General features: G+C 40.4%; 56 protein-coding genes and 1 tRNA gene (2 of these 57 cut by a window edge). 41 read left to right on the top strand and 16 right to left on the bottom strand.

Annotated features, from left to right (window positions below; genetic code table 11):
* Positions 1–244: the 5' portion of a nucleoside-diphosphate kinase gene (locus AB8M93_RS14930; RefSeq protein ID WP_373059103.1), read on the bottom strand. 176 nt of this gene lie to the left of the window's left edge; the window shows 244 of its 420 coding nt (coding positions 1–244); it begins with the start codon at positions 242–244; its stop codon lies off the left edge, out of view.
* Positions 245–495: 251 nt separating this feature from the next.
* Between AB8M93_RS14930 and AB8M93_RS14925 the strand changes: the two genes are divergently transcribed.
* The 3 genes from AB8M93_RS14925 to AB8M93_RS14915 are packed head-to-tail and all read left to right on the top strand — an operon-like array spanning position 496 to position 3191.
* The gene (locus AB8M93_RS14925) at positions 496–1512 is read left to right on the top strand and encodes a DHH family phosphoesterase (protein WP_373059142.1); all 1017 of its coding nucleotides are present in this window, start codon (positions 496–498) and stop codon (positions 1510–1512) included.
* The gene (gldI, locus tag AB8M93_RS14920; RefSeq protein ID WP_373059101.1) at positions 1509–2069 is read left to right on the top strand and encodes a gliding motility-associated peptidyl-prolyl isomerase GldI; all 561 of its coding nucleotides are present in this window, start codon (positions 1509–1511) and stop codon (positions 2067–2069) included. Before AB8M93_RS14925 ends, gldI begins: the two co-directional genes overlap by 4 nt.
* 3 nt (positions 2070–2072) lie before the next feature.
* Positions 2073–3191: a peptidylprolyl isomerase gene (locus AB8M93_RS14915; RefSeq protein ID WP_373059099.1), complete on the top strand. Its 1119-nt coding sequence runs from the start codon at positions 2073–2075 to the stop codon at positions 3189–3191.
* Between the two features lie 73 nt (positions 3192–3264).
* Here the strand turns inward: AB8M93_RS14915 and AB8M93_RS14910 are convergent, their stop codons facing one another.
* A complete protein-coding gene (locus AB8M93_RS14910; RefSeq protein ID WP_373059097.1) occupies positions 3265–4725 on the bottom strand; it encodes an aminoacyl-histidine dipeptidase in 1461 nt (486 codons plus the stop codon).
* 89 nt (positions 4726–4814) lie between these two features.
* Between AB8M93_RS14910 and AB8M93_RS14905 the strand changes: the two genes are divergently transcribed.
* The 3 genes from AB8M93_RS14905 to AB8M93_RS14895 all read left to right on the top strand — a co-directional run bounded on the left by AB8M93_RS14905 (position 4815) and on the right by AB8M93_RS14895 (position 10270).
* Entirely contained in the window at positions 4815–5894 is a 1080-nt protein-coding gene (locus AB8M93_RS14905) for a DUF3810 domain-containing protein (protein ID WP_373059095.1), read from the top strand.
* A 67-nt stretch (positions 5895–5961) separates the two neighbouring features.
* Entirely contained in the window at positions 5962–8940 is a 2979-nt protein-coding gene (locus AB8M93_RS14900) for an amidohydrolase family protein (RefSeq protein WP_373059093.1), read from the top strand.
* Between the two features lie 10 nt (positions 8941–8950).
* Entirely contained in the window at positions 8951–10270 is a 1320-nt protein-coding gene (locus tag AB8M93_RS14895; protein WP_373059091.1) for an amidohydrolase family protein, read from the top strand.
* A gap of 121 nt (positions 10271–10391) precedes the next feature.
* Here the strand turns inward: AB8M93_RS14895 and AB8M93_RS14890 are convergent, their stop codons facing one another.
* Complete coding sequence (locus AB8M93_RS14890) at positions 10392–10826, bottom strand: hypothetical protein (protein ID WP_373059089.1); 435 nt, start codon at positions 10824–10826, stop codon at positions 10392–10394.
* Positions 10827–11009: 183 nt separating this feature from the next.
* Here AB8M93_RS14890 and AB8M93_RS14885 point away from each other — a divergent pair, with 183 nt between their 5' ends.
* The 5 genes from AB8M93_RS14885 (at position 11010) to AB8M93_RS14865 (ending at position 17179) form a co-directional block, all read left to right on the top strand.
* Entirely contained in the window at positions 11010–11819 is an 810-nt protein-coding gene (locus tag AB8M93_RS14885; RefSeq protein ID WP_373059087.1) for a TrmH family RNA methyltransferase, read from the top strand.
* A gap of 102 nt (positions 11820–11921) precedes the next feature.
* Positions 11922–13160: a M48 family metallopeptidase gene (locus tag AB8M93_RS14880; RefSeq protein ID WP_373059085.1), complete on the top strand. Its 1239-nt coding sequence runs from the start codon at positions 11922–11924 to the stop codon at positions 13158–13160.
* 38 nt (positions 13161–13198) lie between these two features.
* Positions 13199–15409, top strand: coding sequence for a RelA/SpoT family protein (locus AB8M93_RS14875; RefSeq protein ID WP_373059140.1), 2211 nt, complete (start codon positions 13199–13201; stop codon positions 15407–15409).
* Between the two features lie 30 nt (positions 15410–15439).
* Positions 15440–15907: a Fur family transcriptional regulator gene (locus AB8M93_RS14870; protein ID WP_373059083.1), complete on the top strand. Its 468-nt coding sequence runs from the start codon at positions 15440–15442 to the stop codon at positions 15905–15907.
* Complete coding sequence (locus AB8M93_RS14865; protein ID WP_373059081.1) at positions 15908–17179, top strand: adenylosuccinate synthase; 1272 nt, start codon at positions 15908–15910, stop codon at positions 17177–17179.
* Between the two features lie 90 nt (positions 17180–17269).
* On the opposite strand, the gene AB8M93_RS14860 is transcribed toward AB8M93_RS14865, so the two are convergent.
* Positions 17270–18109, bottom strand: coding sequence for a ferritin-like domain-containing protein (locus AB8M93_RS14860; RefSeq protein ID WP_373059079.1), 840 nt, complete (start codon positions 18107–18109; stop codon positions 17270–17272).
* A gap of 37 nt (positions 18110–18146) precedes the next feature.
* On the bottom strand, positions 18147–18992 hold the full coding sequence (locus AB8M93_RS14855) for a ferritin-like domain-containing protein (RefSeq protein ID WP_373059077.1): 846 nt from the start codon (positions 18990–18992) through the stop codon (positions 18147–18149).
* Positions 18993–19274: 282 nt separating this feature from the next.
* Here AB8M93_RS14855 and AB8M93_RS14850 point away from each other — a divergent pair, with 282 nt between their 5' ends.
* The 8 genes from AB8M93_RS14850 to AB8M93_RS14815 all read left to right on the top strand — a co-directional run bounded on the left by AB8M93_RS14850 (position 19275) and on the right by AB8M93_RS14815 (position 29996).
* Positions 19275–21116: an OstA-like protein gene (locus AB8M93_RS14850; RefSeq protein WP_373059075.1), complete on the top strand. Its 1842-nt coding sequence runs from the start codon at positions 19275–19277 to the stop codon at positions 21114–21116.
* The gene (locus AB8M93_RS14845) at positions 21113–22294 is read left to right on the top strand and encodes an aspartate aminotransferase family protein (protein ID WP_373059073.1); all 1182 of its coding nucleotides are present in this window, start codon (positions 21113–21115) and stop codon (positions 22292–22294) included. The genes AB8M93_RS14850 and AB8M93_RS14845 overlap by 4 nt, the downstream gene beginning before the upstream one ends.
* Before the next feature lie 105 nt (positions 22295–22399).
* Positions 22400–23797, top strand: coding sequence for a tetratricopeptide repeat protein (locus tag AB8M93_RS14840; RefSeq protein WP_373059071.1), 1398 nt, complete (start codon positions 22400–22402; stop codon positions 23795–23797).
* Positions 23798–24145: 348 nt separating this feature from the next.
* Entirely contained in the window at positions 24146–25084 is a 939-nt protein-coding gene (locus AB8M93_RS14835; RefSeq protein ID WP_373059069.1) for a DUF368 domain-containing protein, read from the top strand.
* The gene (locus tag AB8M93_RS14830) at positions 25071–26081 is read left to right on the top strand and encodes a DUF368 domain-containing protein (RefSeq protein WP_373059067.1); all 1011 of its coding nucleotides are present in this window, start codon (positions 25071–25073) and stop codon (positions 26079–26081) included. Before AB8M93_RS14835 ends, AB8M93_RS14830 begins: the two co-directional genes overlap by 14 nt.
* Positions 26078–26824 carry a shikimate dehydrogenase family protein gene (locus AB8M93_RS14825; RefSeq protein ID WP_373059065.1) on the top strand — a complete coding sequence of 249 codons (747 nt, stop codon included), beginning with the start codon at positions 26078–26080 and terminating at the stop codon, positions 26822–26824. Before AB8M93_RS14830 ends, AB8M93_RS14825 begins: the two co-directional genes overlap by 4 nt.
* A 96-nt stretch (positions 26825–26920) precedes the next feature.
* On the top strand, positions 26921–29356 hold the full coding sequence (locus AB8M93_RS14820; RefSeq protein WP_373059063.1) for a DUF349 domain-containing protein: 2436 nt from the start codon (positions 26921–26923) through the stop codon (positions 29354–29356).
* 67 nt (positions 29357–29423) lie between these two features.
* Positions 29424–29996 carry a class I SAM-dependent methyltransferase gene (locus AB8M93_RS14815; protein WP_373059061.1) on the top strand — a complete coding sequence of 191 codons (573 nt, stop codon included), beginning with the start codon at positions 29424–29426 and terminating at the stop codon, positions 29994–29996.
* Between the two features lie 397 nt (positions 29997–30393).
* On the opposite strand, the gene mazG is transcribed toward AB8M93_RS14815, so the two are convergent.
* From mazG to AB8M93_RS14790, 5 genes are all read right to left on the bottom strand, one after another.
* Positions 30394–31167: a nucleoside triphosphate pyrophosphohydrolase gene (mazG, locus tag AB8M93_RS14810; RefSeq protein ID WP_373059059.1), complete on the bottom strand. Its 774-nt coding sequence runs from the start codon at positions 31165–31167 to the stop codon at positions 30394–30396.
* Positions 31168–31241: 74 nt separating this feature from the next.
* Positions 31242–31640 (bottom strand): lipocalin-like domain-containing protein, encoded by a 399-nt coding sequence (locus AB8M93_RS14805; RefSeq protein ID WP_373059057.1) that lies wholly within the window; start codon positions 31638–31640, stop codon positions 31242–31244.
* Positions 31641–31823: 183 nt separating this feature from the next.
* A tRNA-His gene (locus AB8M93_RS14800) sits at positions 31824–31899 on the bottom strand.
* A gap of 55 nt (positions 31900–31954) precedes the next feature.
* The gene (gene bshB1, locus AB8M93_RS14795; protein WP_373059055.1) at positions 31955–32671 is read right to left on the bottom strand and encodes a bacillithiol biosynthesis deacetylase BshB1; all 717 of its coding nucleotides are present in this window, start codon (positions 32669–32671) and stop codon (positions 31955–31957) included.
* A 10-nt stretch (positions 32672–32681) separates the two neighbouring features.
* A complete protein-coding gene (locus tag AB8M93_RS14790) occupies positions 32682–33833 on the bottom strand; it encodes a trans-sulfuration enzyme family protein (RefSeq protein WP_373059053.1) in 1152 nt (383 codons plus the stop codon).
* Between the two features lie 171 nt (positions 33834–34004).
* On the opposite strand from AB8M93_RS14790, the gene AB8M93_RS14785 reads away from it, so the two are divergent.
* Complete coding sequence (locus AB8M93_RS14785; protein ID WP_373059051.1) at positions 34005–34382, top strand: PH domain-containing protein; 378 nt, start codon at positions 34005–34007, stop codon at positions 34380–34382.
* Positions 34383–34403: 21 nt separating this feature from the next.
* Here AB8M93_RS14785 and AB8M93_RS14780 read toward each other — a convergent pair whose 3' ends face one another.
* From AB8M93_RS14780 to treA, 3 genes are all read right to left on the bottom strand, one after another.
* A complete protein-coding gene (locus AB8M93_RS14780; protein ID WP_373059049.1) occupies positions 34404–35129 on the bottom strand; it encodes a lipoprotein in 726 nt (241 codons plus the stop codon).
* Between the two features lie 221 nt (positions 35130–35350).
* On the bottom strand, positions 35351–35719 hold the full coding sequence (locus AB8M93_RS14775) for a DUF1622 domain-containing protein (protein WP_373059047.1): 369 nt from the start codon (positions 35717–35719) through the stop codon (positions 35351–35353).
* 52 nt (positions 35720–35771) lie between these two features.
* Positions 35772–37382, bottom strand: coding sequence for an alpha,alpha-trehalase TreA (gene treA, locus AB8M93_RS14770; RefSeq protein WP_373059045.1), 1611 nt, complete (start codon positions 37380–37382; stop codon positions 35772–35774).
* A gap of 116 nt (positions 37383–37498) precedes the next feature.
* Between treA and AB8M93_RS14765 the strand changes: the two genes are divergently transcribed.
* Together AB8M93_RS14765 and AB8M93_RS14760 are read left to right on the top strand one after the other, a co-directional pair.
* The gene (locus AB8M93_RS14765; protein ID WP_373059043.1) at positions 37499–37957 is read left to right on the top strand and encodes a GNAT family N-acetyltransferase; all 459 of its coding nucleotides are present in this window, start codon (positions 37499–37501) and stop codon (positions 37955–37957) included.
* A gap of 141 nt (positions 37958–38098) precedes the next feature.
* On the top strand, positions 38099–38923 hold the full coding sequence (locus tag AB8M93_RS14760; RefSeq protein WP_373059041.1) for an MBL fold metallo-hydrolase: 825 nt from the start codon (positions 38099–38101) through the stop codon (positions 38921–38923).
* Positions 38924–39040: 117 nt separating this feature from the next.
* Here AB8M93_RS14760 and AB8M93_RS14755 read toward each other — a convergent pair whose 3' ends face one another.
* Both AB8M93_RS14755 and sucC read right to left on the bottom strand, forming a co-directional pair.
* Entirely contained in the window at positions 39041–39307 is a 267-nt protein-coding gene (locus AB8M93_RS14755) for a hypothetical protein (protein ID WP_373059039.1), read from the bottom strand.
* A 175-nt stretch (positions 39308–39482) separates the two neighbouring features.
* Positions 39483–40676 (bottom strand): ADP-forming succinate--CoA ligase subunit beta, encoded by a 1194-nt coding sequence (gene sucC / locus AB8M93_RS14750; protein ID WP_373059037.1) that lies wholly within the window; start codon positions 40674–40676, stop codon positions 39483–39485.
* A 233-nt stretch (positions 40677–40909) separates the two neighbouring features.
* On the opposite strand from sucC, the gene AB8M93_RS14745 reads away from it, so the two are divergent.
* From AB8M93_RS14745 to AB8M93_RS14680, 14 genes are all read left to right on the top strand, one after another.
* Positions 40910–42094, top strand: a complete 1185-nt coding sequence (locus tag AB8M93_RS14745; RefSeq protein WP_373059035.1) for an MFS transporter — start codon at positions 40910–40912, stop codon at positions 42092–42094.
* Between the two features lie 95 nt (positions 42095–42189).
* Entirely contained in the window at positions 42190–43407 is a 1218-nt protein-coding gene (gene lysA, locus AB8M93_RS14740; RefSeq protein ID WP_373059033.1) for a diaminopimelate decarboxylase, read from the top strand.
* A 417-nt stretch (positions 43408–43824) separates the two neighbouring features.
* Positions 43825–44721, top strand: coding sequence for a CHAD domain-containing protein (locus AB8M93_RS14735; protein WP_373059031.1), 897 nt, complete (start codon positions 43825–43827; stop codon positions 44719–44721).
* Positions 44722–44844: 123 nt separating this feature from the next.
* Entirely contained in the window at positions 44845–45390 is a 546-nt protein-coding gene (locus tag AB8M93_RS14730; protein ID WP_373059029.1) for a 2'-5' RNA ligase family protein, read from the top strand.
* 75 nt (positions 45391–45465) lie between these two features.
* A complete protein-coding gene (locus AB8M93_RS14725) occupies positions 45466–46248 on the top strand; it encodes an NIPSNAP family protein (RefSeq protein WP_373059027.1) in 783 nt (260 codons plus the stop codon).
* Positions 46249–46255: 7 nt separating this feature from the next.
* Entirely contained in the window at positions 46256–46825 is a 570-nt protein-coding gene (locus AB8M93_RS14720; RefSeq protein WP_373059025.1) for a pentapeptide repeat-containing protein, read from the top strand.
* 119 nt (positions 46826–46944) lie between these two features.
* Complete coding sequence (locus tag AB8M93_RS14715; RefSeq protein ID WP_373059023.1) at positions 46945–47529, top strand: NUDIX domain-containing protein; 585 nt, start codon at positions 46945–46947, stop codon at positions 47527–47529.
* Positions 47530–47620: 91 nt separating this feature from the next.
* Positions 47621–48697, top strand: a complete 1077-nt coding sequence (locus AB8M93_RS14710; RefSeq protein ID WP_373059021.1) for an AI-2E family transporter — start codon at positions 47621–47623, stop codon at positions 48695–48697.
* Positions 48698–48783: 86 nt separating this feature from the next.
* The gene (locus AB8M93_RS14705) at positions 48784–49674 is read left to right on the top strand and encodes a cation diffusion facilitator family transporter (protein ID WP_373059019.1); all 891 of its coding nucleotides are present in this window, start codon (positions 48784–48786) and stop codon (positions 49672–49674) included.
* 140 nt (positions 49675–49814) lie between these two features.
* The gene (locus AB8M93_RS14700; protein WP_373059017.1) at positions 49815–50165 is read left to right on the top strand and encodes a hypothetical protein; all 351 of its coding nucleotides are present in this window, start codon (positions 49815–49817) and stop codon (positions 50163–50165) included.
* Positions 50166–50215: 50 nt separating this feature from the next.
* Positions 50216–50575: a cupin domain-containing protein gene (locus tag AB8M93_RS14695; RefSeq protein ID WP_373059015.1), complete on the top strand. Its 360-nt coding sequence runs from the start codon at positions 50216–50218 to the stop codon at positions 50573–50575.
* A gap of 152 nt (positions 50576–50727) precedes the next feature.
* Positions 50728–51231, top strand: coding sequence for a DUF4168 domain-containing protein (locus AB8M93_RS14690; protein WP_373059013.1), 504 nt, complete (start codon positions 50728–50730; stop codon positions 51229–51231).
* A 166-nt stretch (positions 51232–51397) separates the two neighbouring features.
* Positions 51398–51589 (top strand): cold-shock protein, encoded by a 192-nt coding sequence (locus tag AB8M93_RS14685; protein WP_373059011.1) that lies wholly within the window; start codon positions 51398–51400, stop codon positions 51587–51589.
* Positions 51590–51856: 267 nt separating this feature from the next.
* Positions 51857–52423, top strand: a complete 567-nt coding sequence (locus AB8M93_RS14680; protein ID WP_373059009.1) for a hypothetical protein — start codon at positions 51857–51859, stop codon at positions 52421–52423.
* A 2-nt stretch (positions 52424–52425) separates the two neighbouring features.
* On the opposite strand, the gene AB8M93_RS14675 is transcribed toward AB8M93_RS14680, so the two are convergent.
* Positions 52426–53952: a GH3 family acyl-acid amido synthetase gene (locus AB8M93_RS14675; RefSeq protein WP_373059007.1), complete on the bottom strand. Its 1527-nt coding sequence runs from the start codon at positions 53950–53952 to the stop codon at positions 52426–52428.
* A gap of 269 nt (positions 53953–54221) precedes the next feature.
* Between AB8M93_RS14675 and AB8M93_RS14670 the strand changes: the two genes are divergently transcribed.
* From AB8M93_RS14670 to pyrG, 5 genes are all read left to right on the top strand, one after another.
* Positions 54222–54809, top strand: a complete 588-nt coding sequence (locus AB8M93_RS14670) for a carboxymuconolactone decarboxylase family protein (protein WP_373059005.1) — start codon at positions 54222–54224, stop codon at positions 54807–54809.
* A 15-nt stretch (positions 54810–54824) separates the two neighbouring features.
* The gene (locus AB8M93_RS14665) at positions 54825–55694 is read left to right on the top strand and encodes a phytochrome family protein (protein WP_373059003.1); all 870 of its coding nucleotides are present in this window, start codon (positions 54825–54827) and stop codon (positions 55692–55694) included.
* A complete protein-coding gene (locus AB8M93_RS14660; protein WP_373059001.1) occupies positions 55691–56068 on the top strand; it encodes a response regulator in 378 nt (125 codons plus the stop codon). Before AB8M93_RS14665 ends, AB8M93_RS14660 begins: the two co-directional genes overlap by 4 nt.
* A 6-nt stretch (positions 56069–56074) precedes the next feature.
* Complete coding sequence (locus tag AB8M93_RS14655) at positions 56075–56308, top strand: DUF3820 family protein (RefSeq protein ID WP_373058999.1); 234 nt, start codon at positions 56075–56077, stop codon at positions 56306–56308.
* A gap of 127 nt (positions 56309–56435) precedes the next feature.
* Positions 56436–57671, top strand: partial view of a CTP synthase gene (pyrG, locus tag AB8M93_RS14650; protein ID WP_373058997.1) — the 5' portion only. The gene runs 405 nt beyond the window's last position; the window shows 1236 of its 1641 coding nt (coding positions 1–1236); its start codon is at positions 56436–56438; its stop codon lies beyond the right edge, outside the window.

Genomic DNA, 57671 nt, shown 5'->3' with positions numbered 1-57671 from the left:
CATTTTCTTTTTCAAGAATAGCAGCAACAATAGGCCCACGGGTCATAAAATCTACCAACTCTCTAAAGAAGGGACGCTCTTTGTGGATATCATAGAATTTTTCGGCATCAGCCTTGGTCATTTGAGTAAGTTTCATCGCCACGATTCTAAATCCTGAAGCGGTAATCTGTTCTAAAATTGCACCAATATGCCCGTTTTCAACAGCATCTGGTTTTAGCATGGTGAATGTTCTATTTCCTGCCATTTTATGATTTTTAAATTTTGGTGCAAAAATAGAGAATTCCATTCCAAATGCAAGCAGATTAGTAGTTTAGTTGGTTTTATTATTCATTTGCCTAAAGGGCATTAATAAAATTGGCTAAACTCTTCAGGATGAACTATAAAAAGAACATAAATGGGGAAGAATTAAATTCAATTTTCGTTGCTTGGCCGGAAATTAAAATTAAAAAGCCATTTATTAGTGAAAACCTAATAAATTGTATCTTTACCATAGATATGATAGAACAAAATATTTTAGAAATTACCGCAGAACTCGCGCATGCCAAGAACATAGTTATAGTTCCGCATAAAGGTCCTGATGGTGATGCAATAGGTTCCACTCTTGCCCTGTGGCATTTTTTAAAGGAAAAAGGGCATAATGCCAACATTATTGCGCCCAATGATTATCCTCAGTTCTTAAAATGGCTGCCCGGCAATGAGGAAGTTATTATCTACGAAAATAACCAGGAAACCGCCAGAAATCTAATTAATGAAGCTGAAATTATTTTTACTTTGGATTTTAATACCTTATCCAGGGCCGGTTTAATGCAGGAATCCCTGGAAAGTTCTGATGCCGTTTTTATTATGATAGACCATCATCAGGAACCAGCCACTTATGCAGACTATACTTACAGTGATGCTGAAATGAGCTCTACCTGCCAGATGGTATATCATTTCATAGAGAAATTAAGAGCGGTGAAAAAAATCACTCCTGAAATTGCTACCTGCCTTTACACGGGTATTATGACAGATACCGGCTCCTTCCGGTTTACCTCAACCACCAGCGATACTCATCGCGTAGTAGCAGATCTTATAGATAAAGGAGCAGATAATGCCCGCATTCACAACAATGTTTTTGATACTAATTCTGAAAATGGCCTGCAGCTGTTGGGCACCGCCCTCCAGAATTTAAAAGTTAACCAGCCTTACCGCACCGCTTATATAAGCCTCTCGCAGGAAGAACTGGATCTACATAATTTTAAAAAGGGAGATACAGAAGGTTTTGTAAATTATGGCCTGTCTTTGGCTGGAATAATTTTTGCCGTCATTTTTATTGAAAATAAGGCAGAAAATATCATTAAGATATCTTTTCGCTCAAAAGGCGACTTCTCCGTAAATGATTTTGCCAGGAAGCACTTTGAAGGGGGAGGCCATATTAATGCTGCTGGAGGTAAAAGTGATTTATCACTGCAGGATACCATTGTAAGATTTAACAGCATTCTGCCGGAATATAAAAAAGAGCTAGCTTTATGAAATTCAGGGTTTTAATTATCCTTTTTTTAGCCACTGTCTCCTGTAAATCACCAGAAGCCAGGCGCCCGGTCTCTCAGAGTTCAGGATCTTACATAGACCAATCTGTAGAGCGCAATAAGGCATTACTTTCCCAGGAAGAGGCATACATTACTAAGATTATGGAACGGGATTCCACAAGGGACTATATCGCCTCAAATAATGGGTTCTGGTATTTTTACAATGAGCGAAATACAGATTCAACGAATACGCAAACGCCAGAATTTGGGGACATCTTAATTTTTGACTATACCATTTCTACCCTGGATGGCAAACCCATTTATGCTGAAGGGGAAAAAGCCACCCGGGAATATGCTGTAGACCAGGAAGAGCTTTTTACAGGGCTTCGGGAAGGTTTAAAGCTTATGAAAGAAGGAGAAACAGTTACTTTCCTATTCCCTTCCTATAAAGCTTATGGGTATTATGGTGATAAAGCCAAAATTGGAACTAATTTACCTATTACCACTAAAGTCACCTTACATTCCATAAAAAGTAAAACCAGTAACGAATCCAATAATTAACAAATGAAAAAAAACAGTCTTTTAATTTTATTTGCGATAGCATTTTCCTTTATCGCCTGCAATGATGAATATCCCGATCTTGAAGACGGACTTTATGCCGAATTCAAGACCTCCAAAGGTCCCATAGTAGCTGAACTTTATTATGAACAAACTCCGCTTACCGTGGCCAGTTTTGTCTCTCTTGCAGAAGGCACTAACCCCATGGTAGACAGCACCTACAAAGGAAAACCATTTTATGACGGGATTACCTTTCACCGTGTAGTAGATGGATTTGTGATCCAGGGTGGTGATCCTACAGGAACGGGTTCCGGAGGCCCGGGTTATCGTTTTCCCGATGAATTTAACGACAGCCTGCGCCATGATTCCAAAGGAATTTTATCTATGGCAAATGCCGGCCCGGGCACAAACGGAAGTCAGTTTTTTATCACCCTCGCCCCTACCCCCAACCTCAACAACCGGCATACGGTTTTTGGAAAAGTGGTAAAAGGACTGGATGTGGTGGATGCCATTGGAAAAGTGGAAACAGGGCAGGGCGACAAACCTACTGAAGATGTGACCATAAACACCATCAATATCATCAGGAAAGGAAAAGGGGCTAAAAACTTTGACGCGCCTGAGACTTTTGAGACAGAACTTGCCAATATTAAAGCGGAAGAAGAGGAAGCTGCGAAGAAAATGGAAGAAGCAAAAGCTGAAACTGCGCAGCAATTAAGCGAAATTGAGCAAAAAGCCGATTCTCTTGACAGCGGATTGAAAATATATTTCGAGGAAAAAGGAGAAGGCCCAAAACCTGAAAATGGGCAACGGGTTGGTGTCTTATATGAAGGATACTATACCAATGGCGGCATTTTTGACACCAACGTGGAAGAAGTAGCTAAAAAAACCGGCACTTTTAATGAGCAGCGTGCGGCACAAAACGGTTACCAGCCAATGTACATTCCTTACGGGCCTGACGCGCCCATGATTCCTGGATTTAACCAGGCGCTGGAACAAATGCAGGTAGGCGATAAAGCCGTTGTATTTATCCCAAGCCACCTGGCATACGGGGAACGCGGCAGGGGCCCAATTCCTCCAAATACAGATCTTATATTCCGCATAAAGCTTACTGATATTCAGGAATAAAAGTTTTAATTTCTTAACTAAAAAAGCCCGCGATCGCGGGCTTTTTACTTATTTATTATTCAGGAATTTATGATCAATTCTTCGGAATATTCTTAAGGATTTCCTGTACAAACGTCCAGTATTTTTTCGCTGAAGATATGCTGGCGCGTTCATCCGGGGAATGCGCGCCCCTTATGGTTGGGCCAAAGGAGATCATATCCATTTCAGGATAATGGCTTCCTATAATTCCACATTCCAGGCCGGCATGGCAGGCGGCAACATCAGCCTTTTCATTGTTCAGTTTTTGATAGATCTCATCTGCAACCTTGAGAATGGCAGAATCACGGTTTGGTTGCCAGCCGGGATATTCTCCTGAGAATTTCACTTTAAACCCGGCAAGTTCAAAGGCCGCTTCCAGGCTGTTGGCCAAATCTTCCCGGGAAGATTCCACTGAGGATCTTGTAAGGCAATTAATTTCTACCCTACCTTCTTCAGCTACTATTTTAGCGATATTATTAGAGGCTTCCACCAGGCCTTCTATCTCAGGGCTCATACGGTACACGCCATTATGCGCGGCAGAAACCGCTTTTAAAAAATCCTGCTGGTCTTCCACTTTCATTACATTTTCGGGCACATCGGCTTCAGAAATACTAATATCAAGATTTGGCTCCAGGTTTTTGTATTCGGCTTTAATTTCATCAATATGGATCATATTCTCATTCAGGAACGGTTCCATATCTGCTTTATCCACAACTACAAGGGCTTCAGCTTCACGGGGGATGGCATTGCGCAGGCCGCCGCCATTAAACTTGGACAGTCGCAGGCCGTAATCGCGATAAGAATCATACAATACCCGCGTAAGCAGCTTATTGGCATTTCCAAGGCCTTTGATAATGTCCATTCCGGAGTGGCCACCCTTTAGTCCTTTTACTTTTATAAGGTATCCAATTGAATTATCCGGCGTGTGCTCTTCCTCATATTCCCGAATAGCCGTAATATCCACTCCGCCTGCACAGCCTATTCCAATTTCGTCATCTTCTTCAGTATCCAGATTAAGCAGTATTTCTCCCTGCAGCATTTCAGGATCAAGGCCTTTGGCACCAGACATCCCGGTTTCTTCATCTACGGTAAACAAAGCTTCAAGGGCGGGATGTTGAATTTCCTTACTCTCAAGAATGGCCATAATGGTGGCCACTCCAAGGCCGTTATCGGCTCCAAGGGTGGTGCCTTTTGCCCTCACCCAGTCCCCATCTACATACATTTCTATGCCCTGGGTCTCAAAATTGAATTTTGTATCGTTGTTTTTTTGATGCACCATATCCAGGTGGGACTGGAGCACCACGGGTTTTCTATCTTCCATTCCGGCAGTGGCTGGTTTTTTTATCACCACATTCCCGGTATCGTCTACCAAAGTTTCAAGATCAAGCTTTTTGCCGAAATCTTTCATAAACTTAATAACCTTCTCCTCTTTTTTTGAGGCTCTGGGCACTTCATTTAAATCGGCGAAATTATTCCATAATTCTTTAGGCTCCAGGGCTCTTATTTCTTCATTCATTGTCTTATATTTTGGTATATTCACAAATGTATTGGTAATTGACTAAGTTCGAAAATTTGAAGCATAATAAATAATCCTATTTTAGGCTTGTGAAGAGAAAATCTATCCTTATCCTGGCATTACTTCTGCCACTGCAGATCATTTTTATAAAAATCATTTCCAATTACCCACATTTCGTGGAAACCTGGTACAGCAAAATGCTTTATCCTGAAATTTCCAGGATTATGAGGATGAGCCTTGGGATTCTGCCATTTTCCATAGGGGATTTTTTATATGCTTTTTTAGTGATTTCAGTTATTCGCTGGCTGGTAATAAGGATTCGCGAAAGGTTTAAAAATCCCAAAACATGGATATTGGAAGCATTTGCAACGCTTTCAGTAATCTACGCCTGCTTCAATATTTTCTGGGGCTATAATTACTACCGGCTGCCTTTGCACCAGTCGCTGGGTATAGATAATGAATACACCACCGAAGAACTGGTTAAGCTTACTGAAAGCCTTATCTCCAGATCAAATTCAATTCATTCTGAACTTGCTGAAAATGATTCGGTGAAAATTGATATGCCATATGATAAAAATGAACTATTTGAAATTACTGTAAAGGGCTATACGAACATAAGCAAACAATTTCCGGAACTCACCTACCGCGGGGAATGCCTAAAGCGTTCCTTGTATAGTATTCCACTTACCTATATGGGCTTTAATGGCTACTTAAACCCATTAACAAATGAGGCCCAGGTTAATACCATCATTGTTCCATATAAAATTCCCACAACGGCCAGTCATGAAATAGGTCACCAGTTGGGATTTGCCAAAGAAAATGAAGCGAACTTCATTGCCTGCCTTGCCACAATGAACCATCCCGATCCATATTTTAGATATTCCGGCTTCACCTTTGCCCTTAGCTACTGCCTTAATGAATTGTACAACAGGGATAGCATGAGGGCTGAAAAAATTATGGAAAGCATTCATCCAGGCATCCTGGCCAACTACAGGGAGGTTCAGGAATTCTGGATGGCTCATCAAAATCCTTTTGAACCCATGTTCCAAATGCTTTACAATCATTACCTCATTGCCAACAACCAGGCAGAGGGGATGAAAAGCTACAGTTATGTGGTGGCGCTCCTGGTGAATTATTTTGAAGACCCAGAGACCCAGTTCCAGCTATAGCCACATTTATTAAAATTTTATTAAATTGAGTGCTTCTTAAATTCACCCTTTATAAATCATTGCTCATATGAAATTAAAACTAATGGTGTATTTCCTTTTGCTCATGGCAATCCAGCTAAGGGCACAGGAATACTTCCCAAAGAATGACGGGGTACGGTCCCGGAATACCAACTACACCGTCTTCAAAAATGCCAGAATTCACGTAAACCCTTCTTCAGTAATCCAAAATGGAATGTTTGCCATAAGGGATGGGAAGATCACCGCTGTTGGCAAAAGCATTTCAGTACCGGGGAATAGTGTCGTGATAGACCTTGAAGGAAAAGAAGTCTACCCTTCCTTTATAGACCTTTACAGCGACTTTGGGATCCCAAAACCCAAGCGTGCTGAAAGCAACAGTGACCAGCCCCAATATGACGCAGGCAGGGAAGGTTATTACTGGAACGACCATATTCGCCCGGAAACCGATGCCGTGGCACAATTAAGTTATGACAAAGAAGGTGCCACCAAACTGCATAAAGCAGGTTTTGGTGTGGTAAACACCCATGTGCCGGATGGCATCATTCGCGGTACAGGAAGCCTTGTGGCTCTAAATCCTGAAGGTACTGAAGGAGACCGTATTCTAAAAGACCGCTCTGCGCAATACTTATCTTTTGACAAGAGTGTCCAGTCCCGCCAGGTGTACCCTACGTCCATTATGGGGGCCATGGCGTTGCTAAGGCAGGTTTATCTGGATGCCAGCTGGTACGCCAAGGGAAATTCAGCTAATACAGATCTTGCCCTGGAAGCGCTAAACAATAACAAAAACCTGGTCCAGATATTTTCCACAGACAATTTACTCGATGAGTTTCGTGCCGATAAAATAGGGGATGAATTTGGTATTCAATATGTGATTCTAGGCAGTGGAAATGAATATGAACGCCTGGATAAAGTAAAAAACAGCGGTGCCACTTACATCGTTCCGCTAAATTTTCCTGATGCTTACAACGTGGAAAATCCTTTTATGGCACAGTATGTAAGCCTGGAAGATATGAAACACTGGAACCAGGCGCCTGCCAATTTAAAAATGATGGCAGATCAAAAAATACCGTTTACGGTAACCACAAAAGGCCTTGATGCTGAAAAAGACTTCAGGAAAAACCTGCTTAAGGCAGTTGATTACGGGCTTAGTAAAGAAGACGCCCTTGCTGCTTTAACCACCGTTCCGGCAAAAGTTATTGGCGAAGAGGGGCGTTTGGGAGAAATAAAGGAAGGCGCCTGGGCTAACTTTATTATCACTTCAGGCGATTATTTTGATGAGGAGAGCAGCCTTTATGAAAACTGGGTACAGGGGAAACGGGCAATTATCCAGGATATGGACATTACTCCCATTGCGGGGGAATACAACCTGAAGCTTAACGGGAATTCTTACACGCTTAATATTACCGGAGAACCCACCAGTCCTAAAGCAGAAGTGAAACTTGGCGAGACCAAAATAGGTTCTAAACTGAGTTTTGAAGACAACTGGATGAACCTGTTGCTTTCTTCACCAGATACCACTAAAACAGATTTTATCCGGTTGGTGGCAAATGTTCCTTCGGAAAAAGATGCGATTTCCGGTAAGGCCATTCTTCCGAATGGTACAGAAACATCCTTCACGGCTGTAAAATCTTCCGAAGCAGAAAATTCAGAAGAAGACAAAAAAGAGAAAGATCAGGATCATCATGAAGTGGTGCCAGTCACCTTCCCAAATAAAGCTTACGGATTTACAGAATTGCCTGAACAACAGGACGTTATTTTTAAAAATGCCACGGTCTGGACCGGCGAAGCAGAAGGTACCCTGGAAAATACAGATGTGCTGGTAAAAGACGGTAAAATAGCCAAAGTAGGCAAAAACCTTAATGCCGGCCGTGCAAAGCTTATAGATGCCACAGGAAAACATCTTACTGCCGGGATTATAGATGAACATTCCCACCTGGCTGCTTCTGCCATTAATGAAGCCGGACAGAACTCTTCTGCAGAGGTGACCATGGAAGATGTGGTAGACCCTACCGACATTGGCATTTATTATGATTTGGCCGGTGGCGTGACTTCCATGCAGATTCTTCACGGTTCCGCAAACCCTATTGGCGGGCGTTCTGCCATTGTAAAATTAAAATGGGGAGAAGATGCTGAAGATATGATCTACGACAATTCCCCTAAATTTATAAAATTCGCTTTGGGTGAAAACGTGAAGCAGTCCAACTGGGGCAGCAATGTGCGTTTTCCACAAACCAGGATGGGTGTGGAGCAGGTTTTTATGGACTATTTTAGCCGCGCAAAAGCTTATGAGGCCGAAAAAGCCAAAGGAGCCGATGATTTTAGAAAAGACCTTGAGATGGAAACCCTGGTGGAAATCCTTAACGGCGAACGCTTTGTAACTTCTCACTCCTACATTCAAAGTGAAATTAATATGCTTATGAAGGTGGCAGAAGCTTTTGATTTCAGGATCAATACCTTTACCCATATTCTCGAAGGCTATAAAGTGGCAGACAAAATGAAGGAGCACGGCGTTGGCGGCTCTACTTTTTCTGACTGGTGGGCCTATAAATATGAAGTAAATGATGCTATTCCTTATAATGCTGCCATTATGCACAGCCAGGGCATTACCGTTGCCATAAATAGTGATGATGCTGAAATGAGCAGGAGGCTCAACCAGGAAGCTGCGAAAAGCGTGAAATACGGTGGAGTTTCTGAAGAAGAAGCCTGGAAGTTCGTAACCCTTAATCCCGCGAAACTCCTCCATATAGATGAGCGAGTGGGAAGTATTAAGGAAGGCAAAGATGCAGATCTGGTGCTTTGGAACAATCACCCGCTTTCCATATACGCCAAACCTGAAAAAACGATGATTGAAGGAGTGGTTTATTTTGACGTTGAACGTGACCGGGAAATGAGAAAACAGATTGAGCAGGAGAGAAGCAAATTGATCACTCAAATGCTGGAGGCAAGAAATGAGGGCGTAAAAACCCAACCCGTTACCAAAAAAGAAGAAACACGTATTCATTGCAACACGCTGGAAGAAATCCACTAAAATTTAAGAAATGAAATTTTTAAAAATAACATTCATTACAGCGCTTATTTCCTTCTACGGAAATCTGAGCGCGCAGCAAACACCCGCGCCGGAGCAAACCGAGCCGGTAACTATTGTTGGGGCCACAGCACATATTGGAAACGGCGAGGTAATAGAAAACAGCCTTATTATCTTTAAGGATGGAAAGATCACCCAGATTATGCCCGCTAACAGCACCAAAATGCAGTATCCGGGAAAAATAATCGATGCCAAGGGCAAACATGTTTACCCGGGATTTATCGCGCCAAACTCCACCCTTGGGTTGGTAGAAATTGATGCGGTAAAGGCCAGTGACGACGAAGATGAAATTGGCAGCATGCTACCCAATGTACGTAGCCTTATTGCCTACAATGCTGAAAGTAAAGTGGTGGAAAGCATGCGTCCAAACGGTGTGCTTATTGGTCAGATCACTCCTCGCGGTGGCAGGATTTCAGGAACTTCCTCAATTGTACAGTTTGATGCCTGGAACTGGGAAGATGCCGTAATGAAAGAAAATGACGGCCTCCACATTAACTGGCCAGACAGCTTTAGAAGGGGCCGCTGGTGGGAAGGCGAAGAACGCGGCATGAAAGAAAACAAGGAATATCCAAATGAAGTTCTTGAACTTTCAGATTTTTTTGCAGCTGCAAAAGCCTACCTTAACGGTGACAGGAAAATTGAAAACCTCCCCTACTCTGCCATGGAAGATGTTTTTAACGGCAAGAAAAAGGTCTTTATTCATGTAGACGGAGAGAAAGAAATCAGCGATGTGATACAGTTCAAAAAAGACCAGGGTCTGGACGAAATGGTAATTGTAGGTGGCAACCAGGCACTTCCTTTGGCAGATGAGCTTAAGAAAAACAATATTTCCATTTTGGTAAACCGCCCACACCGTACTCCTGAAGAAGAGGATGAAGACTATGACATGCCCTACAAACTGGCAAAACTACTAATCGATAAAGGTTTACTGGTAGGCCTGGAAAGCAGCGGCAGCATGGAAAGGATGAGCACCCGTAATTTGCCATTTTATGCGGGCACCGTAGCAGCATTTGGTTTGGATAAGGAGGAGGCATTAAAACTCATTACTTCTAATAACGCCAAAATTTTGGGAATAGACCAAACAGCGGGCACCCTGGAAAAAGGAAAGGATGCCACCCTTTTTATTTCTGAAGGGGATGCACTGGATATGAGAACCAATATCCTGAGCCATGCATTTATCCAGGGCCGGGATGTAAGCCTGGAAACTCATCAAACCGAGCTTTGGCATCGTTATATGAACAAATACGAAGACCAGCAGGAATCTTCAAAATAATAAAGAACAGCCTGGCATATTCTTTTTTCTCTGGGAACACAAATGCAATTTTTCCTGGATTGCATCCCTGGAGCAAAGCTTAGAATATTCCGGGCTGCTTTTTTTCCATGAATCCTTACTATCAGATTTTTCCTGAATTAAGTACCACCTTTCTGGAAGGGCTGGAAGTATTCTGATTATTTTCTGCGGTAATAAAAACCCGTTCAGGCTTATAAGGGGTGGAATAATCCAGCTCTGCCTGGTTTTTTCGGTTTACATTCAAATTGCCCATTTTAATGGTGCCGTTTTTCCTGGTCTCCATCCAGACAATATAATATTTTCTGGAAGGGCTAAGCCTTTCAGGATCTGCGATATTCTTTATTCTTAGCTCCAGCTTATAGTTATCATTGCTGTTCTTATCTACATTAAGCTTTGCCTCTGCCGCCGGGATTACTTTAGATCCTGGGAAAGTAATTTTTTGTGAACAGCCGGTAAGTAGCAAAGCGGCCATAAAACAAGTGATCACTGCGGCAGCATTTTTTAAGTGTAAAACCCTCTCTTTTTTGTTATTTCTCATAATTGCCCCAATTTATTTTACAAATTACAAATTTTAGGCTTCAGATTTTAAAATTTTATCTTTTAAAATACTGTGAATCAGTTTGATCAAAAAATAAGCAATAGCTTTGAAAAATGCCCCCACAAATTAATTCCGGCATCATAAACGCTACCTTTACTGTGGTACAGTTTGTATATTTGTTCCATGCAGAAAAAAATCAGCAGCTTACAGAATTCGGCAGTAAAACGCCTGCTTCAGTTGCAGGAAAAATCCCGTAACAGGAGAAAAGAAGGTGTTTTTTTAGTGGAAGGTATAAGGGAAACCCGCCTGGCTATAAAAGGAGGCTTTTCCCTGGAGGAAATCTATTTTTGCCCGCCACTGTTTTCTTCAGAAGAAATTACTTCTTTAACAGGAAATGCTCTTTTGCCTTCAGAAATCACTGAGATTTCTTCTGAAGTTTATAATAAAATCGCCTATCGCGGAAGCACAGAGGGAATTATTGCAGTTTTCAGAAGCAAACACCTCACTTTGGAATCGCTGAAAATTTCTTCAGAAAAGCCATTAATTTTAGTCGCTGAAGCACCTGAAAAACCGGGAAATATTGGAGCGCTTTTAAGGACGGCAGATGCCGCGGGCGTAGACGCGGTTTTAATAGCAAATCCCAGAACCGATTTGTACAATCCTAACATCATAAGGTCTAGCGTAGGCTGCATATTTACAAATACCATCGCCACCGGCAGTACGGCTGAAATTATTGAGTTCCTGCAACGACAAAATATCAACATTTATGCTGCCGCTTTACAGTCTTCTAAAAGTTATGCTGAAGTAGATTTCATTAAAAGCACTGCAATAGTTGTGGGCACGGAAGCTACGGGGTTAAGTGAAGAATGGTTGAAAAATTCAACTCAGAATATTCTTATTCCCATGCATGGAGAAATAGATTCCATGAATGTTTCGGTAGCCGCGGGAATCCTTATTTTTGAGGCGAAAAGGCAACGAGGTTTTAGATATTAGACTGTAGATTGTAGACTGTAGACTGTAGACTGTAGACTGTAGACTGTAGACTGTAGACTGTAGAAAGGAAAAATGTAGTTTTTAAAATAAAAAGAAAAGCAATTGAATTCAGAAGCGCTATTTTACATTATTATAGGAATTATTATTATCGACTTTATTTTTGATAAAATCCTGGACACGCTTAACGCGCGGCATTTTGATGATCCTGTTCCCAAAGAGCTGGACGATGTTTACAATGCTGAAGAGTATGAAAAATCCCAGCGCTATAAAAAGGAGCGCTATAAATTCGGATTAATTACTTCAACATTTTCAGTCCTGCTTACGCTGGCTTTTATCATTTTTGGCGGGTTTGCCTTTGTAAACGAAATTGCCAGGAGCATTAGCGATAATGCTATTCTTATCGCGCTTATTTTCTTCGGAATTATAATGTTTGGAAGCGACATATTAATGTTGCCTTTTTCCTGGTACAGCACTTTTGTGATCGAGGAAAAATATGGCTTTAATAAAACTTCAAAAAAAACATTTCTTCTGGATAAGCTTAAAGGATGGCTTATGACGGCCATTATTGGCGGTGGGATTCTTGCCCTCATCATCTGGTTTTACCAGTTTGCCGGGGATAACTTCTGGTGGTACGCCTGGATTCTGGTGGCGGTTTTTGCCATTTTCATGAATATGTTTTATGCAAAACTAATCGTGCCGCTATTTAACAAACAAACTCCGCTACAGGAAGGCTCTCTTCGTACCAAAATTGAAGAATATGCCCAAAGTGTTGGCTTTACCCTGGACAATATTTTTGTAATAGACGGTTCTAAAAGAAGTACCAAAGCCAACGCATATTTTTCCGGTTTTGGAAGTGAAAAGCGAATCACGCTTTATGACACCCTGGTTAATGATCTTGAAGAGGAAGAAATAGTGGCCGTGCTCGCCCATGAAGTGGGGCACTACAAAAAGAACCATATAATTGTGAATATGGCTGCTTCAATTTTAACTACGGGATTTACGCTTTGGCTGCTGTCCCTTTTTGTGGGAAGCCCTCAACTTTCGGCGGCATTGGGAGTGGAAAATGCGAGTTTTCATATTGGCCTCGTAGCCTTCGGGATTTTATACAGCCCCATTTCAGAATTAACAGGTTTTATAATGAATTATTTATCCCGAAAATTTGAATATCAGGCTGATGATTTTGCACGGAATACCTACAACGGGAATTTCCTGGTTTCCAGCCTTAAAAAACTGTCCAAAAACAGCCTTAGCAACCTTACTCCCCATAAAGCCTATGTAAAAGTGCACTATTCCCACCCTACGCTATTGCAGCGATACAGGAATCTAAGAGGGCTGGAGTAGTTGTTTCTTTATAATCTTAATTGTATTTTTAAAAAATGATGACAGAAGCGGCAATCAGGAAGGAGAACAAGGATATTGCAAGGCAGTACAAGGAGCTCCTGCGTATAAGTTACCAAACCCTTACCGATGAGGATAAAAAACTCATTCGTTCTGCTTTTGATACGGCCGTGGACGCGCATAAAGACCAGCGGCGTAAATCTGGCGAGGCCTATATTTTCCACCCAATCGCGGTCGCAAAAATAGTGGCTTCAGAAATTGGCCTTGACGCAACTTCCATTGCTGCGGCACTTTTGCACGATGTGGTGGAAGATACTCCTTACACCCTGGAGGACATCAATAATATGTTTGGCGAGACCGTGGCTAAAATTGTTGATGGCCTTACCAAAATTTCCAGCCTTAAAAAAGATAAGGATGTTTCCCTGCAGGCCGAAAACTTCAGGAAAATGCTGCTCACCCTAAATGACGATATTAGGGTGATTATCATAAAAATAGCAGACCGCCTGCACAACATGCAAACCATGGATGCCATGCGGCCAGACAAGCAGGTGAAGATTGCTTCGGAAACCCTTTACATTTATGCCCCTATGGCCCACCGTATTGGGCTTTACAATATTAAAACTGAACTGGAGGACCTTGGCCTGAAATACACCGAGCCGGAAGTTTACCAGGACATCCTTACCAAAATCAAGGAAAGCAAAGAAGAACAGGATGCTTATATTAAGGAGTTTACAAAGGTTATAGAAGATTCCCTTCAGAAGGAAGACTTTAAATACGAAATAAAAGGCCGGCCAAAATCTATATTTTCCATTCACCGGAAGATGCAGAAGCAAAACGTAAGTTTTGATGAGGTTTATGATAAATTCGCCATCAGGATTATCTACAAAAGCAGCCCAAACGATGAGAAATTCTTTGCCTGGAAGATTTACTCTATTGTCACAGATCACTTTCGCCCAAATCCCACCCGCTTAAGGGACTGGATTTCCTCGCCTAAATCTACCGGGTATGAAGCCCTGCATATTACCGTGATGGGTCCTAAAGGGCGTTGGGTTGAGGTACAGATAAGGAGTGAACGCATGAATGAAATTGCTGAAAAAGGATATGCGGCTCATTATAAATACAAACAGGGAAATGTGCAGGAAGACCAGGGAATTGAAGAATGGCTGAACCGCTTGCAGGAAGCCCTGGAAAATCCCGAAGTAAACGCGGTGGATTTCGTGGAACAGTTTAAACTGAACCTTTATGCCAAGGAAATCTTTGTTTTCACCCCGCAGGGAGATTTAAAATCCCTGCCTAAAGGCGCTACGCCCTTAGATTTTGCTTTTAGTATTCATACTGAAGTTGGCAGCCACACTCGTGGAGCCAGGGTTAACAATAAGCTCGTGCCGCTAAGTCATGAACTCAAAAGCGGGGATCAGGTAGAAATAATTACTTCTGAAAATGCCAAGCCTAATATTAACTGGCTGGATTACGCCAATACCGCCAGGGCACGCGCCAAAATAAAATCTTCCCTTAAGGATGAGAAAAAAGAGATTGCAGAAGAAGGAAAAGCAATCCTTAACAGGAAACTAAAATCACAAAAGATCGCTTTCAATGAAAAAACCATTAATGAGCTGGTGGTTTTTTTCAATCTTAAAACCAGCCTGGATCTATTCTATCGTGTGGGAATAGGGAAAATAGACAATCAAAAAATTAAGGAATTTGCCTCTTCCAGAAGCAACGCTCTTGTGAGCTACATAAAAAGCAAGATCAAAAAGCCTGTTATTGCTGAAGACCTTAACAAAGATGAAATTACTGCGAAGTATGATCAGCTTGTTTTTGGAAAAGACCAGGATGAAACTTTGGACTATAAACTGGCCAGCTGCTGCAATCCCATTCCCGGAGACAATGTTTTTGGTTTTGTAACGGTGAGTGACGGGATTAAAGTGCATAAAAAAGACTGCCCCAATGCCATCCAGCTGCAGAGCAATTATGCCTACAGAATTATCCCGGCAAAATGGATAGACAGCTCCCAGCAGGATTTTAAAGCGGTGATAAGATTAACCGGGATTGATAACCTTGGCCTGGTAAGCGAAATCACCAAAGAGATTTCCAGCAACATGAACGTGAACATGAAAAATATCAATTTTGAAAGTTCAGATGGTATTTTTAGTGGCAGAATTACACTTGTGGTAAAAAATAACTCCATTCTTAACACGATCATTAACCGGCTCAAAAAAATTAACGGCATAGATAAGGTTACCCGTGAATAATCCTATACATTTGTTTTTGGAGGAAGAATTATGAGTAAAAAAGTTGTAAATAAAAACGACCAGGCGGTCGTGAAAAACGTATTTACCAAGTACCTGGAAGATAAAGGGCATAGAAAGACACCTGAACGTTTTGCTATACTCCAGGAAATTTATAACAATGACGATCATTTTGATATAGAGTCGCTTTATATTAAAATGAAGAATAAGAAATACCGGGTAAGCCGCGCCACCCTCTACAATACTATAGAATTACTGCTGGGTTGCGGACTGGTAAGAAAGCACCAGTTTGGCCAAAACCAGGCCCAGTACGAAAAATCTTATTTCGACAGGAATCACGACCATATTATTCTTACAGATTCCGGAGAAGTAATAGAATTCTGCGATCCCCGCATACAGTCCATTAAAAAAACCATAGAAGAGGTTTTTGATATAGAGATTACCAAACATTCTTTATATTTTTACGGCAACAAAAAAGAAGAACCCAATAACCCAAATTAAATGGCGGTAGATTTACTTCTCGGGCTCCAGTGGGGCGACGAAGGAAAAGGAAAAATTGTTGATGTATTCACTTCAAAATATGATATTATAGCGAGATTCCAGGGAGGGCCAAATGCCGGCCATACTTTGGAATTTGATGGTCAAAAACATGTGCTACACACAATTCCATCAGGAATCTTTCATCCCGGCACTATTAATCTTGTTGGAAACGGGGTGGTTATTGATCCCGTTATCTTTAATAAAGAATTAAAAAACCTGGATAAGCATAAAGTTGATTATAAAACCAACCTGCTAATTTCCAGAAAGGCACATATTATACTGCCTACCCACCGCCTTTTAGATGCAGCTTCTGAAGCTTCCAAAGGAAAAGCCAAAATTGGCTCTACCCTTAAAGGAATTGGCCCTACTTATATGGATAAAACCGGAAGAAACGGTTTAAGGGTGGGAGACCTGGAACTGGATGACTGGGAAGATAAATATCGGTCCTTAGCCAATAAGCATGAAAAAATGATTGAATTCTATAACGTAGATGTTCAATATAATCTTGCTGAACTGGAAAAGGAATTCTTTGATTCTGTAAAAGTGTTGAAAGAATTAACCTTTATAGACAGTGAAGACTATCTTCAAAGAGCGCAGGCAGAAGGTAAAACTATTTTAGCTGAAGGTGCACAGGGTTCGTTACTGGATATAGATTTTGGAACATATCCTTTTGTTACTTCATCAAACACCACTGCAGCCGGTGCCTGCACAGGTCTTGGAGTGGCACCGCGACAAATAGGAGAAGCCTTTGGAATTTTTAAAGCTTACACCACCAGGGTGGGCAGTGGCCCTTTCCCTACTGAACTTTTTGATGAAGATGGTAAAACCATGGGGCGTGTGGGCAATGAATTTGGTGCCACAACCGGAAGGCCAAGAAGATGCGGATGGCTTGACCTTGTGGCATTAAAATATGCCGTACAGGTAAATGGTATCACGCAGCTTATCATGATGAAAGGAGATGTATTGAGCGGATTCGAGACCCTTAAAATTTGCACTGCCTATAACTACAGAGGCGAAGAAATTAAACACCTCCCTTTTAATATTGAAGCTGAAAATGTGACCCCCGTTTATACTGAAATGAAAGGCTGGGCGGCAGATTTGACTAAAATGACAGAAGCTTCAGAACTGCCTGAAGAATTCAATGAATATGTAAAGTTTCTTGAAAAAGAATTACAGGTTCCTGTTTCAATTGCTTCCGTAGGACCGGATAGGAAACAAACCATTAAACTTTAGCGTTGATTTCTGCTAAAGATCTAAAAATCTAAAAAAGGCTGTTTCTCTCGAAACAGCCTTTTCCTTTATAACAGTTTTTGTGAACTTTATCTAATCTTCGCTATCTTCACCGTCACTATCCATTACAATAAAATTGGAAGCAATAGCATTTACCTCATCCATAGTCAATGGCTCGTCAAATGCTGCCGTTATTGCATCATTTCCTCCAAAATCATCAAACATTCCAGCAAGATCTACACCTCCTTGCTCTGTATTTTGTTCTCCTGCATATATACCTGCAAAGGCATCTGGAATAGTTGTATTATTTTGAACAATCCACCCTTTCTCTCCTCGCATCCTTCTTACTTGGGAAGCGTGACGAGCTTCAACAGAATGAATTTGAAGAGCGTACGTTAACAAATTGTCGTCATCCATTAAAGCACCAGCTTGGCCTTTATAGGCTCTTACTCCAGTGTCCTCGAAACCTTGAGACAAGGCTAGAAAAGTTTGATAGTTTGAGAAGGTATCAAGATTCAATCCTTTTCCGGTAAAATCAAAAGTTGGTTCTGCAATAGCATCATCACCTAATGCACCCATTAAAAACTCCACATGATCGTCTTCATGTTTGGAAATTTGAGCAAAAACATCCCTGTGTTCATCTGGAATCAGACCGTCTGTATCTAAAGCCATACGATAGAAATTTCTTTCTAAATATTCCAGTGTAAGTGCAAAATTCAATACATCTGTTGGAGATGCCTGAAACATCGCACTACTCATTGCAGCAGTTGCTGCCTTAGTTTTGGAACTAGTAGCTGCCAAACCAAACGGAATAGAAGCGAGTGCTACATCTTTACCTATATTTTTAAATTGCTTAAAAGCATCCCTTCTGGAAGTATTTGCCGCGAGAGATTCTTTATCAGCTAAATTTTCTAAAAGCTTTATAAATTTCATAATTGTTTTTTAAAGTTGATAAATAATTTAATTGAGTTTATGGTAACTCAGTCGCAGTAAATTCTTCCTCAATAATATCAAGTCCTACAACAGCTGGTAAGATTTCTGAAGGCATTTGAGCTTTATCGTAAGCCGGGTCTCCCCCTTCTCTTAACGCCACTAATACTCCATCCCGAGCAAACGCAGTGGTATTCGGTTCTAATAAATCAGCAATAGCAGAGGCGTGTCTTGCTTCAACCGAAACAATTTTACCGGCAAGAAGTAAGTATTCCGGAGTAGTAATAATACTACCTGCACCATTATATGCAGATACACCAGTATCTTCTAACAGCCGTGCTGTTTCAAGAACAGATTGTCTACTAGAAAAATCTACAGCTCCTGAAAAATCAAAAGTAAGTTCAGGTAGCATCTGATCTTGTGTAATCGTTCCATTATCCACTAAGCCCTGAATGGCAGTTTTAAAAAACTCTCGGTGAATCACCTCGTGATTTCTAATATCCGTGAGTGTTTCTTCCTCAGATACACCATCTACATCCATAGCCCCAGAATAAAAATTAGCCACCACTTCAGTATAGAAAGCCGCCTCCAATTGTTCTAAAGCATAAGCGTAGTTAAAAACACCTATATTTCCGCTTCCAAGATCAAAAGCTGCAGGTTCTTCCGGCTCTTCTGGCTCTTCTGGCTCTTCTGGTTCTTCTGGCTCCATAGGGTCAGGTTCCTGTCCTGCCGGGTTAAAATCGTCATCTTCACTACAGGAGTACATCAAAAAACTGGAACCTGCAAAAGCAAGTCCTCCTAGTTTTATAAATCTCCTCCGGGATTTAAATTTTCCATTTTTTGGCGATTCATCTTGAAAATCGACCTTTACAACTGGTTTCTTCATAATTAAAATTTTTAGTTCACGCTTAAACTTACGAAGTGAAACCGCAGAGAGTTTTTAAACACGAGTTAATGTTTTCCTAAAGGAAACTATAAACTATTAAAAACTGCCAATTTTTACATTATTTTTTATTTTTTCACGATTCATTAACAAAATAAAAGGAGAGAGATTATGAAAATTAAAATCCCCTCTTCTTCTTTGCTTCTGCAATTAATGTAAAATGTCTCGTGAAAAGGGCAATTATTCTTCCATTGATTTTCCCTATTTTTACACAAAATTTTCCATTTGAAGAATCTGTTTCTCATCCTGTCTTTTCTCCTTTTTATTCCGCTTTTATCGGGTTACGCTCAGGAAGCTAAAAAAATAGATTATACCAGTGACCGCCAGGTTAAGAATGAGGAAAAATATCCGGGTGCTATTATTTTAAGCAAAGTAGAAGACCAGGTACATTTTACCCATCAGGGAATTGAGGTATGGTGTGATAATGCGGTATTTTATAATGAGGCCAATTTCTTTAAAGCTTTTGGTAACGTAAGGATGAAACAGGGGGATACGGTAAGTATGTCCAGCAAATATGCGGAGTATAACGGGACCACCCAATTTGCCTTTGCCAGTGGCGATGTGGTGATGAAGCGGCCTCAAACCACTTTATTAACAGACACCTTGTTCTTTGACCGCATGAAGCAGCAGGCCTACTACCGCAGCGGCGGTAAGGTAATAGACACTGCTTATGTTCTTACCAGCCGTATTGGCAGGTATTATATGGCAGATGACAAATATTCCTTTGTTTCCAAAGTGGTTATCACCAATCCTGAATACGAGATCACTTCTACTCAGATGGACATGTACTCCGAAACAGGCCATGCTTTTTTTTATGGGCCCACGGTTATAAAAGGTGAAACCAGCACCGTGTACTGCGAACGTGGATTCTATGATACCCGGGCAGATATGGGATATTTTGTAAAGAATTCGCGCATAGATTACGAAAATCGTATTGTGGAAGGAGACAGTCTGTACTTTGACCGTAGCAGGAATTTTGCCTCTGCCACCAATAATATAAAAGTGACAGATACTATTAACCACAGTGTGGTCACCGGGCATTATGCTGAAGTTTTTCGGGACCGGGATTCGGTTATCATAACCAAACGTCCCGTGGCCGCGACCCTTCAGGACCAGGACTCGGTTTTTATACATAGTGACACTTTAATGATCACGGGGAAACCCGATAAAAGGATCATCAGGGGATTTTATGATGTACGCTTATTTAAAACCAACATGAGCGGGAAAAGCGACTCCATATATGTAGACCAGGAAACCGGCCTTACCAAACTGATTAATTTAAATTCTGGCCCCGTAACCTCCATTAGCAAAAGAAGAAGCCCGGTGCTGTGGTCTGGCGAAAGCCAGATGACCGGGGATACTATCCATCTTAAAAGTAATCCTGAAACTGAAAAACTGGACTCCCTGCTGGTTTTTAACAACGCTTTCCTGATACAAAAAGACACCATTGAAGGCTACAACCAGGTGAAAGGCATGGAACTGGTTGGGCTGTTCAGGGATAACGAAATTTACCAGGTAGATATCAACAAAAATACTGAAACGCTCAATTACATGCGAAATGACGAGCAGGAGCTTATTGGGATTAATCGCGCCGTTTCCAGTTCTATCAGAATTCTGCTGAATAACAGGAAAATTGAAGATATTTATTATTTCACCAATCCTGAAGGTTCCACCACGCCTGAAGAGGACTTCCCTGTTAATGAGCGGGAGCTAAACGGCTTTAACTGGCGTGGCGAGGAACGGCTTATGACCAAAGAAGATTTGTTTGCAGGTCAGCCGCTTCCGCAATTAGTGAAAATTGAAGGAATTCCCCTTCCGGAGGAACAGGAGGAGTTTTTTGATGAAAGGGAAGAAGATTTGCTGCTGAATGAAAATTCAAGGTTAAGCCCGGAAGACCTTCAGAATGAAAAACCACAGGATTCCACCAAAAGCGGACTGGAAGAAGAAATACAGCAAAATCTGAAAAATTCAAGGGATACCGTCCCCTCCTCCCGGGACTCGCTGCAGGTTAATAAAGCTGCTGCTCAACTTCTACAAAGCGCAACTAAAAATGAAGACGAAGATTGAAAAATGACTTTTTAAGATATCAGGCACAGACCACCCCGCACCCCCTGGGGCTGGAAGTGCGGGAGGCAAAAGGATCTTATATCTACACCACAGACGGGCGCAGGCATCTGGATTTTGTGGCCGGTGTTTCTGCCTGCTCGCTTGGGCATTGCCACCCGGCGGTGGTTAATGCGGTAAAGGAACAGGCTGAAAAGTACATGCATGTAATGGTTTATGGGGAATATGCCCAGGAACCAGCCACAGAATTCAGCAGGCTCCTGGCAGCAAACCTTCCGGGGAAATTAAGCAAGACCTATCTTACCAATTCTGGCACTGAAGCTATTGAAGGCGCTCTTAAACTTGCCCGAAGGGCAACAGGAAGAACTCAAATTATCGCCGCTAAAAATGCTTATCACGGCAATACCATGGGTTCTCTTAGCCTGATGAGCCTGGAGGAGCGTATGGCACCTTTCAGGCCGTTGATAGGCGATATTTCTTTTCTGAAATTCAATAGTTTTGAAGACCTGGAAAAAATTAGTAATCAAACCGCGGCAGTAATCCTGGAAACTATTCAGGGAGGTGCAGGATTTATTCTTCCGCAGAAAGATTTCCTGATAAAGGTAAAACAAAAATGTTTAGAAACAGGAGCCTTGCTGATATTAGATGAAATCCAGCCCGGATTTGGAAGAACGGGCAAACTTTTTGGCTTTGAGAACTTTAATGTCGAACCAGACATCGTGGCATTGGGAAAAGGCATGGGTGGCGGAATGCCCGTTGGCGCTTTTGCTGCTTCAGAAGAAGTAATGGATTTGCTTATGGACAACCCTAAAATGGGTCATATCACCACTTTTGGAGGGCATCCCGTAATTGCCGCTGCCGCACTGGCCACGTTAAAAGAAATCACAGGCACGGGGTTAATGGCCGCGGCGCTTCAGAAGGAAAAATTGTTCAGGCAGCTGCTGGTGCATCCTCTTATTGAAGAGGTAAGAGGCATGGGTCTTATGCTTGCAGCCATTGTGGAGACTGAAGACATCGCTAATGAAGTTATTCTGCAATGTAAAGATAAAGGGCTTATTCTCTTTTGGCTTTTATTTGAAAAACGGGCCATACGAATCACTCCTCCCCTCACCATTTCTGAAGAAGAAATACGGGAAGGATGTGGCATTATTATTGACGTCTTAAATAAGTTAAATCCCTAGCAACGCCTGTTGATTAATTTGTTAACAACAATATTGAAAGCCTTCGGGAATAGCTGGTAATGATTTATAATTTTAGTTAAGTAGAAATCCCGAAATACCTTGTTTATGCAATTAAGCCATAACGAAGACAACAATTTCTCTCTTACCCGCTTCGAATCAATGCTTAGAACAAACGATGTCCTCTTTTTTGACTCCAACGAATTTGAGAACATCATTCACCATTATCTGGAGAACGGCAAAATTGCATTAGCAAAAAAGGCTGTAAAACTGGGGTTAGCGCAACATCCCGCTTCCACCAATCTCAAATTGTTTAAAGTAGAGATTCTTGTATTTGAAGATAAACTGGACCTTGCAGACCGCCTTTTAGATGAACTGCAGGAGCTGGAAGCTTCGAATGAAGAAATTTATATTCAGAAAGCACAGATCCTTTCCAAAAGGGATGAACATCAGGATGCAATTAATACACTCGAAAAGGCCCTGGAGATTACTTTAGACGATGCAGATGTACATTCCCTTATAGGCATGGAATATCTTTTTCTTGAAGATTTTGAAAATGCCAAGTATAGTTTCATGAAATGTCTGGAGGCAGATGAGGAAGACTATTCTGCCTTATATAATATTATGTACTGCTTTGATTTTCTTGAACAAAAAGAAGAAGCCATTGCTTATCTTAATATGTACCTTAATAAAAATCCGTATTGCGAAGTAGCCTGGCACCAGGTGGGTAAGCAGTATTTTGACCTGAAGGATTACCAGAAGGCTCTGGCGGCGTTTGATTTTGCTATAATAAGCGATGATTATTTTGTGGGCGCCTATCTGGAAAAAGGAAAGGTGCTGGAAAAATTAGGCAAGTATAATGAGGCGATAGAAAATTACAAGATTACCCTTAAACTGGACGATCCAACATCTTTCGCGTACCTGCGCATAGGCAAATGTTATGAAAAACTGGGAGCAGATGATCTGGCGCTTAAGAACTATCGCAAAACGGTGCATGAAGATCCGCTTTTAGATAAAGGCTGGATTGCCATTACAGATTTTTACGTTAAGAAGATGAATTTCCAGAAGGCGTTATACTACATCAACAAAGCCATTAACATAGATGAGGAAAATGTGCTTTACTGGAAGCGTTATGCCAAGATCAATAGCCGGTTAAATTTTTATGAAGAAGCAGAACAGGGTTACAAGAAAAGCCTTGAGCTGGGGAATTACGAACTGGAAACCTGGATTAGGAGATGTGATATCCTTATTGGGCTTGGTGAGTTTGAAACAGCTGTACAAAATCTTTTACAGGCAATGGAATTTTATCCTGAAACAGCCGAAATTGAATATCGGCTTTCCGGCTTGTACTTCTGTTTAAATGAAGCAGACAAAGCTTATTATCATCTTAAGAATGCATTGCGCATAGATGCCGAATATTATATTATCATTGAAGAACTCTTTCCTGAAATCTTTAGAAGAAAAAGCGTTAAAGATATTATTAACGCCTATGTGAAGATTTCCTGAAGGCTAAAGAATTTAGAGTTTGTTGTTTTAAGTTCGTAGTTCCCTGCCTGTTTAACCTGGAAATTTTATATTTTTTTGCGTATAGTTTTAGGCTATAGGCTATTCCACTCTTTACATTTTTCTCCCGCAGAGCACGCAGAAAGTAATTTAAATAATGGATTTCAAATATTGATTACTACAACTGATACCCCACAACCGGGAACATTTTTTAACTCTTACTGAACTTATCAACTGTTAATTTTCCCTATTCAAATTTTCACTTTACAAACTCAGTAACATTTTACCTTAAACTTTAAATTTTTTAACCTTTAACTTTTTTACCTTTGGCTTGAACTTTAAATACCGGGCATGCAACGAAGTTTCAAAGATTATTTTACCATTACCTTAAAAGGAATAGCCATGGGAGCCGCAGATGTGGTTCCGGGAGTTTCGGGAGGTACCATAGCTTTTATATCAGGCATTTATGAAGAACTTATCGCCACTATTGGAGGAGTGAATGTTGCCCTGCTTAAAGTATGGAAAACAGAAGGTTTTGCTGCCATGTGGAAGCAATTGAACGGTTCCTTTCTTGTGGCGCTGCTTTCCGGGATTTTAATAAGTGTCTTTACCCTTATGCGACTAACCAATTACCTGCTGGAAACACATCCCGTTCTTATCTGGTCTTTCTTTTTTGGACTTGTTCTTTCCAGCATCTGGTTTGTGGGCAGGCAGATTCCCAAATGGAATTTTAAAGTATTCCTTGCACTGCTTATGGGTGCTGCCGTGGCTTTTTATATTGTTTCCCTGCCCCCCATGGGCGCAAATTCCGGAACGCTTTTCCTGTTTTTCGCTGGGGCCGTGGCAATATGCGCCATGATCCTTCCCGGTATTTCCGGCGCTTTTATCCTATTGCTCCTGGGCGCCTATAAAACAGTTACAGAAGCTGCCCATGATTTCGATTTTAAAACCCTGGCCATTGTCGCCGTGGGTGCGATATTTGGATTATTATCCTTCTCCAGGCTTTTAAAGTGGCTTTTTAATAATTACAGCACAATAACCCTGGCAGTACTTACAGGATTTATCGCCGGCTCTTTAAATAAAATCTGGCCATGGAAGAAGGTGCTGGAAACCGCGACCTTTGGAGATAAAGAAATGGTAGTAAGGGAAACCTCTGTTTTACCCTGGAACTTTCCAGGAAACCCCCAAATCCTGTTCGCAGTGTTGCTTATGGCAGCGGGATTTCTATTGATAATCGCTCTGGAACATTTTGCCACCCAAAAACCTCTGAGCGAGAATGCAGCAGACTAGGACTATTACAGATAAAATATTTCTGGTCCTAAAAGGCCTTGCTATGGGAGCAGCCAATAAAGTTCCCGGTGTTTCCGGCGGGGTGGTGGCTTTTGTTGCAGGCTTTTACGAAGAATTTATATATTCCCTGCAAAAGGTAAATCTAAAGGCATTTAAACTCCTTATTAGCGGCAGGTTTAAAAGCCTTTTTCAGTATGTAAATGGGAAATTCCTGGGCCTGCTTATCCTTGGGATGCTCATTAGCTATTTTAGCGTATCCAAGCTCCTGGATTACCTTATTGTTCATTATGAATTATATGTTTGGTCCTCTTTCTTCGGGATGATTATTGGCTCCATTTATTACATTAGTAAAGATTTTGAAGAATGGAGCAAAAGAAGCCTTGCCTTTGTAATTCTAGGTATTGTACTGGGCACTGCCATTAGTTTTTTAGAACCGGCAAAGGAAAACGACAATCTCTGGTTTGTTTTCTTCTGCGGAATAATAAGTGTTTCGGGAATGACGCTTCCCGGATTCTCCGGCTCTTTTATCCTAATCCTGCTGGGAAATTACGTGCTCCTTCTGGTAGATTCGGTCAACACCCTTTACGACACTATTGCAGATATGCTAAGCCTGGATTTTAATTTCACCAGTGAACGTATAGAACTGTTAAAGATCCTGGTTGTTTTTACCCTTGGATCGCTTGCCGGCATGGTTTCGCTCTCACACCTGCTGGGCTACGTGTTAAAACGTTATAAAAAAGATACTTTTGCCATTATAATTGGCTTTATAACCGGTTCCCTTGGAGTGGTATGGCCGTGGAAAGAAAAAATCTTTAAGCGCGATCCTGCCGGTAATGCCCTGCTGGACAGCCGCGGTGATAAAATTATTGATAATTACGATCGCTATTTGCCCGATTTCGGAAATACCCAAACCTGGATCGCGATCTTCTTTATATTAGTTGGAATTGCCATTGTACTGGCCTTAGCCTGGTATGAAAAAAAGAATTCAGAAACATGAAACTGTACGGTCTTTTAGGAAAAAATATAGAGTACTCTTTTTCCCGTAGTTATTTTTCAGAAAAATTCCGCAGGGAAAATATAAAGGCAGAATATCATAATTTTGACATTCCCGCAATTGAGCACTTTCCGGATGTGCTAAGCCGGAATAAAGACCTGCAGGGTTTAAACGTTACCATTCCCTACAAGCAGTCGGTAATCAAATATCTGGACAGCCTGGATAGTAATGCCCAAGAAATTGGCGCGGTAAATACTATTAAAATAGGGGGAAACGGAAAACTTTCCGGCTATAATACAGATTTTTACGGTTTTGGCGAATCCATAAAACCCTTGCTAAAAAAACAACATTCCCAAGCACTGATTCTTGGAACCGGCGGCGCCTCAAAAGCAGTGGCCTATGCTTTAAAAAAACTGGGAATCCACTACAAATATGTTTCCCGAAATCCGGAAAAAGAACAGTTATCTTATACGGCGCTTTCCAAAGAGATTTTCCAGGCCAATAAGATAATTATAAACACTACCCCGCTGGGTACACATCCAGATATTCAAAACCACCCGCAGCTTCCTTATCACTTCTTTACCAAGAGTCACCTTGCTTACGATTTAATTTACAATCCTGCCACCACCAGATTCATGGAACTTGCTGCGAAAAATGGAGCAAAGACAATAAACGGATTAAAAATGTTGGAATTACAGGCTGAGAAAGCCTGGGAGATCTGGAATTCCGGAGAGGAAATTTTTTAAACTGTCCTTACAAATAAACCCAATCTCTTGTCCAATTTTTGGGGAGTTGTTATCTTTCAGGCATATTAATTATGATGAACGATAACATTGAAAGATATGTCTCAAGAAGAAAAGGATAAGGAAAAAAAAGAAGTTTCAGGCAATGTGCCTAAAGCTCCTGAAAATACTTTGGATTCCGCGGGAAAAGGTACTAAGGAAGGCGCAGCCGGTGAGGCTTCAAAGCCGGTGGGCGAATCCTCTTCTGAGGCTGCTAAAACTTCAGAGAAAAAGGCTGAAAACCTTGAAGACACAGTAAATCCCGCCAAGCCGGATGCCATTGAGGCAGATCCTGCTTCAGAAGAAGAAAAAGAGGCGGCTGCAGAAAAAATTTCTGCTTCAGAAGAAAAGGATTTAGAGGAAAATGATACGGCGGCGGCGGTAATTCGGGAAAATGAAAAACAGCAAAACCGCGGTGAGAATAATGAAGATAAATTTTCTGAAGGTGTTCATTATGAGGAAGCTTCTAAAAATGCTTCCGCAGAAAAAACTACCACGGCAGCTAAATATGAGGAACCTGATGCCCGTGAAAGTGAAGTTCCACATCCTGAAAATGATACCGCCGGTGCATTTGTACAGGAAAATAAGAAGCAGGAAACAATTTCTGCCAACAGTAAATCCCGTGCGCAGGAAGATAATGATGATGAAGATGATGTGGATCATGTTGGCGGGGCAATTCTGGACGAAAACAGGAAATCTCCTAAAACTCATCAGGAAGATGTAGACGAGGCGGTTGCTGAAGAAAGTGAAGATGAAAGTGCCGGAGAGCGGCATGATATTGAAAAGAAAGATTATCATTCCATGAGCAAGGAACAACTTGCCAACGAGCTGGAATCTTTGCTGAAAAAAGAAAAAGTACAGGCCATTAAAGAACATGTTATTGAAATTCGCACAGAATTTAATGCAAAGTTTGATGAGGAACTGGAAGAGAAAAAAGAAGATTTTCTGGCCGATGGCGGCAATATTATAGATTTTCACTACTCTACCCCGCTTAGCAAACGATTCAACGATTTGTACTTTGATTATAAAGAAAAAAGAAACCGTTATTATAAGCAACTCAAACAGGACCTTAACCAGAACCTGAACAAGCGCCTTGAAATTATTGAAGAATTAAAAGGCCTTATAGATGTTGAAGAAAACATCAATACTACTTACAAGCATTTTAAAGATTTGCAGGATCGCTGGAAAGTGGCGGGTGCTATTCCGCGGGACAAATACAATACCGTATGGAATACTTACCACCACCATGTGGAGAACTTCTATGATTTCCTGCACCTAAACCGGGAATTTCGTGACCTGGACTTTAAACACAACCTGGAGCAAAAATTAAAGGTAATTGACCGTGCCGAGGAACTGGCAGAAGAAAAAGATATTAATCGTGCTTTCAGGGAATTACAAATGCTCCACAAAATGTGGAAAGAAGAGCTGGGACCGGTTGCTAAAGAATACCGTGAAGATATCTGGACCCGGTTTAGCGAGGCCACAAAAAATATCCACGATAAGCGGCAGGAATATTTTAACCAGCTGGATGAGCAGTATGAAAAAAACTGGGAAAGCAAGCAGGAAATTATTGCTCAGATAAGAGAGATTGCCAACCAGGACTTTAACAGCCACAATAAATGGCAGCAAAAAATTAAAGAAATTGAAGCTTTAAGGGAGCAGTTTTTTAAAGCTGGTAAAGTTCCCCGTTCCAAAAACGAAGAAACCTGGAGTGAATTTAAGCAGACGGTTAGAAAATTTAATCGTAAGAAAAATTCCTTTTATAAAGAACTTAAAAAGCAACAATACGATAATCTTGAGAAAAAGAAAGACCTTATTAAAATTGCTGAAGATAATAAAGACAATGATGATTTCAAGACCGTTACCCCGCTAATGAAAAAGATCCAGGCAGACTGGAAGAAGATAGGGCATGTGCCCAGGAAGGACAGTGACAAGGTTTGGAAACAATTTAAAGCAGCCTGCAATCACTATTTTAATAAGCTTCACGCCAGCAGGAATGAGGAAAACAAAGAAGAATCTGAAGCTTTTGAACAAAAAAAACAAATCCTGGATAAATTAAAAGCCATGGATTTGAGCGGGAATAAAGAAGAAGATCTTGAAAAAATAAAAGCGCAGATCTCGGCATGGAAAAAAATTGGCAAGGTCCCTTATAATAAACGTTTTATAGAAGGAAAGTTTAATAAAACACTAGACCAGTTATTTGGAAAATTAGATGTTAAGCATTCCAGGGCAGAAATGCTGAAATACGAGAACAAGCTGCAAAGCCTTAATGACGCCGATGATGAAAAGCAAATCAGGAATGAGCACTATTTCCTCAGCAAAAAAATTGAAGAAACTAAAGCAGAAATAAGGCAGTTGGAAAACAACCTGCAGTTCTTTTCCAATGTAGATGATGATAACCCGCTGGTACAGGAAGTCCACAAAAATATAAATGACCATAAGGCGCAGCTGGAAGTATGGAAAAAGAAGCTGAGTAAGGTAAAGAACCTCTATTAAAAATATACTTTAAATGCTTTGCAGTTTATGCAATGGGAGAACACGGCCTTTCCATAAATGGAAAGGTATGGATTATGCCCGCTGTGAAAACTGCAAAGCTGTTTTACTCCTGCCCGACTGCTACCTTACTTCCAAAGACGAAAAAAACCGCTATCTCCGGCACCACAATGATGTTTCAGACCCAAATTACATCAGGTTCACCGCGCCACTAACAAACGCTGTTCTCAAGGATTTCCCCAAAGAAGCTGTTGGGCTGGATTATGGTTGCGGAACAGGGCCGGTAATTGCAAACCAACTGAAAAGTAGGAATTATCATGTGGCCCTTTATGATTATTTCTTTAAAAATGATAAAGACCTGCTAAAGAAGAAATATGATTTTATTATTTGTTCTGAAGTGATGGAACATTTTCATTATCCGGCGGCAGAGTTCCGCGAACTTTCATCGATGTTAAATCCCGGCGGAAAACTGTATTGTAAAACTTCCCTCTATTCTGATGCCGTGGATTTTGAAAACTGGTACTATAAAAACGACAATACCCACGTGATTTTTTACGCCGAAGAAAGCCTGAAATGGATCCAGGAAAATCATGATTTCAATTGCGTAGAAATTTCAGAAGGGCTGATTGTTTTTAAAAAGTAAATTTCATCATTAGCTTTAAGCCTTAAGCTTCGGGCAAATTGGCAGTTATTCCAGGTCAATTTTGCTGATTCATGAACTATAAATTTAAATTTTCGCCGCAGTATCCACTGCTTCCGAAGACCAAGTTAAACTTCTCATTCTCCACTTTTCACTTTCCACTGATTTACTACTTCTCCCGCAGATTTCCTCAGAAAAATAACTCCGAAATCCGAACTAAAAACCGGAACCAAAGTCTAACTTCAAACTTTCCACTTTCCACTTTCCACTTTTCACCTTTCACTTTTCACTTTTCACTTTTCACTTTTTGCTTTTCGCTTTCCACTCTTCACTGCCCGCAGACCTACGCAGAAAACCAAGTTCAAAATCTCAACAAAAACCCGCACTAACTTCAAACTTTTCACAGTTTTTTGGCTTCATTCCAGAAAACATCCATTTCTGCCAAAGTCATATCCTTCAGGGCCTTTTGCTGCTCTTTGGCTTTTTCTTCCAGATACTGGAAGCGCTTGATAAATTTCTTATTTGTCCTTTCCAGGGCATTTTCAGGATTTACTTTTAGGAAACGGGCATAATTGATCATAGAAAAAAGAACATCCCCAAATTCGGCTTCTATTTCATCTTTATTGTCAACTTTAACCTCATCCTGCAGTTCTGCCAGCTCTTCCTGAAGTTTTTCAAAAACCTGCTGTGGTTCTTCCCAGTCAAAACCCACCCCGGCAACTTTATCCTGGATACGATTGGCTTTTACCAAAGCCGGCAGGGAACGGGGAACACCTTCCAGCACACTTTTCTTGCCCTCCTTTAACTTTAGATTTTCCCAGTTTTTCTTCACCTCTTCTTCATTGGAAACTTTTACATCCCCATAAATATGAGGGTGCCTGGAAATAAGTTTTTCACAGATGGAATTCGCCACATCTGCAATATCAAAATGATTGGTCTCACTGCCAATTTTGGCATAGAATACAAGATGAAGCAAAACATCGCCAAGCTCTTTCTTCACTTCTTCCATGTCCTTATCTAATATCGCATCTCCAAGCTCATAGGTTTCCTCAATGGTGAGGTGCCGCAGGGATTCCATGGTTTGCTTGCGGTCCCAGGGGCATTGCTCCCGTAGCTCGTCCATAATGGTTAAAAGCCTGTCAAATGCTTTAAGCTGTTCTTCTCTTGAATTCATGCTGAATCTTATTTTTCGTAAAAATAAGATTTTGAAGAAGAGAAAGAGAAAATAAGCAGGAAGAAAATCTATGCTTAATCTATCCTTTTATATTTGTAAAGGCAGGCTTCTGTACAACCCACCCCACCTAAAATCATAGTATTGGAAGCTAAAGTATTAATCCTCCAGCGCAATTGCTGGTCACCACAATCCAAAATTAAGAAAGTATCATCAAAAGAATATTCCCCTTCACCACAATTCTGCAATCCGGAAGCATTAAAAGTTCCGTCTTCTGAAAAAGTAAGCATGTGGTCACCGGTTGCCGCCTGCCATTCAGTTTCTCCCCCGGGGCTTAAATATGTTTCGGTAAGTTTCCAGGTTCCGGATATATTCTGAACATTTACATCCAGGACAATGATTTCCTCATCTTCTGAATTACAACCAAAAATCATTAAAAAGAAGGCCAGCCCGGCAATATGTAGTAATGCTTTCATATTTTTTGTTTATAATAAGATGCTTCCACTCTAAAAAGGTTGCGCCACAATTCTAAACTTATACCCCTTGCAGTATTTTCTCATGAGAAGGAAATAAAATCAGCAGAAAAGCCTCCACAATACACCAGAGGACCTGGGATATTGTATAAAAAAAGCCTTCTGGTTTCCCAGAAGGCTTATAAAGGGTGGAAGACCGGGTTCGAACCGGCGACCTCCTGAACCACAATCAGGCGCTCTAACCAGCTGAGCTACAACCACCATTTTATTGCGGTTGCAAATGTAAGTTAATTATACATTTCTGCAAAGAAAAATATTTAAATAAGGTCAAAAACAGAATCTACGGCCACGTACCGCTCTGCAGTAAATCCCTCGCCATAATCTGTATTAATAATTCTACCTAAATCCCGGGCGCGGTAATTAATGCTTTGCAGAAAATTACTACTGGAAATAGGAGTTTGCGGTTCCTTGCTTTCCGCATCAAAAAACTGTGTCTTATAAGCTTTTACAGCTTCCATTTTCTTATCGATAAAACCACTGATATCTACCACAAAATCCGGTTCCAGGTTTTTCCATTGGATATAGTGAAAAACATGTTTTGGTCTCCAGGCTTCCTGTTTCTTCCGGTCATGTATGGTTTCAATTTTTCGCAATCCGCTTAAAAAACAGGCATCACTTACCAGTTTGGCGCCTTTTCCATGATCTATATGCCGGTCATCAACTGCATTGCACAACACAATTTCTGGCCTGTACCTTCTTAAGATCTTAATAATCTCAAGTTGGTGGGACGTATTATTAATAAAAAATCCATCGCTAAATTCAAGGTTATGCCTCATTTTTACGCCAAGGATCTTTGCGGCTTCTGCAGCTTCCACATCACGGGTTTCCGCAGTGCCCCGGGTACCCAGTTCTCCTCGGGTAAGGTCAAGAATCCCCACTTTTTTTCCCCTGTCCACTTCTTTTGCAATGGTTCCTGCGCAACTTAGTTCCACATCATCCGGATGGGATCCTACCGCCAAAATATCTAATTTCATTCTCTTTTAATTATTTTATCTGGCCCAGTGCCTGTTCTATATCATCTATAAGATCTTCCTTTTCTTCTATGCCTACTGAAAAACGCAACAAGCCGTCACGAATTCCCTGTTTTTCCCTTTCTTCAGGAGTAAGCAGCCCGTGAGAAGTTTTTGAGGGGGACAGAATGGTGGATTCCACTCCCGCCAGGCTCATAGAAGACTTAATTAATTTCAATTTCTTCTGAAATAACTCGGCATCCAGTCCTTCTTTTAATTCAAAAGAAAGCATTCCGCCAAAGCCTTTCATCTGGGAGGCGGCCACTTTGTGGTCTGGATGTGATTCCAGGCCAGGATAATACACACTGGCGATATCCTGATGCTGATGCAGAAATTCAGCTAAAATCATCGCGTTCTCATTTTGCGCTTTTACCCGTAATCCCATAGTTTTAAGGCTTCGTTCCAAGAGCCATACAGTATAGTCACTCAAACTCCCGCCAAAATTTTTGGCAAGCTGAAAGATCTTATCGATATGCGCTTCAGAAGCTATAGCTGTACCGGCAAGAATATCACTGTGCCCGCCCATATATTTGGTTGCCGAATGCAGGACCACATCTATTCCCAAATCAATAGGATTTTGATTCACGGGCGAGGCAAAGGTATTGTCTATCATGCTCACCAGTCCGTGTTTTTTGGCAATTTCAGCAACAGCCTTAATATCGGTTACCGTGAGCAATGGATTGGAAGGAGTCTCAATGTAAATCACCTTCGTATTTTCCTTTACTTCCTTTTCAAAAGATGCGGGCGCGTAATCCTGAGTAAAAGTGTACTCTATCCCAAATTTATCAAATTCTTCCACCACTAGGTTGCTGGTGCCGCCGTACAAGGTATTTTGAAATACCACATGGTCACCTTTATGCAAAAATGCCAGGAGTGCCGTACTTACAGCGGCCATCCCGCTGCCAAAAATAAGCGCGGCTTCTCCATGTTCCAGGGCGGCCATTTTTTGGGCCAGCGCCACCTGGTTTGGGGTATTGAAATAACGAGGGTAGCGTTTTACCTCAACCTCTTCAAAAGCATAGGAGGTAGACATATATAGCGGGGATATCGCTCCTTTAAACTGTTGGTCTTCAAGCTCCCCTGTATGCGTACAAATGGTGTTTATACCTTTATATTTTTCAGCCATTAAATAAATTTAAATCTTGATTTCTAATTTTTTTCTAAGGTAAAAAGAATATCCTAAAAACTGCCTGGTTTGCAGGTGTAGAAAAGCCTGGTTTTAAAAAACACCAAAGCATTAGAAATGTTTCCTGTGCTTTTTCTTACATTTAATCTGAAACAAATTTAATTTTAAATTATGAGCATACTTTCTTCCCTTATGGGAAATGCCGGAGCAATAGATAAAAATGAGCTGCAGAAGGAATATGGAAAACTATTAATCCCTACTGAAACCGTTGAAGCGGGTTTTAAACTCATTAGGGATACTTTTATATTTACCAATAAAAGGCTTATTATAATTGATGTACAGGGAATTACCGGAAAGAAAACCGAATATTTCTCAGTGCTTTACAAAAGCATCAGCAGGTTTAGCGTGGAAACAGCAGGTAGTTTTGACCTGGACGCAGAACTTAAAATATGGATCTCTGGAGAATCCACTCCTTCCATCTCTAAAAAATTTAATAAAAAGGTAAATATTTATGAAGTTCAAAAACTCCTGGCTGAATTCACCCTGTAAATCGTAAAATTGCTACTCAACCTAATATTTTACCGCAGTCCATTCTTTGTAATCTTCTTCTCCAAAAGTATAAGTCCCGCTCATGGTATTGCCTTCAATTTTACCCGTTAATATATAGGAAGTCGCTTCTGGATCTCCTTGTAAATAATAAGTTAAGGAATCGCCATCCAGGGTCCAGGTACCTTCTGTTGCATACACTCCGGGAGTTGCAGGTTCATCATAGAATGCAGTACCATCCTCGTAGAATTCCACATCTCCATGCCAGTTACGTGCCTCTTCATCAGGAAAATGATTAAAATAAAAATCCCATTTTGTACCGGCAAGATCTTCTGTTACCAAATTAATTTCCTCGCCATAAGCCACTCCTCCTTCAGTCTCTGCAAATATCCTGAAATAGTAATTTTCGCCCGGGATAAGGCCATCTATAATTGTAGTAAAGGACAACATTGTACCTGTTGAACTTTCTTTAAGCAATACTGCCTGCGTTGCCCGGCTTTCATCAATCAGGTGATCATTTATGGTAGGCTGTGGATTATTGCTCCACACTACCCCATAGGCAAGGAGAGCTTCTCCTTTGTTTTCTACGGAGCCTTTAATCTCTATGCTGGTTAAGGTTATAACAGCGTTAGTTGACTCTGTTTCCGTAAAAACTTTGGCAAGCTGATTTTCTTCAGGCGTGGCTTGCTCATCTTCACTACATCCTGTTAAAAGCAAAAGCGATAGTAAAAGGTAAAATACTCTTTTCATAATATTGGATTTTAAATGAAGTATAATCTTACCAATTATAGAAAGCAGCAGCAATACCCAATTAATGGTATTTCTTTACATCCTGTAGTTATAGTTGAAGCAAAGCAACTGAAATACCTTAAATTAAGGGGTGAGTAGAGCAATTACCAATACCGGTGATCTAAACTAAAACCTGTTTGAGAAGATATTTAGATAAGAAATATAAAACCTACACAACAATTTCAGGAATTCTTGTCCAGAGGCTTTTCAGAGTCTTTACGCTGCCAGGGAAACTTCCCTTCTATTTCAAGCTCAATAGACAAACTTAAAAAGGTCCTGATAAGGACAATTACTCCAAGGGCAAGCACGCGGTTCATCGTGGGCTCGGTGACCACCGTGGCAATTATATCTCCCGCCACCAGGATTTCCAGGCCAAGCAGGATTCCTTTTCCCAATTCCTGGCGAAGCAACCTGTAGGATCGCTGCCCTCCTTTTTGCATTGAAAAAATAAATTTCCCCAGCGCCAGCACCGTGCCAACAATAATAGAAATTATCCCCGCGGCTTCAATAATTTTCGCAGTGTATTCTATATAAACTTCTATATTTTCCATAGCAATAATTTGAGCAATCTGAAATTAAAAATTTAATGCAGGAACAACCAAATTATTCGTTAGATAGTTTCTGGTAAACGCCGTTAGTCCACCCAAAACCATCCTGAGTGGGATATTCTCCACCTCCACTTTTTTTACTTACATCTTCCACATTATATTTTTCCAGTAGTTTGTAAGTGCGTCCATAAACATCTCTATTTAACTGCAGCCACCTCTTTTTGATCCTGGCAGCCAGATTGGTTTTATTATAATCTCGCAGCGCTTTAATGCTTATCCACTGCAAAGGTGCCCAGCCATTGGGCGCGTCCCACTGCTGGCCGGTATGGTAAGGAGTAGTAACCACACCACCGGGTTTAAGGAAAATTCCCTCTACTTTCTCAGCAACTTCAGCAGCCTGTGCCGCAGTAGCAATTTCAAAAAACAATGGATAAAGGCCAGCTAAAGAAAGTACTTCTGTAGTTTTATTTCTGCGGAAGTTATAATCCATAAAAAACTCATTTTCTTCATTCCAGAAGTATTTTGATATTAAAGCTTTTCGCTGTGTCGCCTTTTTTCTAAAATTTTCTGCTTCTAAAGAGTTCCCTTCAATGCTATAAGCATGGGAAATGGTTTTTTCAAGATTATAAAGCAGCGAATTTAAATCTACAGGAAGAATAGCTGTGGTATGGATGGTATAGAGGTTAAAAACTCCCGTAGAATCCTTATCCATCCAGCGGCTGGAAAAATCCCAGCCAGATTCTGCCGCGGCACGCAGGTCCCTGTACACTCCTTCTTTGGTGAGTTCAGGAAATTTTGCTACAGCTTCCCTTGCCGTCTCCAAATCTTCCCGATAACTCTCGGGTCGTGGCTGTGGTTGATCATCCCAATAACGGTTAAGTAATTCCCCTTCTTCCAGCCGTACCACTCTGCCGGAAGCAGGATGGTCTGCAGAAATTTCTGAGGCCCCGGCCATCCAGAATTCATATTCCTCCAACATTTCCTCAAGATACTCGGTGTAAACCTCTTCTCCTTCTTCTTCAGCCAATACCTCTATCATCATTGCAAAAAAAGGAGGTTGTGACCTGCCAAGGTAATAGGTGCGGTTTCCATTTGGAATAAAACCATAGGTGTTAAGGAGAAAAGCAAAATTATCTATCATATTCCTTATCGTCTCTACTTCTCCATCCTGCTGCAGGCCAAGCATTGTAAAGTAACTGTCCCAGTAATAAACTTCTCGAAAGCGACCACCAGGTACAATGTAGGGATCAGGCAAAGCGATACGTGTGCCGGAAATCTTTTCGTCTGCAGGTCGCTTCAGCACATCCCATAGCTTACGGATATGGGTATTTATAGAAGATGAATCTGTGGTATAAACCACTGCACCATTACCGGGAATGTCAAAATTCCGTTTTACAAAAGCCGAAACAGAAGCCGGGGTTTTATTCTGTAAATTTTTATATTCCTGCCGTATTTTCTTTGCATCCTTTAAAGGCTGTGCATCTACAAAAGTTTTACTATCTGAAAATATCTCTTTATTTTGAACGTCGTAAAATAATTGGCCATACAATTGCTCCGGGGGCAGTACGGTGGCCGAATTCTTTTCTACCGTATTAACTGAAGAACAAGCCGCTAAAAACATGAGGGAAAAACCAAAAAAATAGGAAGGAAAATTGCTTTTTTTCATGCGGTGGAATTCTTTATCCAGTTAAGTTATGAAATATTCCCTTTCCGCCGAAATTACAAGGATTTTAGCAGAAGTATTTTATAGATTTGCCCGGGAAATAAAACTGTGTAAAATCCATGGAAATTCTTTCTTATTCTTCTGAATATGCAAACGCTTTTAAAGAATTAAATTTAGAGTGGCTTAATAAATATTTTTGGGTGGAACCTCATGACGAAGAAGTGCTTGGGAATCCGGAAAGGTACATCATAAATCCGGGAGGAAGTATTTTCTTTGTAAAAGAGCAGGATATCATAATTGCTACGGTGGCTTTAATGAAAATAAAAGAAGGTGTTTTTGAGCTTACTAAAATGGCGGTATCACCACTTTACCAGGGAAAGAAAACGGGGCAAAAACTCCTGGAACACTGCATTGCTTTTGCAAAGAAAAAAGGTTGGGACCATTTAATAATATACTCCAACAGAAAACTGGAAAATGCGGTTTATATCTATAAAAAATTTGGTTTCAGGGAAATCCCTATTGAAAAAAATAATCCTTATGCCCGCGGGGATATAAAAATGAAGTTGAACCTTTCTTAAATCTTTATTAAAGCAAATCCTCTTCAATTACCGGTTATGTAACTTTATAGCCTGTTGCGTTAAAATAAAATCTGTAGCAACAAAAGTATAACCAAACAGCTTTCCGGATATCAAAATACCGGAGCTATAAAACTAAGTTAAATGAAAAAAATTATTACCCTTTTTAGCTTTGCAGCGGTTTTAGCCGGCTGCAAAAATGAAAACAATAAAGAAAAGGAAATGGAAACGGAACCTAATGAACTGGCCGAAACGGCTACTATGGATCAGGAACCGGACACCACTTTTGTAGACATTGAGCCAATTTCCCACGCCACTGCAGTATTCCATTGGGGAGACGATGTATTTTATACCGATCCGGTAGGTGGTGCTGAAGCCTTCGCTGAAGCTGAGACACCGGATTTTGTGCTTATTACAGATATCCATAGTGACCATATGGATGCCAAAACGCTGCAGGCTCTTGAACTGGACAGTGTACAAATTATTGTCCCGAAGGCGGTAAAAGAGCAATTACCCTCTGAAATGAGCGACCAGCTTATCGTGATGAATAATGGCGAGACCATAGAACATATGGGATACACTATTACTGCTATCCCCATGTATAATTTACCTGAATCTGAAGATGCCATGCATGTAAAAGGCAGGGGAAATGGTTACGTACTGGAGAAAAACGGCAAAAGATTATACATCTCCGGAGATACTGAAGATACTCCGGAAATGAGAAAGCTTGAAAATATAGATGTAGCTTTGGTTTCTATGAATTTACCTTACACCATGCCTGTAGACCAGGCGGCGGATGGAGTTTTGGCTTTCGCACCTAAAAAAGTTTATCCTTACCACTACCGTGGCCAGGATGGGCTTGCTGATGTTGATAAATTTAAACAGCTGGTAAACCAAAAGAATAAAGATATTGAAGTAGTTCTGCTGGACTGGTATCCGGAGATGTCAAAAAGCGGACAGGATCAATAACAACTGGAAAAATCTTTTTACTGTACAAAAAAGCTGGCCGTTGATTGCGGCCAGCTTTTTATTTTTAATCTCGCGTTTCCTGATTGAAAAAATGACGATGAAGTATTAAGCTTCTTATTAATGGCAGCTAATATTCTTTTTGCATGGATCAAGCGGGGTTTTTGTTTTTCTATAGTTAATGTGGAATTTAAGATTATGCCTTATTGCTTTATCTCCAGTGTCTATCTCACCAGCTTGTTCTAAATATCGGGTATGCCCTTTTAGCAGATGCTCTAGTTCTAATTTCACCATTTTCTTCTCGTTTTTAAGGTCTACGTTCTTTGCAGTCACACCGTAGATGCTAAATAACAACATTAGCATTAAAAAGGCAGGTTTCTTCATCATACTTCATTTAAGGGTTACATTAAAAAGACCTTCCCAAAATACTTTTTGTTACATAAAAATTTAATTTTAAGAATAATTTAACAACCGCCTTCAGCAGGAAATTTGATGATGGTTTCTTTTATAAACAAAAAAGCCGCCAAAAAAGGCAGCTTTTATAGTAAAAAATTTTTTTTTTTTAAGACAGCACTTCCTGCACTTTATCTGCAGCTTCCTGGAATTCTACCGCACTGTGCACACCAAGTCCGCTTTCATCAATCAATTTCTTGGCTACATCGGCATTTGTTCCCTGCAATCTTACAATAATTGGAACATTAATGGCATCTCCCATATTTTTATAGGCATCAACAATACCCTGGGCTACGCGGTCGCAACGCACAATTCCTCCAAAGATATTAATAAGAATGGCTTCCACTTTATCATCTTTAAGAATAAGGCGAAAGGCCTCCTCTACTCTTTTGGCATCTGCAGTACCTCCAACATCAAGGAAATTAGCAGGTTCTCCCCCTGCCTGTTTTATAAGATCCATTGTTGCCATAGCAAGCCCGGCACCATTTACCATACATCCAACATTTCCATCGAGATCTACATAATTAAGGCCCACTCTTTTGGCTTCAACCTCAGTTGGGTTCTCTTCTCGAATGTCTCTCATTTCAGCATAATCTTTATGACGAAAAAGGGCATTGTCATCTAAGGTTACCTTAGCATCCACGGCCATAATTTTATCGTCACTGGTTTTTAAAACCGGATTGATTTCAAAAAGTGAAGAATCAGACTTTTCAAAAGCTTTGTATAGAGATAATACAAACTTCACCATCTCTTTAAAACCGGTTCCGCTTAATCCAAGATTAAAAGCAATGCGACGTGCCTGGAAAGGCAGTAATCCAACCGCAGGATCTATTTCTTCAGTAAAGATAAGATGAGGGGTTTCTTCGGCCACTGTTTCAATATCCATTCCACCTTCAGTAGAATACATAATCATATTCCTGCCTGTGGAACGGTTAAGCAAAACAGACATATAATATTCTTCAGGTTCTTTATCCCCGGGGTAGTATACGTCTTCTGCAACCAATACCTGGTGAACTTTTTTACCTTCAGCACTGGTTTGGGGAGTAACAAGGTTCATCCCAATAATATTTCCTGCAATTTCTTCAACCTCCTTCAGGTTTTTGGCAAGTTTCACCCCGCCACCTTTACCACGGCCCCCGGCATGTACCTGTGCTTTAATCACATGCCAACCGGTTCCGGTTTGTTCGGTTAATTCTTTTGCAGCATTTACTGCCTCTTGTGCATTATGGGCTACAATGCCTCTCTGGATACGAACTCCAAAGCTGTTTAGTATCTCTTTTCCTTGATATTCATGTATGTTCATAATCAGGTATTTCTTCTGTATTATTTATGGTGAACAAAAGTAACAAATACAATACTACTGTACCAATCTTTTTTAATTAAGTCCTGCGTCAATAGCCTATTTATTCCAGTTGAAATAAAAAATAGAAGTGTTTGCTCCGGATGGTTACCAGCTAAAAGGTTATCGTAGATTTTTAGTACTACTTGCCTTAAACCGTGAATTCTACTGTATTTTTGCCCTTTAATTTTTGAAAGATGAATAAAGCATTAATCGCGTTAGCCATTGGAGGTTTTGGAATAGGAATGACGGAATTTGTGATTATGGGAATTCTTCCTGAAATAGCCACTGCTTTGGAAATAAGCATCCCGCAGGCGGGACATTTTATTTCTGCTTATGCCCTGGGCGTGGTGGTGGGGGCGCCATTGCTCACAGGAATAGGATCTAAATGGCCGGCCCACAGGGTGTTGTTATTCCTTATGCTGTGGTTTACAGTTTTTAATACGCTTTCTGCTTTTGCCAATTCTTACACCCTGCTGTTAATTTCCCGTTTTCTTTCAGGGCTGCCCCATGGCGCTTTCTTCGGAATTGGAGCCGTGGTGGCCGGGCAACTGGCAAAGCCCGGTAAATCTGCCAAAGCCATTGCCACAATGTTTACCGGCTTAACCGTGGCCAACGTCTTAGGCGTACCTTTAGGAACCTACCTGGGGCAAAATTTTAGTTGGAATGTTTCTTTTATAGCAGTGGGTGTGGTTGGAATCCTGGCAATCCTGGGAATAAAATTCTGGATGCCGGAACTTTCCCGGCCATCTTCCAACGGGATTGTGAAAGACCTGAAAGTATTAAAAAAACTCGAGTTGTGGATGGTTATCCTCCTCACCACCATTGGCACCGGCGGCTTCTTTGCCTGGTACAGCTATATTGCACCGCTTATTACAGATGTGGCCGGGCATCCTGAAAGTATGGTGAGTTACGCAATGATCCTTGCCGGCATTGGCATGGTTCTGGGCAACCTTATAGGTGCTAAGCTTGCGGAAAAGTTCAGCCCTATATATTCTGTTTTAATTTCCCTGATGTTAATGGTTATCGTTTTAATTGCTAACACCTACCTGGCTTCAGATAAAATAGGAGTGCTTGTAATGACCTTTATTATCGCCACGGTTGCCTTCAGCCTTTCCACACCAATTCAAATGGCAGTGATCAATTCGGCAAAAGGATCAGAAATGCTGGGATCTTCTTTAAACCAGAGCGCTTTTAACATGGGAAATGCCTCCGGGGCCTACCTTGCAGGTTTACCTATTGCGTATGGCTATGGTTTTACCTCGGCAGATCTTGTGGGCGCGGCAATGGCAGGTGCCGGTATTTTTATAGCGCTTGGCGTGATAAGGATTAGAAAACAGAACGCACAGAAATTTGAATTACAATCTGAACCGGCTTCCTAAAAATAACATTTTGTATAAATACGTTATTTTTGAAATTTCGCTTTGTAATTAAATGAAATTCTCCTGTATTTTTGCGACCTAATATTCAAGAATAGATGAACAATCAAGATTTGCTTAAAGTAGCTGAAGAATTTGGAAGCCCCGTATATGTTTATGATGCTGAAAAAATTATTTCCCAGTATCAAAGGCTTACTAATGCTTTTAATGTGGAAAAACTTCGTATCCATTACGCCGTAAAAGCGCTTTCAAATATTTCCATTCTTAAATTACTGAATTCCCTTGGCTGCGGACTGGATACGGTTTCTATACAGGAAGTAAAACTTGGCATTGAAGCGGGCGTTGATCCTGCAAATATCATTTATACCCCAAACGGCGTTTCCCTGGAAGAAATTGAAGAAGTGGTGCAACTGGGAGCGCAAATAAATATAGACAACCTTTCTATTTTAGAACAATTTGGCACAAAACATCCTGGTACCCCGGTTTGCATCAGGATCAATCCGCATGTGATGGCGGGAGGAAATTCCAAAATCTCGGTAGGCCATATAGATTCCAAATTCGGGATTTCCATTCACCAGATGCCGCATTTGCAAAGAATTGTACAAAATACCGGCATGAACATTAACGGGATCCACATGCATACGGGAAGCGATATTCTTGATATTGGGGTTTTTCTTTATGCTTCTGAAATTCTTTTTGATGCCGCGAAACATTTTAAGGACCTTGAGTTTATCGATTTTGGCAGCGGGTTTAAAGTGCCTTATAAAGAAGGCGACATAGAAACAGATATTGAAGACCTGGGCCAACAACTTACCAGCCGTTTTGAGAAATTCTGCAAGGAGTACGGCCGGGAACTTACGCTGGCTTTCGAGCCGGGAAAATACCTGGTGAGCGAAGCCGGAAAATTCCTGGCAAAGGTAAACGTGATCAAGCAAACCACTTCTACGGTTTTTGCCGGAATAGATTCCGGTTTCAATCATCTCATCCGGCCTATGTTCTACGGTTCCCATCATGAAATTACCAATATTTCCAATCCCGATGGCAAGGCGAGATTTTATTCGGTAGTGGGCTATATTTGCGAGACCGATACTTTTGCCAGCAACAGGAGGATTTCTGAAATTACCGAAGGGGATATTCTTGCCTTCAGCAATTCCGGCGCCTATTGTTTCTCTATGGCGAGCAATTTTAATTCAAGATATCGTCCTGCCGAAGTTTTATGGTATAAGGCCGAAGCCCATCTTATAAGGAAAAGAGAAACTTTTGAAGACCTTTTACAACACCAGGTGCCGGTAGAACTAAGTGTGGAAAGCGTTTAAATATTTTCTGTTGTTTTTAAGAATTGGAAGTTCTGCAGGAATTGAGCTATAATTTTCGGCCGGCAATTTAACAGTTTTATCTAAAATTGATTTTTAAATCATAGTTGTTCGGTAAAACTTTACAAAAAAACCACAAAGTCCCGTGGATACAACTATCTGAAGCTGTTGCTGTTCTTCAGGGCTCGCTTTTGATCTGCTTTCCATTTCATTTATTTTCAAAACTAGCAATTGCGAAGAGTTGTAATTATCCCCAATTAATTCTCATCAAATCTTTATTCTTGTTTACAGCAACGAAGCGATTTTTGGTCTTTTACCCGCACACTACTATTTCTAAATCTAATCTACACTTGGTATTTTAATAAAACCCTAACCATTTCTGTAGCTTAAATTAGGTATCTTAAAGCAAAATTCCGAAAAATGAGCTATAAGCTGGAAAAGCAGGAAGAACTTAAAGAAAGCATCAGCAGGATCGCTTCTGAAGAAATTGAATTCTGCATCGCTTCCCTTAAAAATACCAATCTTCATGAAGCCGTTCATGAAATAAGGAAAAGCCTTAAAAAACTGCGTGCGCTGGCCCGGCTCTTCAGAGATGAACTGGGAGAAAAGAAATATAAGGAGATCAATATCTTTTTTCGTGATTTGGGGCAGGAACTATCTCCCATTCGTGATCTTACCGCACATATGGAAACCATTGGCATTTTGCAGGAGCGCTATGGGGATCATATTTATGTAAAATTCTTTAATAGCATCGTGCAGGAACTGGAAAAAGAACGGGACTCCCTGGAAAAGGAATTAAAAGAGAAAAAGTTTTTCTCTGAATATATTCTGGACCAATTTACCGGTGCACAGGAAGAATTTACAGAATGGCCGGTAAAATCTACAGACCTTGCTGTAGTACTACCAGGACTTAAGCTCACGTATGAACGCGGTATGGATGCTTTGGAAGAAGCCTATGCTCAACCTGATGCTGCCAATTTTCATGAATGGAGAAAACGGGCAAAATACCTTTGGCACCAGCTGCAGTTAATGGAACAACTCTGGCCGCAATTCTTTAAAACCTGGGCAGATGAAGTACACAAGCTTGCCGATTTTCTTGGGGATGACCATGATCTTATGATTTTACATGAAAAATTAAATTCTCCCGAAATTCAGCTGAAAGATGAAAAGCAGATGGAAATGCTGCATGCGTTAATTAAAGAATACAGCGAACATTTACGTGCGGAAGCTGAACTGCAGGGCAGCCTGGTTTATGCTGAAAAGCCTAAGGCTATAAAAAAACGAATGCTTAAATACATCAGGACGAACTGGAATTAGGCTTACACTGCGGTGCCCTGAGATTGCTTTGGCTAGACTGCCTAGAAATAAAAGGATACAACCACCAGACTCCTATAAAGAAACGAATCTGCTCAAAGATAACGCCTGTATTAAGCAAACCTCATGAAGAAAAGTTTATACTTTATAGCCATTGTGCCTGATGCTCAACTTGAAGAAAAAATCAGGAGACTAAAGCTGGAGATCAGGAAAAAATATGATTCTGCGAAAGCTTTAAAATTACCTGCACATATAACATTGCAGATTCCCTTCAAAATAAACGAAGAAGACGAGACAAGCCTTTTGGAAACACTTCAAATAATTGTAAAAAATCAAAAATCCTTTGATGTGCAAATTTCAGGATTTGGCAGGTTTTCCTCCCGTACAATTTTTATCAATGTTGTCAATCCTGCAACAGTTATATCCCTGCACAGTAAAGTTCAAAGCGCTTTGGATGAAAAGTTTAAATTAAATGAACGGGAGAGAACCAAAAAAATCCATCCGCATATTACTATTGCCAAAAGAGACCTTAGCAGGCTAAATTTTCAAAAGGCATGGCCACAATTCGAAAACAGGAGTTTTGAAGAGGCTTTTACAGCAGGGGGTTTAATTGTTTTCAGGCATAACGGAAAAATTTGGGAGATGCTTCAGGAATTTAGTTTCCCTCAGTAAAAAGCTTCTGCAAATACCGGAATTTTGTAGCTTTACAGTTAACGCATGTTAATTTAAATTTACAATTCAGGAAAAATGAAGAAAATTATTTTCGGCCTTAGTGCTTTCGTTCTGCTTTGCTGCTTTATTCCAACAGTACATGCCCAGGAACAGCAGTTTTATCAGCTAAAAATTTATAATTTTAAAAGCAACGAACAGGTACAAAGGGCTGATGATTTTTTTGAAAATGCGTATTTACCAGCTTTGGCCGAACTGGGAATTGATAAGGTGGGCGTTTTTAAGCCAAAAGCAACAAGTGAACCCGATAGCCTTAAGTATATTTATGTACTTCTTCCATTTACTTCCCTGGAACAGTGGGAAGATTTAGATAACCGGCTGGCTAACAATAATATTTATTTAAAGGAGGGCCGCGAATTCCTGGAATCTTCAGCCAACAACCTGCCTTATCTAAGATTCAGTTCCATTCTTCTAAAGGCCTTTAAAGATCATCCTGTATTGCAAACACCAGCTCTGGATACCCCGCCTGAAGAGCGTGTATATGAATTGAGAAGCTACCAGTCCCCCACCAGGAAATTTTTCAGGAACAAATTAAAAATGTTCAATGAAGGCGGAGAAGTAAAATTATTTGATGAACTTGGCTTTAATGCTGTTTTTTACGGGGAGGTGATCTCAGGACCGGAAATGCCAAATTTGATGTATATGACCACCTTTGCCAACCAGGAAAGCAGGGAACAACACTGGCAGGCATTTTCCAGTGCTCCCGCCTGGAAAGTTCTTAGCGCTAAAGAAGAATATGCAGATAATGTTTCGCATATTGATATTATATACCTTTACCCAACAGAATATTCAGCCTATTAATTTTAAAATGGAAGAAAATTTTACCCGGGACGAGCATTTGGAGCAAGTAAATTATACCCGTGAAGTTTTAAAAAGGGAATATGAAAATTGCCATTTTCAAACCTGTAATCTTTCCAATGTTAATTTGTCTGGTATTGTTTTTTTGGAATGCAGTTTTGGCGATTGTAATTTTAGCTCTGCAGAATTAAAAAACACTGCCTTCAGGGATTGTAGTTTCACCAGTTGTAAGATGATTGGTTTACGGTTTGAGGAGTGTGATCCTTTCCTGTTATCCTTCAGTTTTAAAAATTGTGATCTTAGCTATACTTCTTTTTTTCAGCTTAAAATACCAAAAACAAGCTTTAAAAAATGTAAAATGGAGCAGGTGGAATTTACCGGGGCAAACTGTTCTGGCGCAGATTTTTCAGAAGCAGATCTTTTAGGTTCCAGCTTTGGAAATACAAATCTTGAAAAGGCAGATTTTAGAAGTGCCTGTAACTTTTCTATAGACCCGGAGCAAAGCCACATGGCTAATGCAAAGTTTTCCCAGGAGGATCTTTCAGGATTATTAACTAAATATAAACTTAAAGTGTATTGACAGTTGCAATTGCCTCTTTAATTTTACGCTTTGCGTTAGAAAATCTAACTCAGCATGCTTAATCTTGTTGCTTTATGTAACCAGCAAAAATTATCGCTAAGCAACAAATATACATACCTGTGAGCCAGAAAATAAAACTTAAAAAAACTGAAGTACTTTCCAACCGATGGGCACTTTTAAATGAAGTCACCTATGAATACCAAACCAGCAGAGGGGAATGGCAAACCCAAAACCGGGAAGCTTATGACCGCGGAGATGGAGCATGCATCCTGCTCTACAATAAATCCACAAAAAAGGTAATTCTCACCAGGCAGTTCAGGCTGCCCACTTACCTTAATAATAATCCCGGCGGAATGATGATTGAAGCCTGCGCCGGACTTTTAGATAAAGATTATCCCGAAGCCTGCATTATCAAAGAAACCGAGGAAGAAACCGGGTACCGGATTCCTAAAGCAAAAAAGATCTTTGATTCCTATATGTCTCCTGGTTCAGTCACAGAAATAATTCATTTTTTTACAGGCGAATATTCCGATGAAATGAAAGTGAGCGAGGGAGGCGGATTACCCGAAGAACAGGAAGATATTGAGGTTCTTGAAATGGATTTTGAGGAGGCCTATGCCAAAATAGGAAAAGGAGAAATTAAAGATGGCAAAACTATTATGCTGCTTCAGTATATGAAAATACACAATCTTTTAAACAGCTAATCACTTTGCTAAGCTTTAATAGTGGCTGCTTTAACTAAATATTAAAAGCAAAAAGGTCGCAACTTTTGTATCTTCATCAAAAACCAATCAAATGGCAAAAGCCAAGAACCTGCTTCTTTACATTACCCTGGTTATCCTTGGAACTTATTTTCTTTTCCTGGGGCTTACTAAAGCGCAAGCTTTTCTGGGCCCATTTGTTACCGCAATTATACTTTCCCTACTGGTTTTTCCGCTTTCGGGCTGGATGGAAAAGAGAATAAGCAGAAGTGCCGCTTCATTAATAAATGCGTTTTTTCTATTCCTGGTCTCCCTTGCATTCCTGGGGTTGCTCTCTTACCAACTGGAAAGCTTTGTTGAAAAATGGCCGGAGATAAAAGAAACGATGAAGCCCAAGCTGGAACAGGTAAAGCAATTTGCCGTTAAGAACACCCCGCTTAATGCAGAGGACCTTAATTTTAATGATTCTAAAAGCAGTTCTACCGTGGTGCCTGCAGTGGGAAGTTCCGGCCAACTTCCGGAAAAGAAAGCCGCTTCCCTGCTTACCACCATTTCGGGCGCTATTGGAAATTTTCTGCTTACCTTTATTTATGTTTTCTTTTTCCTGAATTACCGGCAAAAGTTTAAAAACTTTCTTTTGCATGTTTTTCCAGACGAGAAACGGGAGAAAGTAAACTCGGTCATAATAAAATCTGCCAAGGTTGCCCCGCAATACCTTATAGGCCGACTTTTGCTAATTGCTTTTCTAATTGTTCTTTATGCCGTTGGCCTGGGAATTTCAGGCGTGAATAACTTTATCCTGGTAAGTATTGTTGCCGCAATTTTAAGTCTTATCCCTTACCTGGGAAATATTATTGGCCTTGCCATGGCTATGGCTTTTGGGTATCTTACCTCGGGAGAAATTGGAGTGCTTATAGGAGTAATTATCACCTTTTCTGTAGCGCAATTTTTAGAAAGCTACGTGCTGGAACCTTATGTTGTTGGAGATAGGGTAGATTTGCACCCTTTTGTGGTAATTATTGCCGTGGTAATAGGAAACCTGGTCTGGGGAATTATTGGCATGATCCTGGCCATTCCAATCGTAGGAATTTTAGCCGTAATTTTATTACATATTGAGGCCCTAAGGCCTTATGGTATTCTTATGAGCAAAAGAAAATTTTCAGAAGAATAGCGTGCAGAATACTACTGCTCCGGCCGGCTTATTTCCTTCAATTATGTAACTTGCATCCACTTTAAGATTTCAGCAGAAAAAAGAAAATGGAGAGTAAAAAACAGGAAGCCATAAAAGCTACTTACTTTAGCATTATAGGTAACGCCCTGCTGGCCATTATTAAAGGTGTCACCGGTATATTTGGCAATTCTTATGCGCTTATTGCAGACGCCATAGAATCTACCACAGATGTTTTTTCTTCCAGTATTGTTCTGGTAGGCATTCGCTATTCCACCAAACCGGCAGATGAGAACCACCCCTATGGCCATGGGAAAGCCGAGCCGCTCATTACTTTTGCGGTGGTAGGTTTTTTGCTGATTTCGGCTACGGTTATTGCTTATGAAAGTATCATCAATATACAAACTCCCCATAAAGTTCCTGAAAAATATACCCTGATTGTGCTGGGAGCCATTGTGATTATTAAAGAGCTTTTTTACCGCTTTGTTTCTAAAAAAGGTGATGAAACCAAAAGTACTTCTTTAAAAGCCGATGCATGGCATCATCGCAGTGATGCTATAACTTCCCTGATGGCCTTTATAGGAATTTCTATAGCCATTTTTATGGGTAAAGGCTATGAAACTGCCGATGACTGGGCGGCTCTGCTGGCTTCCGGATTTATAATTTATAACGCCTACCTTATTTTTAGGCCGGCACTGAGTGAAATTATGGATGAGCATGTTTATGATGATTTTATTGAAGAGATAAAAGAGATCTCCAGTAATGTGCCCGGAGTGGTAGGGATAGAGAAGTGCTTTATAAGAAAAGCAGGTTTGTTTTTTCATGTGGATCTACACCTTATTGTAAATGGAAATATTACGGTAACCCAGGGGCATGATATCGCGCATATGCTGAAGAAAGAATTGCAGGGGTATTTTCCCGAAATTAATGATGTACTTATTCATGTAGAACCAGATGAGAGCTTCAGGAAAATCATTTAATGATCCAATTTATAGAGGCATTTTGTAGCTGTTTCAAAAAGCATAACACAAATTTACCAGAGTATTAAGAGCCTGTTATCTAAATCTTTAATAGATTATTTCTTGAACAGGCCAACAGAATTGGCTAAAACTAAAACATTATGAAAAAAGTATTGAAAATTGCCTTTATCGCTTTACTCCCACTCTTTATGATAGGCTGTAGTAATGATGATGACAATATGAGTGAAGAAAACCAGTATTATGATTTAATGATCACTAACGAGACGGCTAATGAAATTGAAATTTATCTGAATGTCACCACAGATAGTCGCGGATTTGTAAATAACGGCAACATTGCCGCAGGAGAAAATGCCCTTATTACAGATCTTGAAGCTAACGTACCCTACATCATTCGAGCTGCGAATGCAGGGGAAGAACTGGAAGATTTCTTTATTGAAATTCCTTTTGAAAACAGCAATACAGAGCAACAAAGCATTGTTATAGAAAATTAAGTCTCTAAATCATCATAAGATTAATACATTAAAAGAAATTGTATACAGTTATGGATAAAGTGAACCTAGAAGAAAAATTTGGAAAGTTCCAGGACCACTGGCACCCACGCATTGTTGGAGAATTAAACGGGCAACAGGTGAAGCTGGCAAAGTTTAAAGGAGATTTTATCTGGCACAAACATGAAGAAGAAGATGAAATGTTTTTTGTAGTAAAAGGCACCTTTACCATGCAGTTTCGAGACAAAACAGTGGAGGTAAAAGAAAATGAGTTTTTAATTGTTCCCAAAGGTGTAGAGCACCGGCCTTCAGCAAAAGAAGAAGTACAGGTAATGCTTTTTGAACCTGCAACCACCCTGCATACGGGTAATCAAAAATCTGAACTTTCCAGGGACCAACTAGAATTTATTTAAATATACACCACCAATGCCCTTTACCTATTGCATCCCAATTATTACCTAAAATTTTTAACAAGATGAAGTTTTTCAGTTAATTCCTGGAAAAAAAGGCCAATCAGTTCCTTAAATATTTTCCCGCCTGTATCGCGTTTCTTATGTTTGAAAAAATGAAAAAACAAAAATTTAAAGATATGTTGAGATCAAAGAAAATTACAGGCTTTTTAATGGTGTTAAGTTTACTGTTCACAGCAGGAGCTTTTGCCCAGACACAGCCCATGCCACAAAATCAAAAAGTGGAAGTAGATGTTAATGACGGAGAGCTGGCTAAGTTTGCAGAAGCTTACCAGGAAATAAGGATGATAAACCAGCAGGCCCAGCAAAAAATGATGGCTGTGGTAAAAGAGGAAGGGCTGGAGATCCAGCAGTTCAACAAAATGTATCAGGCCTCTATGAATCCAAATACCGAGATGGAAGCTACCGCAGAGCAAAAAGAGAAATACGAATCTGCCGTACAAACCATTGAAGGAATGCAGGGGCAATTTCAGGATCAAATGGAAGATGCCATCACAGAAAAAGGTTTTACCATGGAGCGATATGAAAAACTCGCCATGGCGCTGCAAACAGACCAGGAAATGCAGCAAAGGCTACAGGAAATGCTAAGCGGGCAGTAGTCTTCGGCAGAAATAAAAAATTTCGAGAGACCGTCTAAAACAAGAGTTTAGGCGGTTTTTTAATTTGATTTTTATCCCGGATTTCTACTTTTTTAATAAAAACCAATATAAATAACTCATTATCTTTATTTTATAACTACCTTTGGCCGAATTTAATTTTTATATAATGAATAAAGGAACTGTCAAATTCTTTAACGACACAAAAGGATTTGGATTTATTAAAGAAGAAGGAACAAACAAAGAATACTTTGTACATGCTAATGGCTTGATTGACGAAATCAGGGAAAATGACGAAGTAGTTTTTGATTTGGAAGAAGGAAGAAAAGGATTGAATGCGGTAAATGTCAAACAGGCATAATACCTAATTTATTTTATATTTTTCAGCCTTACTGTTTTGTAAGGCTTTTTTTATGTCCAGATTTCAAGGCTATAACTCCAAATCTGCCTCTTTTTTTATATTCATTTTAACTCTGCTCTTTTCCCCAATGCTGGCATTATCCTTAACTTTATAAGGAACACAAATCATTAATTTTTTAAATTATAAGAATTGAACGTTGCCCGAAATCCATACTTTTCAATAATAGCCTTACTCTTTCTAATATCTACCCAAGTATTTTCTCAACCTATGAACCAAAAAGACAGTCTAGAATTTAATAATAAAATTGTTCCGGACGCTATATGGAGAGAGGCCTATGTGGCCCTTTCCCACTACCCGGAATTAAAGGACACTCCCATAGAATTTCGTTTTAAAAAGAATATAAAGAAGTCTTTTATGCAGGCCCAGCCCAAGGTGGGAGATTTTTTAAAAGCAAAGGGCAAACGCTCCTATTATGTAAATATGAGCGAACGCTTTAATATTGAAGGGGAAGAATTTGATCTTACCAATGTTCCTTCTGATGTGCTCATTGGATGGATTGGCCACGAGCTGGGCCATATCATGGATTATAAAGATCGAAGTGCTCTTGGCATGTTCTGGTTTGGCATTAAATATATTACCTCCAAGAAGTATTTAAAAGAAGCTGAAAGAATGGCTGATACCTACGCCGTTAACCATGGCCTTGGGGAATATATCATTGCCACCAAAGATTTTATCCTCAACCAGTCGGACCTTTCAGAAAAATACAAGAATCGTATCAAATCTCTGTATCTTTCTCAAGAAGAAATTATAGAACTGGTTGAGGAATTAAAGTAGTTCTAGCCAAGTTGCTTTTTTACAAATTTTTCCCACTCGGCAAATTTTTCTTCATTCATCACTTTCTCCATTTTTACCTGGCCGCCTTTCTTTTTATTGGCACCACTCCATTCGGGAAATAATTCCGGCGGCACCTTGGTTACCTTTACCCCTTTAAGTGCTTTGGAACGCGCGACCTTGTAGTTTTTATTAGCATCTTTCAACACTTCGTCCAGGGCTTCAGCCAGTTTTTCATCTTCAATATCAGCATCGGTTCCCAAATACCAGGAATGGTAAAATTCCCCGTCAATACGCACTGCGGCAAGTGTAAACTCAGGAATTTTAATATCGAATTTCTCCTCCAGCTCTTTCACGGCATCATTCATTTTATTTACCGAAAGCTGAGAACCCACCACGTTCAGGAAGAATTTTGTCCTTCCGGTAATCCGGATTTCATGTTTCTCCACATCGGTAAACTTCACCGTGTCCCCAATAACATATCTCCACGCCCCCGCAACAGTGCTTATAAGCAACACGTAATCTTCCTCCTCTTTAACTTCAGAAAGGGGAACAACGGGAGCCTCATCTTTAATAGAACCGTCTTCATTTATATATTCAGGCTTAAAAGGAACAAATTCAAAATAAATTCCATTATCCAAAATTAGTTTCATGGATTGGGTATCGGGACGGTCCTGAAGTGCTAAAAAGCCTTCGGAAGCTAGATAGGTATCAATAACCTTCACCGGGTGTTCCAGCAGGGCATTAAAACTTTTCTCATAGGGTTCAAAAGCAACCCCACCCGATGCATACACTTTAAAATTTGGCCAGATGTCATGAATGGTTTCAAGATTGTGGTATTCAATAATCTTTTTTAACATGAGTTCTGTCCATGAGGGAATCCCGCTTATCGCCCCTATATCCCAGTCTTTAGCTGTTTCTGCGATCTTTTGTACCCGCTCATCCCACTCATCTATGCTCGCAATATCTTCCCCGGGTTTGTAATAGCCACGGAACCAGAATGGGATATTACTGGCACTAATACCACTAATTTCGCCTTCTTCATGATCTCCTTCCTTGTGAAGGTCTGTAGAACTTCCCAGCATCATAATTTCCCGCTCAAAAAAATCTGGCGGCAGGTCGTAATTGCTAAGTGCACTCACCTGTTTTATCCCTGCATTGCGAATAGCCTCCACCATATCCTGGGTTACGGGAATTCTTTTACTGGATTTTCCGGTAGTCCCAGAACTTAAGGCAAAATAAGGAGGCTTTCCCGGCCAGGTAACATCTTCCTGGCCTTCATGCAACCTGCTCCACCATTCGCCGTTAAGTTTGTTATAATCAAAATAAGGAACTTTTTCAGCAAAAGTCTGCTCTATATTTTCGGCCTTCAGGATACCGGAAAAATCATAGTATTTTCCAAAGGCAGTATCTTTTGCTTTTTTCAGCAATTTAGTAAGCTCTTCCCGCTGTGCTTTTTGAGCATCAGGCTCAGAAACAAGGTTATCCCTGAGATCGATAAGGCTTTTTATTATAGAACCCATTATGGCCATAGTGAACTGTTTTAAAAATTATTTTGTTCCGAAAATATCCAAAAGAAGATAAAGCAAGGCTATATAAATCTTTAATTATAAAACTTTTAACTAATGCTGCTTACCAGGCAGTTTCCTTAGGAATTCTTTATTGAAAATATAGCTCGAATTATTAAACAAAGCCTAAAATATTCACAGTTCTTTAGGAATTATCTTTTTTTACCTTTATTTTGCTTTTGAAAGTTAAACTTTCAGAATAAACCCAGATTATTCAAATTAATTTAACCTACATGATTAAGCAAAACCCTACACTTGCAGGGAGGTACACTATGGTATCTTATGAAGAAGCCTCTCCTGAAGTAAAAGAAATTTACGACGATACCAAAAAAACACTACAGCTTCCCTTTGTACTTAACTGGTTTAAATGCCAGGGAGATAATGCCACTCTTCTTAAAGGAAACTGGGGTAAACTTAAAAATACCCTAATGGAAGGCGAGGTACCTAACGTACTTAAACAACTTATTATTTACAACGTTTCTAAAAAAAGAGGCTGCCAGTATTGCTCCCATGCTCACGGAATTTTTGCCGATAGCATGAGCTCCATGATATCTGAGGAAGAAGGCTTTAAAGCTACAGAAAATATTAATTCCCCATCTATGCCCGTGAGCTATCGTACAGCCGTAAACGTGGTAACAAAAGCAGCGCTGAATCATGATGAAATCTCTGATGAAGATTTCCAGGAACTTCAGGAGGCCGGGTTCTCGAAAAAAGAAATTCAGGAACTTATGGCGCAGGCAGACCTGGTGAACATGCTAAACACCATAGCTGATGTTTCAGGAATAAGAATAGACAATGAATTATTGGAAACTATAGAGTAATTTTACTGCCTTTGGATGGCCACCCTCACCAATAACATTGCCCAGCATTACCGTATCACCTATGAGGCATATTCTAAATTCGCCAATGGGATAAACCGCTGCGGAACAATTTCTGAGGTTATTAAAGATTTGAGGCTACATCTAAAATACCTGCTGAATTATCACGCCATCAGGATGCTGCTTCAGCAGGAAGATGAGTTTTTATTTCTTTCTGCTTTTAGAAATGATATCTCCTGTAGAATCATTTCCAAAACAGCTGTTTTAGCTTTTGAAGAACAATTACTAAAAGATGGTGTTCCAATAAAAACACCGGTTATTCCGCAGGAAATTTTAAAAGGAAAACTGTCTCTGGAGCAGCTTCAAAATCCTGAATTATGGGCCTGGTCTTTTCAGAAAAATGAAAGAAAAGTACTTGTTTCCCTTGTTGCCGATGAAAATACGCCTTTTGCCTACGGTGATGTTGAAATATTGAAGCTAGTAACAGATTGCCTGGAAGCTAAATTTCAGGAAATCTTTCTTAAGAACCAGCTGGCTGAAAAAAATGCTTCTCTGGCTGATGCCTATAAAACCATAAAACTTAAAAATGGCAAGATTAGAGAAATTGTAGAGAACCAAAAGGAAGTAATAAAAGAACGTACGAGGGAAATCGTTCAGAAAAATGAAAAACTACTGCATATTTCTGCCCTTAACGCACATAATGTAAGAGAACCATTATCCAGAATACAGGGAATCATCCAGTTACTGGAGGTTTTTGATGATAAGACCTGCCGCGAAGAATTGTTTCCAAAACTAGTGACTTCTGTAGAAGAAATGGATGTGGTATTGAAAGAAGTAATTGAAATGGCTTCACAGGAACTGGTGAAGCTAAAAGCTGAAAAAATATGAGTCCAATTTACCTGATTGACGATCAGCCTATAGCTAATTTTATAACCAAAAAGTTATTGGAAATTGAAGGTTATGATCAAAATATAAAAGATTTTACAAATCCCGTGGAAGCCTTTGAAGTGGTGAAGGAAGAAAAGAAAGATGTCCTTATCTTTCTGGATTTGAATATGCCCGAAATGAGTGGGTGGGACTTTTTAGATAAAATGAAAAATATCGGAATTACCCACAGGACGGTGATTTTAACCTCCAGCACCAGTGAACTGGACCATGAAAAAGCTACAGAATATCCATGGGTTATTGAATATGTGGTAAAACCATTAAATAAAGAAAAATTTTCAAATCTTGCCGTACATTTAAACCCCTCACAGGTTTAATAACAAATGGAAGTAAAACCAAATCAACAAGCACTTCTTGAACTGGCACATGCTAAAATGCACTTTGGGAAATACAAGGATTATTATATTTCTGACATCCCGGAGTATTACCTGGTCTGGTACAAACAAAAAGGCTTTCCCGAAGGTAAACTGGGCCAGCAGATGCAACAGGTATATGAGCTTAAGCTAAACGGGATGGAAGGTATTCTGCGAAAAATAAGAAAGCACTACCAGGGATAAGCCTCAATTTAAGAGCTGTGATTTCTTAAAAAAGTCTAAAATATTAGCGCCATAAGTTGTACTCTTTTTCTTTTCTTATTTGTAATTTAGCGCCCTGAATAAAAAGAACGCAACAAACACTTCCAAAATGGCCGAAACCAAGTATATTTTTGTTACCGGCGGCGTATCTTCTTCTTTGGGAAAGGGGATTATTGCAGCTTCCTTGGCAAAACTTTTACAGGCGCGTGGCTTTAAAACCACTATTCAGAAACTGGACCCTTATATAAATGTTGACCCTGGAACGCTAAACCCCTACGAGCACGGAGAATGTTATGTGACCGATGATGGCGCCGAAACAGACCTGGACCTTGGCCATTATGAAAGATTCCTTAACGTAAATACCTCCCAGGCCAACAACGTGACTACCGGAAGAATTTACCAAAGCGTAATAGAAAAAGAACGCCGTGGCGAATTTCTGGGGAAAACCGTACAGGTTGTACCACACATTACCAATGAAATCAAGGAACGCATCCAGATTCTTGGGAATAACGGCGATTATGATATTGTAATTACCGAAATTGGCGGCACCGTGGGCGATATTGAATCTCTGCCCTATATTGAAGCGGTACGCCAGCTAAAATGGGAACTTGGAGATGATAATGCGCTGGTGATCCATCTTACTTTAGTTCCGTTCCTTTCTGCCGCGGGCGAGCTAAAAACCAAACCCACCCAGCACAGCGTAAAGACGCTTATGGAAAGCGGAATTAAAGCTGATATCCTGGTATGCCGTACAGAGCACGAACTTTCTGATGACATCAGGCGAAAACTGGCTATTTTCTGTAATGTGAGGCAGGAAGCGGTGATCCAGTCTATAGATGCCGATACCATTTACGACGTGCCCAATATGATGCTGAAGGAAGGCCTGGACGCGGTCACCCTGAAAAAGCTAAAATTGCCCGATGATTCCACTCCCAATCTGGAACACTGGAACAAGTTCCTGGTTAGGCATAAAAATCCTAAAGCCGAAGTGCGTATTGGGCTAATAGGCAAATACGTGGAACTTCAGGATTCTTATAAATCTATCCTGGAATCCTTCATACACGCGGGCGCCGAGAACGAGGTGATGGTAAAGGTGGAAAGCATTCATTCAGAATTTATTAATGAAAACACCATTCAGCATAAAATATCACACCTGGACGGTATACTTGTTGCCCCTGGTTTTGGTGAACGTGGCATTGAAGGTAAAATTGACGCCGTAAGATATGCCAGGGAAAATAAACTTCCTTTCCTGGGAATTTGTCTTGGAATGCAAATGGCCGTAATTGAATTTGCCAGAAATGTACTGCAGCTTAAGAAGGCCAATTCCACCGAAATGGATGCCCAT

The sequence above is a fragment of the Autumnicola aciditolerans genome (genome assembly GCF_041679265.1).
Classification (GTDB): Bacteria; Bacteroidota; Bacteroidia; order Flavobacteriales; family Flavobacteriaceae; genus Autumnicola.
This window is presented reverse-complemented; position numbering and strand designations above follow the sequence as displayed.

Excerpts from the sequence above, each read along its gene's own strand:
- AB8M93_RS14925 (WP_373059142.1), top strand. The coding sequence starts at position 496 with ATGATAGAACAAAATATTTTAGAAATTACCGCAGAACTCGCGCATGCC.
- gldI (WP_373059101.1), top strand. The coding sequence starts at position 1,509 with ATGAAATTCAGGGTTTTAATTATCCTTTTTTTAGCCACTGTCTCCTGT.
- AB8M93_RS14915 (WP_373059099.1), top strand. The coding sequence starts at position 2,073 with ATGAAAAAAAACAGTCTTTTAATTTTATTTGCGATAGCATTTTCCTTT.
- AB8M93_RS14910 (WP_373059097.1), bottom strand. The coding sequence starts at position 4,725 with ATGAATGAAGAAATAAGAGCCCTGGAGCCTAAAGAATTATGGAATAAT.
- AB8M93_RS14900 (WP_373059093.1), top strand. The coding sequence starts at position 5,962 with ATGAAATTAAAACTAATGGTGTATTTCCTTTTGCTCATGGCAATCCAG.
- AB8M93_RS14895 (WP_373059091.1), top strand. The coding sequence starts at position 8,951 with ATGAAATTTTTAAAAATAACATTCATTACAGCGCTTATTTCCTTCTAC.
- AB8M93_RS14890 (WP_373059089.1), bottom strand. The coding sequence starts at position 10,826 with ATGAGAAATAACAAAAAAGAGAGGGTTTTACACTTAAAAAATGCTGCC.
- AB8M93_RS14885 (WP_373059087.1), top strand. The coding sequence starts at position 11,010 with ATGCAGAAAAAAATCAGCAGCTTACAGAATTCGGCAGTAAAACGCCTG.
- AB8M93_RS14875 (WP_373059140.1), top strand. The coding sequence starts at position 13,199 with ATGACAGAAGCGGCAATCAGGAAGGAGAACAAGGATATTGCAAGGCAG.
- AB8M93_RS14870 (WP_373059083.1), top strand. The coding sequence starts at position 15,440 with ATGAGTAAAAAAGTTGTAAATAAAAACGACCAGGCGGTCGTGAAAAAC.
- AB8M93_RS14865 (WP_373059081.1), top strand. The coding sequence starts at position 15,908 with ATGGCGGTAGATTTACTTCTCGGGCTCCAGTGGGGCGACGAAGGAAAA.
- AB8M93_RS14860 (WP_373059079.1), bottom strand. The coding sequence starts at position 18,109 with ATGAAATTTATAAAGCTTTTAGAAAATTTAGCTGATAAAGAATCTCTC.
- AB8M93_RS14855 (WP_373059077.1), bottom strand. The coding sequence starts at position 18,992 with ATGAAGAAACCAGTTGTAAAGGTCGATTTTCAAGATGAATCGCCAAAA.
- AB8M93_RS14840 (WP_373059071.1), top strand. The coding sequence starts at position 22,400 with ATGCAATTAAGCCATAACGAAGACAACAATTTCTCTCTTACCCGCTTC.
- AB8M93_RS14835 (WP_373059069.1), top strand. The coding sequence starts at position 24,146 with ATGCAACGAAGTTTCAAAGATTATTTTACCATTACCTTAAAAGGAATA.
- AB8M93_RS14830 (WP_373059067.1), top strand. The coding sequence starts at position 25,071 with ATGCAGCAGACTAGGACTATTACAGATAAAATATTTCTGGTCCTAAAA.
- AB8M93_RS14825 (WP_373059065.1), top strand. The coding sequence starts at position 26,078 with ATGAAACTGTACGGTCTTTTAGGAAAAAATATAGAGTACTCTTTTTCC.
- AB8M93_RS14820 (WP_373059063.1), top strand. The coding sequence starts at position 26,921 with ATGTCTCAAGAAGAAAAGGATAAGGAAAAAAAAGAAGTTTCAGGCAAT.
- AB8M93_RS14815 (WP_373059061.1), top strand. The coding sequence starts at position 29,424 with ATGGATTATGCCCGCTGTGAAAACTGCAAAGCTGTTTTACTCCTGCCC.
- mazG (WP_373059059.1), bottom strand. The coding sequence starts at position 31,167 with ATGAATTCAAGAGAAGAACAGCTTAAAGCATTTGACAGGCTTTTAACC.
- AB8M93_RS14805 (WP_373059057.1), bottom strand. The coding sequence starts at position 31,640 with ATGAAAGCATTACTACATATTGCCGGGCTGGCCTTCTTTTTAATGATT.
- bshB1 (WP_373059055.1), bottom strand. The coding sequence starts at position 32,671 with ATGAAATTAGATATTTTGGCGGTAGGATCCCATCCGGATGATGTGGAA.
- AB8M93_RS14790 (WP_373059053.1), bottom strand. The coding sequence starts at position 33,833 with ATGGCTGAAAAATATAAAGGTATAAACACCATTTGTACGCATACAGGG.
- AB8M93_RS14785 (WP_373059051.1), top strand. The coding sequence starts at position 34,005 with ATGAGCATACTTTCTTCCCTTATGGGAAATGCCGGAGCAATAGATAAA.
- AB8M93_RS14780 (WP_373059049.1), bottom strand. The coding sequence starts at position 35,129 with ATGAAAAGAGTATTTTACCTTTTACTATCGCTTTTGCTTTTAACAGGA.
- AB8M93_RS14775 (WP_373059047.1), bottom strand. The coding sequence starts at position 35,719 with ATGGAAAATATAGAAGTTTATATAGAATACACTGCGAAAATTATTGAA.
- treA (WP_373059045.1), bottom strand. The coding sequence starts at position 37,382 with ATGAAAAAAAGCAATTTTCCTTCCTATTTTTTTGGTTTTTCCCTCATG.
- AB8M93_RS14765 (WP_373059043.1), top strand. The coding sequence starts at position 37,499 with ATGGAAATTCTTTCTTATTCTTCTGAATATGCAAACGCTTTTAAAGAA.
- AB8M93_RS14760 (WP_373059041.1), top strand. The coding sequence starts at position 38,099 with ATGAAAAAAATTATTACCCTTTTTAGCTTTGCAGCGGTTTTAGCCGGC.
- AB8M93_RS14755 (WP_373059039.1), bottom strand. The coding sequence starts at position 39,307 with ATGATGAAGAAACCTGCCTTTTTAATGCTAATGTTGTTATTTAGCATC.
- sucC (WP_373059037.1), bottom strand. The coding sequence starts at position 40,676 with ATGAACATACATGAATATCAAGGAAAAGAGATACTAAACAGCTTTGGA.
- AB8M93_RS14745 (WP_373059035.1), top strand. The coding sequence starts at position 40,910 with ATGAATAAAGCATTAATCGCGTTAGCCATTGGAGGTTTTGGAATAGGA.
- lysA (WP_373059033.1), top strand. The coding sequence starts at position 42,190 with ATGAACAATCAAGATTTGCTTAAAGTAGCTGAAGAATTTGGAAGCCCC.
- AB8M93_RS14735 (WP_373059031.1), top strand. The coding sequence starts at position 43,825 with ATGAGCTATAAGCTGGAAAAGCAGGAAGAACTTAAAGAAAGCATCAGC.
- AB8M93_RS14730 (WP_373059029.1), top strand. The coding sequence starts at position 44,845 with ATGAAGAAAAGTTTATACTTTATAGCCATTGTGCCTGATGCTCAACTT.
- AB8M93_RS14725 (WP_373059027.1), top strand. The coding sequence starts at position 45,466 with ATGAAGAAAATTATTTTCGGCCTTAGTGCTTTCGTTCTGCTTTGCTGC.
- AB8M93_RS14720 (WP_373059025.1), top strand. The coding sequence starts at position 46,256 with ATGGAAGAAAATTTTACCCGGGACGAGCATTTGGAGCAAGTAAATTAT.
- AB8M93_RS14710 (WP_373059021.1), top strand. The coding sequence starts at position 47,621 with ATGGCAAAAGCCAAGAACCTGCTTCTTTACATTACCCTGGTTATCCTT.
- AB8M93_RS14705 (WP_373059019.1), top strand. The coding sequence starts at position 48,784 with ATGGAGAGTAAAAAACAGGAAGCCATAAAAGCTACTTACTTTAGCATT.
- AB8M93_RS14700 (WP_373059017.1), top strand. The coding sequence starts at position 49,815 with ATGAAAAAAGTATTGAAAATTGCCTTTATCGCTTTACTCCCACTCTTT.
- AB8M93_RS14695 (WP_373059015.1), top strand. The coding sequence starts at position 50,216 with ATGGATAAAGTGAACCTAGAAGAAAAATTTGGAAAGTTCCAGGACCAC.
- AB8M93_RS14690 (WP_373059013.1), top strand. The coding sequence starts at position 50,728 with ATGAAAAAACAAAAATTTAAAGATATGTTGAGATCAAAGAAAATTACA.
- AB8M93_RS14685 (WP_373059011.1), top strand. The coding sequence starts at position 51,398 with ATGAATAAAGGAACTGTCAAATTCTTTAACGACACAAAAGGATTTGGA.
- AB8M93_RS14680 (WP_373059009.1), top strand. The coding sequence starts at position 51,857 with ATGAACCAAAAAGACAGTCTAGAATTTAATAATAAAATTGTTCCGGAC.
- AB8M93_RS14675 (WP_373059007.1), bottom strand. The coding sequence starts at position 53,952 with ATGGCCATAATGGGTTCTATAATAAAAAGCCTTATCGATCTCAGGGAT.
- AB8M93_RS14670 (WP_373059005.1), top strand. The coding sequence starts at position 54,222 with ATGATTAAGCAAAACCCTACACTTGCAGGGAGGTACACTATGGTATCT.
- AB8M93_RS14665 (WP_373059003.1), top strand. The coding sequence starts at position 54,825 with ATGGCCACCCTCACCAATAACATTGCCCAGCATTACCGTATCACCTAT.
- AB8M93_RS14660 (WP_373059001.1), top strand. The coding sequence starts at position 55,691 with ATGAGTCCAATTTACCTGATTGACGATCAGCCTATAGCTAATTTTATA.
- AB8M93_RS14655 (WP_373058999.1), top strand. The coding sequence starts at position 56,075 with ATGGAAGTAAAACCAAATCAACAAGCACTTCTTGAACTGGCACATGCT.